Origin of the sequence: Thalassolituus sp. UBA2590 (assembly GCF_002339775.1) — a bacterium.
Taxonomy (GTDB): domain Bacteria; phylum Pseudomonadota; class Gammaproteobacteria; order Pseudomonadales; family Oceanobacteraceae; genus Thalassolituus.
This window is the reverse complement of sequence record NZ_DDKU01000127.1, coordinates 13,254-53,924: the sequence shown is the minus strand read 5'-3', so window position 1 is coordinate 53,924 and position 40,671 is coordinate 13,254. Positions and strand designations below refer to the sequence as shown.

At 51.3% G+C, this 40,671-nt stretch carries 40 protein-coding genes; 12 read left to right on the top strand and 28 right to left on the bottom strand.

Annotation, left to right across the window (positions count from 1 at the left end):
* The coding region (locus tag B2067_RS11330) for a hypothetical protein (protein WP_301388524.1) at nt 1-957 on the top strand (957 nt) is incomplete at its 5' end.
* 32 nt (nt 958-989) lie between these two features.
* On the opposite strand, the gene yacG is transcribed toward B2067_RS11330, so the two are convergent.
* The 8 genes from yacG to B2067_RS11290 form a co-directional block, all read right to left on the bottom strand.
* A complete protein-coding gene (gene yacG / locus B2067_RS11325; protein WP_297531260.1) occupies nt 990-1,217 on the bottom strand; it encodes a DNA gyrase inhibitor YacG in 228 nt (75 codons plus the stop codon).
* 7 nt (nt 1,218-1,224) lie between these two features.
* Entirely contained in the window at nt 1,225-1,815 is a 591-nt protein-coding gene (coaE, locus tag B2067_RS11320) for a dephospho-CoA kinase (RefSeq protein ID WP_297531262.1), read from the bottom strand.
* A 116-nt stretch (nt 1,816-1,931) separates the two neighbouring features.
* Nucleotides 1,932-2,813: a prepilin peptidase gene (locus B2067_RS11315; RefSeq protein WP_301388523.1), complete on the bottom strand. Its 882-nt coding sequence runs from the start codon at nt 2,811-2,813 to the stop codon at nt 1,932-1,934.
* Nucleotides 2,813-4,039 (bottom strand): type II secretion system F family protein, encoded by a 1,227-nt coding sequence (locus B2067_RS11310; protein ID WP_301388522.1) that lies wholly within the window; start codon nt 4,037-4,039, stop codon nt 2,813-2,815. Before B2067_RS11310 ends, B2067_RS11315 begins: the two co-directional genes overlap by 1 nt.
* A 39-nt stretch (nt 4,040-4,078) precedes the next feature.
* Nucleotides 4,079-5,785 (bottom strand): type IV-A pilus assembly ATPase PilB, encoded by a 1,707-nt coding sequence (pilB, locus tag B2067_RS11305; protein ID WP_301388521.1) that lies wholly within the window; start codon nt 5,783-5,785, stop codon nt 4,079-4,081.
* A 137-nt stretch (nt 5,786-5,922) separates the two neighbouring features.
* Complete coding sequence (locus B2067_RS11300) at nt 5,923-6,399, bottom strand: pilin (RefSeq protein ID WP_301388527.1); 477 nt, start codon at nt 6,397-6,399, stop codon at nt 5,923-5,925.
* 299 nt (nt 6,400-6,698) lie between these two features.
* Entirely contained in the window at nt 6,699-7,550 is an 852-nt protein-coding gene (nadC, locus tag B2067_RS11295; RefSeq protein ID WP_301388519.1) for a carboxylating nicotinate-nucleotide diphosphorylase, read from the bottom strand.
* Nucleotides 7,551-7,640: 90 nt separating this feature from the next.
* Entirely contained in the window at nt 7,641-8,993 is a 1,353-nt protein-coding gene (locus B2067_RS11290) for an alanine/glycine:cation symporter family protein (RefSeq protein WP_301388517.1), read from the bottom strand.
* 103 nt (nt 8,994-9,096) lie between these two features.
* On the opposite strand from B2067_RS11290, the gene ampD reads away from it, so the two are divergent.
* The gene (ampD, locus tag B2067_RS11285; RefSeq protein WP_414716538.1) at nt 9,097-9,663 is read left to right on the top strand and encodes a 1,6-anhydro-N-acetylmuramyl-L-alanine amidase AmpD; all 567 of its coding nucleotides are present in this window, start codon (nt 9,097-9,099) and stop codon (nt 9,661-9,663) included.
* Nucleotides 9,664-9,665: 2 nt separating this feature from the next.
* Nucleotides 9,666-10,538 carry a regulatory signaling modulator protein AmpE gene (gene ampE, locus B2067_RS11280; protein WP_301388515.1) on the top strand — a complete coding sequence of 291 codons (873 nt, stop codon included), beginning with the start codon at nt 9,666-9,668 and terminating at the stop codon, nt 10,536-10,538.
* A gap of 150 nt (nt 10,539-10,688) precedes the next feature.
* On the opposite strand, the gene B2067_RS11275 is transcribed toward ampE, so the two are convergent.
* Together B2067_RS11275 and B2067_RS11270 are read right to left on the bottom strand one after the other, a co-directional pair.
* On the bottom strand, nt 10,689-11,606 hold the full coding sequence (locus tag B2067_RS11275) for an ROK family protein (RefSeq protein WP_301388514.1): 918 nt from the start codon (nt 11,604-11,606) through the stop codon (nt 10,689-10,691).
* 45 nt (nt 11,607-11,651) lie between these two features.
* Entirely contained in the window at nt 11,652-11,993 is a 342-nt protein-coding gene (locus B2067_RS11270; protein WP_068434404.1) for a PilZ domain-containing protein, read from the bottom strand.
* Between the two features lie 92 nt (nt 11,994-12,085).
* Between B2067_RS11270 and B2067_RS11265 the strand changes: the two genes are divergently transcribed.
* Nucleotides 12,086-12,703 (top strand): histidine phosphatase family protein, encoded by a 618-nt coding sequence (locus B2067_RS11265; protein WP_273090837.1) that lies wholly within the window; start codon nt 12,086-12,088, stop codon nt 12,701-12,703.
* A gap of 13 nt (nt 12,704-12,716) precedes the next feature.
* Here B2067_RS11265 and B2067_RS11260 read toward each other — a convergent pair whose 3' ends face one another.
* From B2067_RS11260 to B2067_RS11185, 16 genes are all read right to left on the bottom strand, one after another.
* Complete coding sequence (locus B2067_RS11260; protein ID WP_301388511.1) at nt 12,717-13,586, bottom strand: class I SAM-dependent methyltransferase; 870 nt, start codon at nt 13,584-13,586, stop codon at nt 12,717-12,719.
* Between the two features lie 18 nt (nt 13,587-13,604).
* Complete coding sequence (locus tag B2067_RS11255) at nt 13,605-14,546, bottom strand: LysR family transcriptional regulator (protein WP_068434414.1); 942 nt, start codon at nt 14,544-14,546, stop codon at nt 13,605-13,607.
* Nucleotides 14,547-14,652: 106 nt separating this feature from the next.
* Nucleotides 14,653-16,677: a TonB-dependent receptor plug domain-containing protein gene (locus B2067_RS11250; protein ID WP_301388510.1), complete on the bottom strand. Its 2,025-nt coding sequence runs from the start codon at nt 16,675-16,677 to the stop codon at nt 14,653-14,655.
* A gap of 23 nt (nt 16,678-16,700) precedes the next feature.
* Nucleotides 16,701-17,399, bottom strand: a complete 699-nt coding sequence (locus B2067_RS11245) for a hypothetical protein (RefSeq protein ID WP_301388509.1) — start codon at nt 17,397-17,399, stop codon at nt 16,701-16,703.
* Entirely contained in the window at nt 17,392-17,919 is a 528-nt protein-coding gene (locus B2067_RS11240) for a DUF2878 domain-containing protein (RefSeq protein ID WP_301388508.1), read from the bottom strand. Before B2067_RS11240 ends, B2067_RS11245 begins: the two co-directional genes overlap by 8 nt.
* The gene (locus B2067_RS11235) at nt 17,919-19,169 is read right to left on the bottom strand and encodes an SAM-dependent methyltransferase (RefSeq protein WP_068434428.1); all 1,251 of its coding nucleotides are present in this window, start codon (nt 19,167-19,169) and stop codon (nt 17,919-17,921) included. The genes B2067_RS11240 and B2067_RS11235 overlap by 1 nt, the downstream gene beginning before the upstream one ends.
* Complete coding sequence (locus B2067_RS11230) at nt 19,166-20,068, bottom strand: DUF1365 domain-containing protein (RefSeq protein ID WP_297531290.1); 903 nt, start codon at nt 20,066-20,068, stop codon at nt 19,166-19,168. The genes B2067_RS11235 and B2067_RS11230 overlap by 4 nt, the downstream gene beginning before the upstream one ends.
* Nucleotides 20,065-21,327, bottom strand: coding sequence for an NAD(P)/FAD-dependent oxidoreductase (locus B2067_RS11225; protein ID WP_297531292.1), 1,263 nt, complete (start codon nt 21,325-21,327; stop codon nt 20,065-20,067). Before B2067_RS11225 ends, B2067_RS11230 begins: the two co-directional genes overlap by 4 nt.
* Nucleotides 21,324-22,145, bottom strand: a complete 822-nt coding sequence (locus B2067_RS11220) for an SDR family NAD(P)-dependent oxidoreductase (RefSeq protein ID WP_301388507.1) — start codon at nt 22,143-22,145, stop codon at nt 21,324-21,326. The genes B2067_RS11225 and B2067_RS11220 overlap by 4 nt, the downstream gene beginning before the upstream one ends.
* Nucleotides 22,142-22,639, bottom strand: coding sequence for a nuclear transport factor 2 family protein (locus B2067_RS11215; protein WP_301388506.1), 498 nt, complete (start codon nt 22,637-22,639; stop codon nt 22,142-22,144). Before B2067_RS11215 ends, B2067_RS11220 begins: the two co-directional genes overlap by 4 nt.
* Nucleotides 22,605-23,567 carry an acyl-CoA desaturase gene (locus B2067_RS11210; protein ID WP_301388505.1) on the bottom strand — a complete coding sequence of 321 codons (963 nt, stop codon included), beginning with the start codon at nt 23,565-23,567 and terminating at the stop codon, nt 22,605-22,607. The genes B2067_RS11215 and B2067_RS11210 overlap by 35 nt, the downstream gene beginning before the upstream one ends.
* 24 nt (nt 23,568-23,591) lie before the next feature.
* On the bottom strand, nt 23,592-25,013 hold the full coding sequence (gene phrB, locus B2067_RS11205; protein WP_068439238.1) for a deoxyribodipyrimidine photo-lyase: 1,422 nt from the start codon (nt 25,011-25,013) through the stop codon (nt 23,592-23,594).
* Nucleotides 25,010-25,861, bottom strand: a complete 852-nt coding sequence (locus B2067_RS11200) for a MerR family transcriptional regulator (RefSeq protein WP_301388526.1) — start codon at nt 25,859-25,861, stop codon at nt 25,010-25,012. Before B2067_RS11200 ends, phrB begins: the two co-directional genes overlap by 4 nt.
* 2 nt (nt 25,862-25,863) lie before the next feature.
* Entirely contained in the window at nt 25,864-26,835 is a 972-nt protein-coding gene (locus tag B2067_RS11195) for a YbgA family protein (protein ID WP_301388504.1), read from the bottom strand.
* Nucleotides 26,836-27,011: 176 nt separating this feature from the next.
* Nucleotides 27,012-27,422, bottom strand: coding sequence for a sirohydrochlorin chelatase (locus tag B2067_RS11190; RefSeq protein ID WP_301388503.1), 411 nt, complete (start codon nt 27,420-27,422; stop codon nt 27,012-27,014).
* The gene (locus B2067_RS11185) at nt 27,419-28,405 is read right to left on the bottom strand and encodes an NAD(P)/FAD-dependent oxidoreductase (RefSeq protein ID WP_068439230.1); all 987 of its coding nucleotides are present in this window, start codon (nt 28,403-28,405) and stop codon (nt 27,419-27,421) included. The genes B2067_RS11190 and B2067_RS11185 overlap by 4 nt, the downstream gene beginning before the upstream one ends.
* Nucleotides 28,406-28,584: 179 nt before the next feature.
* On the opposite strand from B2067_RS11185, the gene B2067_RS11180 reads away from it, so the two are divergent.
* The 8 genes from B2067_RS11180 (at nt 28,585) to B2067_RS11145 (ending at nt 38,368) form a co-directional block, all read left to right on the top strand.
* A complete protein-coding gene (locus B2067_RS11180) occupies nt 28,585-30,354 on the top strand; it encodes an acyl-CoA dehydrogenase C-terminal domain-containing protein (RefSeq protein ID WP_301388502.1) in 1,770 nt (589 codons plus the stop codon).
* Nucleotides 30,355-30,404: 50 nt separating this feature from the next.
* Complete coding sequence (locus B2067_RS11175) at nt 30,405-31,310, top strand: TIGR01777 family oxidoreductase (protein WP_301388501.1); 906 nt, start codon at nt 30,405-30,407, stop codon at nt 31,308-31,310.
* Nucleotides 31,311-31,537: 227 nt separating this feature from the next.
* Entirely contained in the window at nt 31,538-31,867 is a 330-nt protein-coding gene (locus B2067_RS11170; protein ID WP_068434966.1) for a hypothetical protein, read from the top strand.
* Nucleotides 31,868-32,046: 179 nt separating this feature from the next.
* Nucleotides 32,047-33,576: an FMN-binding glutamate synthase family protein gene (locus tag B2067_RS11165; RefSeq protein WP_301388500.1), complete on the top strand. Its 1,530-nt coding sequence runs from the start codon at nt 32,047-32,049 to the stop codon at nt 33,574-33,576.
* A 254-nt stretch (nt 33,577-33,830) separates the two neighbouring features.
* Nucleotides 33,831-35,381, top strand: a complete 1,551-nt coding sequence (gene mqo / locus B2067_RS11160; RefSeq protein WP_301378008.1) for a malate dehydrogenase (quinone) — start codon at nt 33,831-33,833, stop codon at nt 35,379-35,381.
* Between the two features lie 130 nt (nt 35,382-35,511).
* The gene (locus B2067_RS11155) at nt 35,512-36,648 is read left to right on the top strand and encodes a Re/Si-specific NAD(P)(+) transhydrogenase subunit alpha (protein ID WP_076515268.1); all 1,137 of its coding nucleotides are present in this window, start codon (nt 35,512-35,514) and stop codon (nt 36,646-36,648) included.
* Nucleotides 36,649-36,659: 11 nt separating this feature from the next.
* Entirely contained in the window at nt 36,660-36,944 is a 285-nt protein-coding gene (locus tag B2067_RS11150) for an NAD(P) transhydrogenase subunit alpha (protein ID WP_068438061.1), read from the top strand.
* 14 nt (nt 36,945-36,958) lie between these two features.
* Nucleotides 36,959-38,368: an NAD(P)(+) transhydrogenase (Re/Si-specific) subunit beta gene (locus B2067_RS11145; protein WP_068438810.1), complete on the top strand. Its 1,410-nt coding sequence runs from the start codon at nt 36,959-36,961 to the stop codon at nt 38,366-38,368.
* Nucleotides 38,369-38,378: 10 nt separating this feature from the next.
* On the opposite strand, the gene B2067_RS11140 is transcribed toward B2067_RS11145, so the two are convergent.
* Together B2067_RS11140 and B2067_RS11135 are read right to left on the bottom strand one after the other, a co-directional pair.
* Nucleotides 38,379-39,902 (bottom strand): FAD-binding domain-containing protein, encoded by a 1,524-nt coding sequence (locus B2067_RS11140; protein ID WP_301388499.1) that lies wholly within the window; start codon nt 39,900-39,902, stop codon nt 38,379-38,381.
* The coding region (locus B2067_RS11135; protein WP_301388498.1) for an FAD-binding domain-containing protein at nt 39,899-40,671 on the bottom strand (773 nt) is incomplete at its 5' end. The genes B2067_RS11135 and B2067_RS11140, both read right to left, overlap by 4 nt.

Below are 40,671 nucleotides of genomic sequence, written 5' to 3'. Positions count from 1 at the left end.
CCATTACCCGTGGTTGTACTGGCAACAGAAGAGCGCGATCTGGATTCCCGCCTGGCGTTCTACGATGCCGGTTGTGATGACCATATACAGTTTGGTAACGGCGCAGAGCTGCAGGTTCGCCTGATGAAGGCGATTTTTAACCGCATTGCCAACGAGCAGCTTAAACAGCAACTGGATAAGGCTAATGAGATGGCCTTTATCGCTATGTCGGACACTTCAGACCTTGGAGTAAACATCCAATTTCTTCTGGACATTAATCAGTGTGAGAACCTCGATCAGGCGGGGATGCGACTGTTTCAGGCACTTAAAAGTTACAACATCAGTAGTTCCCTGCAGATTCGCAGTCGTTTCGGTGAAAAGAACATGGAAGCGAATGGGATGGCGAAGGACCTGGAGTCGACCTTACTGCGCGAGTGCAGCGAAATGGGGCGCTATGTCGATTTCGGTAAGCGCTCCATCATGAACTACGGTCGGGTCTCGCTGCTGGTCAGAAACATGCCGGTAGACGACGCGAACAAATACGGTGCGATCAAGGACAATGTCTTTTCACTGCTACAGGGTTTGGATGCCAGAGTCGGCGCTTTGGATAATGTTGAGTCGCTGAAACTCGAAAGTCAGCTTGTAGTTAAGCTGACCTCACGGATGACCAGCATTATGGAAGGCATCGACAAAGGGTATCACGATGTTATGGTTAGCATTGCCGATGCGGTGGAAGACATTGCCGATGGCATTGAGCAGGAAATCCAGTTCCTGGGCATGGACGAGCAACAGGAGCGGGTAATTCAGAAGGTTCTTGAGAAGGGGATCCTCGAGACCAACCGGGTTTTCAACGAGGGCCTGAAGATGGACAAGAGACTGACAGGCTACCTCACCGAAGTCGGCCGGGTATTCGCCTCTGATAAAGTAAAGACCGAGGAATTAATGGCTCTGGTCGAAAAGATACCGGCGAGCGGTTGATCCGCTCGGATCAACCCTTCTTCAATCACCTATCAATGACGTTTAAGGTGGTCACTCAGGGTTTCGTCAGTGACAAACATGTCGTCTGAGATATCACCAGACATAAGCTCATCAGTCATGGGTTTCCCTGGAATCGCGTGTCCCTCGCTTGCCCACTCGCCAAGGTCGATCAGCTTGCAGCGCTCACTGCAAAAAGGGCGGTACTTCTCTTCTGGGGTCCATTGGACCGTTTTTTCGCACGTTGGACACTTAACTTCCACGAACACCTCAGGTTAATTGCAGGTACGACTGATGAAGCGGTTCAAGCTGACTGTACAGGGCTTCAAGATTGCCTGAATTATCCACCGCATCGTCTGCTCTCTGCAACCGCTCTGAGCGAGGTATCTGTGCTGCAATAATACGGCGAATCTGTTCTTCCTCGTTGCCATCACGTGAAGAGGCTCTTTCAACCTGAATCTCTTCTGGAACATCGATCACCAGGGTGCGGGCGACCAGCTCGCTCTGACCGCTCTCAAACAAAAGTGGAGATTCCAGAATGGCGTAGGGGGATGTCGCTGCTTTTAATTGCGCAATAATGCTATCCCGTATTCGCGGGTGGGTCTGGCTCTCCAGCCATTTGCGTTCATCAGGTTCTGCAAAGACTTTTGCACGTAGCCAGGCACGGTTAAGCGTACCATCATCATGAAGGGCTTCAGACCCATATCGCTGTTTGATGGCGAGCAAGGCAGGTTGGCCTGGCTCAACCACTTCACGGGCGACAATATCGGCGTCGACGACGACAATCCCCTGGTTTCTGAAATACGCGCTGGCAGCGCTTTTACCACTGCCTATGCCACCGGTAAGGCCGAGAATAAACATACTGATTGAGAGCCTGCTTCAAACAATACTAAAAAGAAAAGAACGAACAGGCCTGAACCTTCGACCTGTAAAAGCGACTTGCAACGGCACCCCGTAAGAGCTATTCGAAGAGCCGCTTATATGACCGAGAAGTACCACTGCGTGATTTCATTACCCCACATGGCTACGATCCAACCAGCCATAGCGAGATAGGGGCCGAAAGGAATGGGAACCTGACGATCACGTCCAAGTACAATCACTCCTGCGATACCAACGACGGCACCGACAACGCTCGACATAATGATAATGGTGAGTAACGACTGAAAGCCGAACCACGCGCCAAGTGCGGCGAGAAGCTTGAAGTCACCGTAGCCCATACCATCTTTGCCCGTGAGCAATTTGAAGACCCAGAAGAATCCCCAAAGCACGCCATAACCAAGCGCCGCCCCAAGAACAGCCGACTGAAGGTCAGTAAACATACCTTGCGTATTGAGCAGTAAACCGAGCCAGAGCAAGCCTAGCGTTAATGTGTCTGGCAGGATCTTATGATCAATATCGATAACCGACATCGTAATCAGGAGCCAGGTGAACACCAGCATCGCCAGCAGAGCCCAGCCCCATTCAAACTTAAGCAGTAAGAGGCCGCTCATTACTGCCGTAGCGATCTCGACCAACGGGTAACGCAGGCCAATACGAGTGCCACACGACGCGCACTTACCTCGTAGGAAAATCCAGCTGAATACGGGGATATTCATCCACGGCTTAACCGGTGCCGAACAAGAAGGACAGTGGGAGGCTGGGGTAACCAGATTATAACTCTTGCTCAGGTCTTTAATGGCTGGGTGATCAGGGAGTTCTTCCTCCATCCCCTGGCACTCTTCCTTCCAGCCTCTGAACATCATGATTGGCATACGTAGAATGACGACATTCAGGAAACTGCCAATAAGCAGGCTGAGGATAACAATCAACGGGACCAGTACTTCGAAATTCTGTGATAAGTAAGTAGCCAAGTCCGCCATCAGACGACATCACCCATTTGGAAGATCGGTAGATACATTGCCACGATTAAGCCACCGATGACGACACCTAAAAATATCATCATTGCTGGCTCTATCATCGCGGTAAGGCTATCCACTGCGTTGTCGACCTCCTCTTCATAATAATCAGCAGCCTTGCTAAGCATCTCATCAAGCGCTCCTGACTCTTCACCAATACTGGTCATTTGTACAACCATGTTAGGAAATATTTTCGCCGACCGCATTGATAAGTGAATCTGTTGGCCAGAAGCAACGTCTTCTTTTATTTTGTATACAGCATCTCGATAGACAGAATTACCGACAGCGCCTGCGACCGAATCAAGTGCATCGACGAGAGGGACACCTGCTGCGAATGTAGTCGACAATACCCTCGCGAATCGAGCAACTGCGGCTTTAATTATCAGGTTGCCAAAAACGGGGACTCCAAGGAGAGACGCTTGTACGCGATCCTTGAAAGACTTTGACTTCTTATAAGCCTGATAAAAAGCTGTACCAGTAATGACTAGTATTGCAATGAAGTACAGATAGTATTCTTGCGTGATCTCCGAAATATTAACGACAAATTGAGTTGGAGCCGGTAATTCAGCACCAAAATTATTGAACATTTGTTCGAACGAAGGTACTACTTTCACGAGTAGTATAATCGTAACTACAAAAGCGACGAAGAGGGTGATAACTGGATACATCATCGCTTTCTTCATCTTAGCTTTCAGTGCCTCGGACTTCTCTTTGTACAGGGCGACCTTATCAAGCATCGTCTGCAGGGTACCAGCCTGTTCACCTGACTCAATTAAGTTACAGGTCAGGTCGTCGAAATGTTTTGGATGCTGCCGGAGTGCTTCAGCAAAGTCGTTACCAGATGATACTGAGTCTCTTATCTCAGTAATAATGTCTCTCATTGCCCTGTTATCGGCGCTGTCACTGACGATATCAAAAGATTGGACTAGTGGTACGCCGGCCTTGACCATTGTAGCCATCTGTCTGGTAAAAAAAGTTATGTCGCTGGATTTGATCTTCTTAGAGGATTTACCTCCAATACCAAATAAAGGTTCGGTTGCTTTCTTAACTTTTCTGGGCTCAATACCTTGTTTTCGCAGTTGGGCTTTAGCATAGGCAGAGTTGAGCGCGACAATCTCGCCTTTGGTATTCTGCCCACGGCGATTGACGCCTTCCCAGGTAAAAGTGCTTGTTTTTTGTTGTTTTGGCATCGTTATAAACTCTGTTGCACTGACGTTACCGACAGAGGGTTAATCCATGGTGACACGATTGGCTTCTTCGAGGCTTGTTACGCCAGAGGCAACCTTTATAAGTGCCGATTTTCTGAGGCTTGCGAACCCCTCGCCCCGGGCTGCATCTGAAATTTCGATAGAATTTCCTCCCGACATGATAATACGAGAGACTGCGTCTGTAACCTTTACTACCTCATAGATACCGACGCGCCCTTTGTAGCCACCGTTGCAGTGTGCGCAACCGACCGGATGGTAAAACTCGCCTGACTCTATCTGTTCGCTATCGAATCCCGCTTCCGTAAGGGCCTCCTTTGGAATATTCGCAGGTTGCTTACAGTGACTGCAAAGTCGGCGAGCCAGCCGTTGGGCAATAATCAAGGATACCGAGGTGGCAATATTAAAGGCGGGTACTCCCATATTGGCTAGTCGCGTAAGTGTTTCTGCAGCGCTATTCGTATGAAGTGTCGATAAAACTAAGTGACCTGTTTGCGCAGCCTTAATAGCAATCTGGGCGGTTTCAAGATCCCGGATCTCACCGACCATAACAACATCAGGATCCTGACGCAGGAATGAACGGAGAGCTGAGGCGAAATCAAGGCCAACTTTGTTGTTAACGTTGACCTGGTTAATGCCTTCCAGGTTGATCTCTACCGGGTCCTCAGCCGTAGAGATGTTGGTGCCTTCTACATTAAGGATATTCAGGCCAGTGTACAGCGAAACTGTTTTACCAGAGCCCGTTGGCCCAGTTACCAGGATCATTCCCTGCGGGTTTGATAATGCTTCGAGGTAGAGCTGTTTCTGATCTTCTTCGTAGCCGAGGGCATCAATACCGAGTTTAGCTGATGTAGGGTCTAGGATTCGCAAGACAATTTTTTCTCCCCAGAGAGTGGGAAGCGTATTAACACGAAAATCTATAGCTTTGTTTTTGGAGATTTTCATTTTTATACGACCGTCCTGCGGGATTCGCCGTTCAGAAATATCCATTTGTGACATTACTTTCAGGCGGGCTGCAATCTTACCTGCTAAGTTAATCGGTGGTTGGGAAACTTCCTTGAGCACACCATCTGTACGGTAACGTACGCGATACCGCTTTTCATAGGGCTCAAAGTGGACATCGGAAGCTCCGATTCGGATAGCATCCAGGAGTATTTTGTTGACGAACCTTACAATAGGAGCATCATCGCCGGGTGTAACATCCGTTTCCTGTTCTTTCTCACGACTTTCAGGGTCTTCTAGGTCTATATCGTCAAGAGAACCATCCAATTCACCAAATGCATCCTCAAGGCTTGTATCGGAGGAACTCAGCAATCTATCTACGGCGGCAGACAGTTTGTCCTCTTCGACAAGTACTGATTCAACAGTCATGCCGGTATTAAACTTAATTTCGTCAACCGCGCTGATTAACGACGGATCGCTTTGTGCAACGAATAAGCGATTCCCTCGTTTAAAGAGAGGAAGAATCCGGTGCTTTTCTATCAGTCCCAGGTTAACAACGTCACTTGGTGCTAATTCGAAGTCGAAGGTGCTGAGGTCAAGAACTGGTAAGCCAAATTCTTCTGAAGCTACCCAAGAGATATCATGAGCTAAAGACGGATTTTGTTGAACAGCAATGGATACAAAAGAACTCTTCTCGGCCTTAGTGTCCCGCAAGATATTTTCAGCGACGTGGTGATCGATTAATCCCTGCTCCACTAAGCGGCGGGGTAGCCCAGTTAGTGTGGTCATTATGTTTACCTGTTTTATTTTAAAAAAATAGCAAAACTATAGATCTCAGACTATCGCGCGTTCACTCTAGAGAGAAGGAATTCACAGTTCAGAAAACAAAAAAGGCGCCAGAAGGCGCCTTTCGTCAGATGAAGGTATTACGGAGTAACTGGAGCAGTTACACGAGGAAGATTAGGAAGGTACTTCTCTTCAACTGATGATTTAGTGGTATCTACTTCAAAGCGTACCGCGCCAGCTGCATTTACACGTGGCGTGATCACAACTGATTCACCTCGCAAATCTTGCGAAACGTCTGCAGTGTTTAAGAAAGTTGTTGTAATGTCTGTTCCGTCCCACTCAACCGTTTCAATCAAGCCAGTAGTGGTACCTGTACCGTCAGATAAAACCGGTGACATCATGGCATCAAACTGAGCTGTTGTTGGTAGGCCGTTGTTAGAGGCTGCAAACTCTGCAATAGCGTTCTGGAACGGACGTGCCGCAGCCACTACCTCTGCGGTAGATGTAGCACGTTGCGTGTAGGTCTGATACTGAGGAACGGCAACTGACGCCAGAATACCGATGATCGCAACAACGATCATTAATTCAATAAGGGTAAAACCTTGTTGTGCTTTCATGTTTTTCATAGGGCTTCTCCACTCTCTTTCGAGATTTGTTATTGGGTGACTGCTTTCCGGTCCTTTTTTGGGGTGGCCCTTCCGGCGGTCTTACCTGTCATTAATCATGACTGTGGGATGGAGTTTGCCAAGCTTCTCTGAGACCAGCAAGCCCTGTTTTCGGGCTTAAGTCACATTTTTTGGCGTCATAAAAATATCTGCTCGAAAAACGCGCAAAAAGTTGGCAAAGAGTGACAATTATCGTCACTCTGGTGGGCATTTGCGGGAGGTGCGGCGCAAAATGACAGAGGCTTGTTGGCTTAGCCAACCATCCTCATCGACAGGTCAATCGCCTTACAGTCTTTGGTGAGTGCCCCGATCGAAATATAATCTACGCCGGTTTCTGCATACTGGCGCAAAGTGTCTTTAGTGATGCCACCTGAGGCTTCAAGTTTGATATTGCCTGCGCTTTTTTCTCGTGTGAAAGCGACAGCGACTTTCATATCGGCTGGGCTGAAGTTATCCAGCATGATGATGTCGGCACCAGCGTTGATCGCTTCTTCCAGTTGGGCCATGGTTTCTACTTCGACTTCCACGGGTTTACCCGGAGCAATTTCATGCGCCTGACGTACAGCATCTGAAATGCTGCCTGCTGCCATGATGTGGTTTTCTTTGATTAGAAACGCATCATAGAGACCAATGCGGTGATTGAAGCATCCGCCAACGGATACGGCGTATTTCTGTGCGATACGAAGGCCAGGAATGGTTTTTCGGGTGTCCAGTAATTTTACGCCAGTACCTTCGACAAGAGAGGCGTAGTGTTCACACAGTGTTGCCGTACCTGACAGGCTCTGCAGGAAGTTTAATGCGCAGCGTTCTCCACTCAGCAGTGAGCGTGACGAGCCTTTCAGTTCAAACAGTACCTGGTCAGCTTCAACGACGTCTCCGTCTTTGACTTTCCAGTCAACTTCGACCTCGGGGTCGACTTGCCTGAACACTTCAGTCACCCAGGCTTGCCCCGCAATGACCGCATGCTCCCGAGAGATGATACGTGCATGGCTTTTCTGCTCTGCCGGTATTAACTGCGCGGTAATATCACCAGTGCCGATGTCTTCTTCAATGGCGCGGGTAACTGCATTGCGGATGTCTGTCTGATGCTGAGTGAGGTCCATGGCGGGGCTTCGTTCTATGAGTGGGTTCATATCATGAGGGCGCGATTCTACACGAAGTCGCGCCCCAACTGATACAGCCCGTCCGGCTTACTACAGGTCTTTCTGGGAACCTTTTTGTAGATACTCCCGGGTGAGGCCGAACACGACCGGGCTGAGCAGAATCAGTGCGACCAGGTTAGGCAGGGCCATCATGGCGTTCAGAGTATCCGCTATGAGCCAGGCGACATTCAGCTCTTGTGTCGCACCAATGGGGATGGCTGCAACCCAGATAAGCCGGAATACCGGAACGGCTTTGATACCAAATAAGTACTCGGTACAGCGTTCGCCATAAAATGACCATCCGATAATGGTGGTGAAAGCAAACACTGCCAGCCCCAGCGTGACTATATACTGGCCAATCACCGGTAGCCCGGCGTCAAAGGCAGATGCGGTCAGGCTAGCGCCTGAGGCGCCGGTTTGCCAGGCACCGGATGCAACGATCACCAGGCCAGTAATGGTGCATATGATGATAGTATCGATAAAGGTGCCCAGCATCGCGATTGTACCCTGACGAACCGGGCTGTCTGTGGTTGCCGTCGCGTGTGCAATAGGAGCGCTACCCAGGCCCGCTTCGTTCGAGAAGACTCCTCGTGCGACACCGAACCGAATCGCAGCCCAGACGGTTGCGCCTGCGAAGCCCCCAGCGGCCGAAATAGGCGTGAAGGCATGTGTAACGATCAGCTCCAGTGCCGCCGGAATTTCATTGGCATAGATCCCCAGCAGAACGATACCGGCGATCACGTAAGTTATCGCCATAAACGGAACCAGCTTGCCCGCGACGTCTGAAATTCTGCGGATGCCCCCGATAAGAACCAGACCAACCAGAGTAGCAACCACCAGGCCCGTTACCCATTCAGGAATTCCAGTGCCGTCTGGTGAGATATGCGACATGGCGTCGGCCACCGAGTTGGCTTGTACACCGTTACCAATACCGAATCCCGCGAGCATACCGAAGAAAGCAAAGGCGACCGCAAGCCACTTGAATTTAGGGCCAAGGCCGTTGCGGATGTAGTACATAGGACCGCCGACAAAATGCCCTTTTTCATTCTTTTCGCGAAATCGAACGGCCAGTACGGCTTCAGAATATTTCGTAGCCATGCCAACAAGAGCAATGATCCACATCCAGAAAATGGCGCCAGGGCCTCCCATGGCGACAGCCGTTGCAACCCCGGCAATATTACCCGTACCAATTGTTGCCGACAGCGAGGTCATCAGGGCATTAAAGCCGGAGATTTCCCCTTCACCTTGTTTATGTCGGCCATGCCATAGTTCGACGAATCCAGTTTTCAGATATCGGATGGGGTAAGCTTTCAGTCCGATAGTCAAAAACAGCCCTGTTAGAGCAATCAGAGCCAGCATTGGCCAGCCCCAGACAATGCCATTGAGAGTATTCAGAAACTCCATTTTATATTCCTGTCATATTCGCTGGTTCCCGGACTATATCGGCCTGCTGTGTTTATGCCAAACTTGAAGCGCTGAAGAACAACATTGATTGCTTTGGAAAATGATGAAAATAACGAACGGTCGTCTGGATTCTGCCCGATGGATTCCATCCCCGAATTTTGGTCCTCGCCCGGACGACGGAGATATCTCTCTGCTGGTGATTCACAACATCAGTTTGCCACCTGGGCAATTTGGCAGCGGCTGTGTGCAACGCTTTTTCTGCAATCAACTTGATGCGGGGCAACATCCCTATTTTGAGACCATCGCAGACTTGCAGGTGTCCAGTCACCTGTTTATCGAGCGCGACGGTGCGATCACTCAGTTTGTAAGTTTTGATGATCGCGCCTGGCATGCGGGGCAGTCGCAATTTTCTGGCCGCGATAATTGCAACGACTATTCTATAGGAATAGAACTGGAAGGAACCGACACTGCTCCGTACAGCGATGCTCAGTATGAGCAGCTTACGGCGGTGACTGAGTGTCTTAAGCGGCATTACCGCATGATCACGGATGAGCGGATAACCGGGCATGAAGACATTGCCCCTGGCAGGAAGACGGACCCCGGGCCTGCCTTTGACTGGACGCGTTACCGTGCCTCGCTGGTCACGGGTGACGGGTGTCCTGAGGAGTAGAAATGAAGTTTCTCGTTCTGTTTGTCGTCTTATTATGGCAGCAGCGCTTCCCTTTACCGCATCGCAGCACCAGTAGCCGCACCTTCGCCTGGTGGCTGAAGCAGGTAGAAAGGCTGCCACGCTTTATGAACTGGCATCGCCATTTCAGGTACTCGGTTGTTGTGGTTCTACCGGTTGTCACTATTACGGCGGCGATGTTGCTGGCTGATCCCTATGCCTTTGGTCTGCTCAGTGTGTTACTGAAGATTCTTGTCTTGCTATACGTGCTGTCGCATATCAGTATCGGCAAGCACCTCGAAGCCTATCGCAGTGACTTAAAAAAGGGCGATACACAAGGGGCCTATCATTGCGCTGACCAGTACCTTGCAGTGCCGGAAGTACGTGTCAGCGATGACCTGACCACCATGAATCATCAGGTGATACGGGCACTTCTGCACCGTTGGTTTGAGTTCTTTTTCCTGATGGTTTTCTGGTACATGGTTGCGGATATTGCCGGGATTCTGTTGGCGTGGTTTTCTCTCCAATATGCGCGGGCAACGCATTGCGATGCACAGGGCTGGCGTTACCTGCACTGGATTGAGTGGATTCCCGTTCGGCTTCTGGGGTTAACCTATGCGCTTGCCGGAGACTTTCTGCGCGCATTCCCTGTGCTTCATTCTTACCTTTGGGATCGCACGACGCACAGTGCCGATGTTCTCTACCGTGTAGCAAATGAATCTCTGGCCGGGCAGTCAGTTACTATGTCGTGCCCGGTTGATGAGAGCGCTGAAGAGGCCGCTGCCGAACTTGATCGTTGGCAGCGCCTGCATATCCGCTCGTTGTCGGTGTGGATGGTTATTATTGCTACGGCGACTGTGGGTGGCTATCTGCTCTAACAGGCTGCTGAAAAACTATCTACGTTGTCATTGCTTCGTTAAAAACAGGCTCATAATGCTCATTTATGACTTATAAACTCCGCTTTTCGCCTGTTTTTGCCTTGCACTGACTGCCTCGAAAACGTGTTTCAACGGCCTGTTAACAGCCGGTTAGCCTTTGCTTGAGTGTACCGCCTGAGCTCCCAGCCAGGCGGCACCGCGCACTCCGCTGGAGTCGCCATGAACCGATTTTTTCAATGGCGTGACCACCGAATCGGAGAATACCCACTCCTGCCAGAGCTGCGGTACCACGTCGTAAACACTGTTGATGTTCGAGACGCCACCACCAAGCACGATAACGTGAGGGTCCATCAGGTTAATTACGGCGGCGAGTGCTTTCGCGAGTCGTCGGTGATGTCTGAACAACACGCCCTTAGCTTCTTCGTCACCAGCTTCTGCGGCTGCCACCCAGACTTCTGCAGGTTGGTCTTTACCGGTTTCTTCTCTGGCCTGTAAGCGAATTCCGGTGCCCGAGAGGATTGTCTCCTGACAGCCGGATAAACCGCAGTAGCAGTTCAGCACCGCATCTGAATCTTCGCGCCACGGGAGAGGGTTGTGCCCCCATTCTCCAGAAATCGCATTTGGCCCGGATACCAGGCTGCCTCTGACAACCCAGCCTCCGCCGCATCCAGTACCCACAATCACAGCAAATACAGTAGGGAAGCCGGCACCTGCGCCATCGGTAGCTTCCGACAGGGCCAGGCAATCGGCATCGTTGGCGATAACGACAGGCTGCTCAAGGGCGCGTTCTAAATCGCCTTTGAGATCTTTGCCAATCAAGCAGGTGGTATTGGCATTCTTTACCAGTCCAGTCTGATACGAAAGCGCGCCGGGGATACCCAGCCCAAGAGTGTAGGGTTGAGCAAGTTCAGATGCAGCATCATTCACCAGGCTCAGGATGTTGTTAAGGATTGCATCGTAGCAATCGCGGGGGGTAGGTTTACGGCGGCGCAGGAGTTCTTTACCGCTCGGATCTAAAGCGATGATTTCTGTCTTGGTACCACCGAGATCTATGCCAAACTGCAGCATGGCTGTCCTGTCGAGTGAGAATGTCAGGACAGTGTACGACGCTGATCAGTCGTCGCAATAGTCCTGCATCATTGCGTCGAACATTGCCGACCCTTCGATCAGACGGCAACCGCTTCCGTAAAGACTGGGGTTCAGTTCTCTGCTCCAGACGATCTCAATACGGCAGGGCGCGGTACGGCGGTCGTTATCCTGAAGGATGTCGACCAGGTCGACGTCAAGCGTCTCGCCTTCTTTTAACGCCTGGTAGCTGGATATCATTAAGCCACTTTTCGACCAGTTAACCAGTAACCCGAGGCAGTCGCTGCCTCCTTTGCGGAACACGCTGACGGTGCTTTTCAGTTGCCAGCGTGGCTCCATACGCATTTCTGCAAATGATTGCGCGCTCATGTTCATACTCCTGAAGATGATTCGGGTAAATTTGTTACCATGTGTTCATAAGTCTAGACACTGACAGCGTCTTCGCCGGAGCCCGATAAAGAATGAGCAGTATAGTCACGTTCCTTGACGTTATTCGTCACGGTGAGCCCGAGGGTGGCGAGGTATTTCGTGGCCGCACGGATCATCGCCTGACAGATAATGGGCGTCGTCAATTTCAGCAAAGGCTGGACCGTAATCCCGGCAACTGGCAGCGTGTTGTGTCTTCTCCGTTGAGCCGTTGCAGTGAAAGTGCAGAATTGGTGGCCGGGCAATCTGATTTGCCTTTGCATATCGATGAACGCTGGGCCGAGATTGATTACGGTGACTGGGAGAATGTTCCCATCAAAGAAATCATGTCAGCGGAGCAGACCCATGTACGCCAGCTGTGGGAAGACCCAATGAACTTTTGCGCTCCCGGCGGAGAAACGGTAGGGCAGTTGCAATCGCGGGTGTTGGAGGGGTGGACGCATATTCTGGAGCAGCATGCAGGACAACATACCCTGATTGTCACTCACGGCGGCGTAATGAGGGTGCTGGCTCAGCACCTGCTGTCATTGGCGCCTGAGGCTATGAATCGACTGGGTATCCCATACGCTGGCATGTTGCGTTTGCGTGTGGACACCGACCACGAGAACAAGCACTGGGTCACCATGATCGGCATGGACGGCGCCGAGCTTTGAGCCTGCGTTTGGTTCAGGGTTTTCTGAACTTAAGCGTCATGCGATCACTTTCACCGATCGCCATAAAGCCAGCCCGGTTCACATCCCCACCACGCAGAGTCGGTGGCAGTGACCAGACTCCATGAGGGTGGTCTCTGCTGTCTTTCGGGTTAGCGTTAATCTCTGAATGACCGGCGGGAATGAAGCCCGCATTGATTGCCAGCTGTGTTACATAGGATTCAGTCACATAGCCGGTTTCGACCATTTCTTCACGAGAAAATGAGTCAGGAGCACGGTGTTCGACAACGCCTAATATTCCGCCTTGTTTCAGTACCCGGAAGGCCTCATCAAAGACAGCCTGCTCCTGGCGATTACGCATCCAGTTATGAACATTACGGAAAGTCAGCACACGATCTGCTTCTCCGGCTTGTGCAATTTTGAGCTTTTGCGGCGGCGCCAGTTCAGTGACATAAATATTGCCATAAAGCTCAGGTTGCAGCAGGAAGCGCTTATTAAATGCAGCGCGGCTCTTCTGGAAAAAACTGATTTCACTGTCCGCGGGGAAATGTGCAGCGATCAGTTGTCCGTTATTTTTAAGATACGGAGCCAGTATCGCGGTGTACCAACCACCACCCGGCCACAATTCAACAACGGTATGCGAAGGCTCAACCTGAAAAAACATTAAAGTTTCTGCAGGATGCCTGTACTGATCACGAGCCAGTTCTGCGGCAGAGCGTGTCGGTGCGACTTTGGGTTTTGTCGCAGTGGCATCAGGTGTAACTTCCTGTCTAGCCGGCAACTTAGTCTTATCCGCCTCGTCCGTATTGGTGGACTCTGGTGAGCACGCCGCCAGCAGGGCGGCTGTGATGACGGTTGCAGTAGTACTCAGCAGAACAGTTTTCATCCCTGAACCTCGTAATTATTATTCGGAGCGTGCAATGTCGTGTCCGACTTCCCATGGTGGGGTAGGGCGGACGGATTCAATAACGAATTCTACGAAACTGCGCACCTTCGCAGAAAGGTGGCGGTTACTTGGATAGAGTGCATGAATCGGGCTGGCTTCGAAAGGCCATTCAGGCAATACCTGAACGAGCGAACCAGCGCGAATTGCTGGCGCAGCAATTAAAGTCGGTAGTGGAGCAATGCCTGCCCCGGACAGTGCCAGGGTGTAAAGGCTGGCGAAGTCATTCACCTGAATACGGGCATGTACGTTGTGACTGTGCGTCTGGCCAGACGGCCCACAGAGCTGCCAGCTCGGCCATTGTGAAAGCGTCATCAGCTCGTGCTCACCCAGTGTATCCGGGTGTTTAGGTTCGCCGTGCTTCTTCACATAATCACTGCTGACACAAAGAATTGAACGCACATCACCAAGGTGTCTGCCAATCAGCGAAGAGTCTTCGAGGGTACCGACCCGGAAGGCAACATCAATACCGTCCTGAACCAGATCGAGCTTCTGGTCGCTGAGCACCATATCCACAGTCACCTGAGGATGCTGGTCACAGTAATCTGCAATTAGTCCGGAAAGTACAGTTGAGCCGAACAGAACAGGCGCCGTAATACGAAGAGTGCCCGTTGGCGTGCTCTGCATACGTGTGACCGCGATATTGGCTTCTTCAATTTCACCCAGAATGCGTGCGCACTGGTTGTAATAGGCATTACCTGTGTCAGTGAGGCGCAGACTCCGCGTTGTGCGCTGAATCAGGCGTACACCAAGGCGTTCTTCCAGTTGAGTGATCTTGCGGCTGACAGTCGACTTGGGTAAACCCAGGTGGCGCGCAGCGCCAGTAAAACTGCCCGCCTCCACAACATGAACGAAGATAGCCATTTCGTTAAGGTCGAATTCTTCGCGTTTACCTATCTGCATGGGCTGAGTGTTCCTTGAGTTTTAACTTTGGACAGTATGGCCATAAAAACAGCAATTGAAAAGATATATGAGACAATCGACTGCATTTTGTATCCAATTTGCATGCTCAGAAGACCATACGAACACCAAAGGAAGCAATCGGAGGCAGGTCGTTGACCTCCTCACGCTCGCTGTAGTCGGCATTCAGGTAACGGTAGCCTACGACGTTTTCCCGGGCATAAAGGTTAATCACCTCAAAGTAGAGGTCCATACTCCAGCGACTGAACTGGTAGGCACGGTCTGCTCTGAAGTCGAGGCGGTGGTAAGCCGGAAGCCGCTCTGAGAATGGGTCGCCATAAATCGGATTGAACAGGCCGGGGGTGTCATCGTCTTCTTCAACGCCCTCAAGTGGAGTCACGAGTTGTCCGCTCTCGTAGCGCCACTTCAGGCCGAAGGTCCAGCGGTCATTCCAGCGATAATTGCCGACGGCGTTTATTACGATGGGTTTATCGTAGGAGTAGCGGAAGTTCTCATCGGTGATGTCGTTACTCCGCTCAGTGCGTGAGAGAGTGAGAGAGACCCAGCCATACCAGCGGTCGCTGTAGTCCGCGTTGAGGAGGGTTTCCACTCCCCAGGACTGGCCGCTGCCATCATTGGTATAGCGCGGCAGAGCGTTATATTCCTCAGTCGTCAGGCCGGGGTAGTTATTTTGCGGGGCGCGTGACACGACAATGTCTGTAATGTCTTTGTAGTAGAGTTCGGACGTCAGGTTGAGGCCGTCTCTGATCTGATACTCGAGGCCTGTTTCGTAGTGTGTCGAACGGGTTTCGTTGATGTCTGGGTTTCCGAATTCCGGCGTGTACTGCCCGGGGTTGCCCGACAAAGCATGGTACTCGCCAAAGCCAAGCGTCCATGTCAGTGGCAGTGCAACCTGAATGCGGCTTTCCAGTCGCGGCTCTGCGTACGTGTTTTCGGTAAATTCATTATAGGAGGCGAGCACGCCGGGGGTCAGCTGCCACCAGGGAAGAATGTTCCACTGGTCAGCCAGATTGGCGTTGAATTCGCGTATTACAAAATTTCCGGAGCCCGTTAATTCCTCCGTCGCCGTAACAAGACGGCAATCGCTGGAGAACTCATCACAGGGTGGTGCGGAAAAGCGACCTTTGTAGTTGATGTTCTGTTCCGAATATTCAGCACCGAACTGAAGTTCATGAGAAAGGGAAACCGGATAAATAAACTGCGAGCGCAGACCGTAACGATTGCTTTTGGCATCAATAAAATTGCCTTGCCCGATACTGAACTCGAAGCTCTCCTCAAGTTGAGATATACCGGTTTTTATGCTCAGACCCGAAGAAAAAAAGCGCTCGTAAACAACGCCCTGACTATTAAAGTATTGTTCGGCCTCCAGCCCACCGCTAAGTGCGGGGTCCTGCTGAACAAAATCCGAGTCTTCAGGAAAATCGAAACCCGCTTTATCCCGGGCACCAATGGCCTGGAAACGAAGCGCAGACACGGAATCCGGTCGGTATTCCCATGCGCCCTGATAGTCGTAAAATTCAGGCACCGTAGTGAATTCGAAATCCTCGTCATCGACCAGGTTTTCGAGATAGTACTGAAACAGGCTCATGCGAGCGCTCAGAAATGCGGCATTGGATTCATTGACGGGAACATCAAACAGAACCCCAGCGCGTAACAAGCTTAAGTCGACGATGGTCTGCTGGTCGTCAAAATAGGGCGAGCGGGAATCTGCGGTGATCACTGCGCCGGTGGCATTATTAAATTCCGGGCCAAAGGCCGCAGGGTAGAGCTCAAAACCTTCGACCAGAGCGTCATTGACGATGCTTGAGCCGTCGTTATGAAAGAGATAACCGACTGGCAGAAAATCGAGGTAGTAGGCGTTATCGTCGGGCGATGATCCGCGCACGGCGGGTGCGGCTTCGCGTCCATTGCCAAAGACGACACCCGGAAGCGCCTCCAAAGCTCTGAGCGGATCATTACCGGCGCCCGGGATTTTTAATAATTTTTCTGTGGTAGGTCGCGGAGATTCGACTTCCTCTCCGGTGGTGGTCACTTTATCCAGCGTGACCTCTGCGTGAAGCTGTACGGCCTGAGCGCTGATGGCAATGATCAGTGGAACTGCAAACGGACGCATCTTCCTTTCCTTTTAGTCGTCGTTTAATCCGGGTAAGTGTATCGGATTTCAGCTTTGATGCCCTCGCCGTCCTTATCTCTGATATTCGTAAGGCCACGGTAGGTCAGGAGTCGCTGAGTTTTTTCATCATAAGTCAGCTCAACTGGCTCAAGAAGCCAGGACAGGAGCCTGGAGCTCAACCGCATTTCGACTGTGAGCTTTCCCTCTTCACGCTGCAGAGGAATCAGACGGAAATTAACCCACTCCAGCCTTGAAGGTACCGCGAACGAAAACCGGACGGTTTTGTCCTTCAGCAACTTTGGCCACTCCGAGCGTACAAACTCATCGAAGCCTGCATCAATGACCGGAGTGTAATCTGGTGACCCGAGTGTCCCTTTATCTGACTCATCAGGTTCACTGTAACTGACACGCCACTTACCATTGCTGTAGGTTACCTCTTCAGAGTAGTCATAGCGTGTGTCGTTGAGGTTAAAGTTGGGTGTGGCCGGATTTTCACCGTATTGATTCTGTTTTTGTGCGAACTCTTCAGTGTTTGGTGTCTGATAGCGGGTCTCACGGGCAACAGGCCGGCCGTCTTTAGTGGTTAACTCGTGATATTCCGTATAAAGAAGTTCGCCGCCCTCCAGACTGAATGCATCACCTCGGTAAGATAGAACCGATTCTTCCGCGGTCAGCAGGCTGGATAAAGAAACTAATAAGGCCGTCGTAAGATACTTAATCACGGCTTTTCCTCTGAGTCGTGGATGATATTTCTGAAGGAAACTGATGCGAATGTGCAAGTGAGGCAATCAGCATCAGGCTGCCCCAGGACGCTGAAATGACCCAAAGGGCGTTGCTGCCAAGGACGATGGCTCCGAACTCCTGACCTGCGTAGTAGCTGATCGGGGCGGATATCGCAGCCAGAGGCACAATGAGCCAGATTCTGGAGAAGATTACGTATAGCGAATGGAATAGCGTCGAAGCAAAGGCGAGCCATAACAGCGCGAGCCAGGCTGGAATAACCGGCATGGAGTAGTTATCAAAGCTGAAGATCCCGAGTTGATACCAGACTGTGTCCAAAGCAATACCACAGAGACTGAGTATCGAGATGAACAGCCATTCTGCTCTGGTCGCGACCTGTCGGTGCCAGATCATAAATGCCAGTACAGCAGGGAGCGCCCACAGGCTGCCTCCCAGTACACACGCAAACCAGCAAAGCTGGAACGCCACGGCATTAATGATCTTCAGCTGAGACGCAGACATCAGAGGTTACCAAGTACCGGTTCACTGCGATTGAGCGGTTTGGCGAACATCAGGTGAACGTCGCCAATAACCCGCTCAGCGAATCCGCCCTCACAGTAAGCAAAGTAGAAGTCCCAGAGACGAATAAAGTCTTCACCGTACCCCTTCGCCATAATCTCATTCTTATTGGCGAGGAAACGTTTTCGCCATGCATCAAGAGTTCTGGCGTAATGAGGAGTTATATCCTCCATGTGAGCCATTTTCATATCGGTACATTGGGTGAATGAGTTCTGAATAGCGGTCACACAAGGAATAAAACTACCCGGGAATATATAGCGCTTGATAAAATCGACGTCTTTTTTCGCTTGTTCATAACGTTGATCTTCAATCGTAATCGCCTGAATCAGGGCCATGCCTTCAGGCTTCAGTAGTCGGCTTATAGTCGCTGTGTAGGTATCCAGATATTCCCAGCCTACGGCTTCAATCATCTCGATAGAAACAAGCTTGTCATACTCACCTTCGAGTGCACGATAATCTTTTTTGAGCAGAGTAATTTTATCTTCCAGCCCTTCCGCTTTGACCTTCTCTTCGGCCCAGGCGTACTGCTGTTCGGATATGGTCGTTGTGGTTACCTTACAGCCGTAATGTTTAGCCGCGTGAATGGCCATGCTTCCCCAGCCGGTACCAATTTCCACCAAGTGATCTGTTGGCTGCAGGTCGAGCTTTTTGCAGATACGGTCCAGTTTATACACCGAAGCTTCTTCCATGGTGGCATCTGCGCTTGGGAAAATACCGCTGGAATACATCATGGTCGGGTCAAGAAAGAGTTCGAACATATCGTTGCCGAGATCATAGTGTGCAGCGATATTGCGTCGTGAACCTTTCTCAGTATTGCGGTTGAGTGAGTGCAGCCATTTAAGGGCAACCTTACCCAGATTCGCCAGGCCGCTGTCTATCTGGTCAACGACGTCTTTGTTGCGGGACAGAATCCGGATTAGCATAGGTAGGTCAGAACATGTCCAGTCACCAGTCATATAGGATTCACCAGCGCCCACGCTGCCGTTCAGTGCAATGCTGCGGTAGGCCTCACTATCCAGAATCTCGATGCGTGAGTGCATGTCCGACCCGGCTTTACCGAACTGCAATGTGTTATCACCCTCGACAATTTCCAGAGATCCAGTGTGAAGTTTCTGAAGCGTATCGATCAGCCCGTTACGGCAAAACCGATCAATCCAGGGCATATTTTCGGCGGTCACGGTTAGTGTTTTCATAAGTGCTCCTGTCGTGGGGCGATAGATTTTTTGTGGTCCTGCTCAGGATCATTGTCAGGGTGATCGTAGAAAGGGCTTTTCTTAAGCCACAGGCGCAATGCATTACTGTAGATTCCCCACACAACCTTCATCGTCATCAGGGGGTACTGAAGTAAAATTCTGCGCATCGTTTTCGATGTCATGGGCTGTCTGTTCATGTTCATTGTGGCATCGAAGTCGAGTCTGCCCTGATTCATCGTCTGCATATGAATCAGGCAGTCGTCCGTCACCTCCGGCATGCTCCAGATATACGTCATATCCAGCGGGTTGAACGGTGATACATGAAAAACTTTATTGAAACGGTAGCGATGTCGCTGGTGGCCATCCGCATGTTGCAGGGTGTGCTCAGGCTTTATTCCACGGGATTTTTCTGTTGAATCGGCACTCGTGTCGGTTGTATGGCTGGCCGCCTGCTGGCTAAGGAGTGTGTAGTGAAATCGCTCGTCCCATGGAGTATTGGTGATCTCGGAAAGAATACCCAGATGTTTTCCATCAGCAGCGTAGGCGTAATAGAAAGTGACAGGGTTAATCAGATAACCGAAATAGCGCAGATTGGTCATCATACAAATGTGTTCAGGCTTTATACCTGTTTCACGCCGAAAGGCTTCACTGACGTGCAGCTTCAGGTTATCTGCTGTTGATGAATTTGGCAGGTCAGGCAGCGTGAAGTAATCCTCACGACGAAAGCGTGCAAGAGAAAAGCGGGATTGCCCCCAGAGTGCAGAGCGTTGCAGTACATCATCCGCCTCATCCAGATTCAGCCACACCATGAATGCGCTGTAATTCAGAGCGTGTTTAATTGGATGGAAACGTCTGTGACGAACTGTGCCGGTAAATATCGCACTCTGGGTCATGCTCATGGCAGAGGAACTCCCAGTGCTTCAGTCACACGCAGAGCACTTTTTACACCGTCTTCGTGGAAACCGTTAAACCAGTAAGCGCCACAGAAATGCGAGTGGTTTTTGCCGCTGATCTCGCTATGCCTGTGTTGCGCGGCCATACCTTCCAGAGTAAATACCGGATGCGCGTAGCGGAACTGTCGAATGATTTTATCGGGGTCGATCGCTTCTGTTTTATTCAGCGTGACACAAAAATCAACCGGAGCGTCATCGAAGTTCTGCAACCGGTTCATGTAATAGGTCACTGCGACCGAATCCTGGCTCTCTTCTCCAATATGATAATTCCAGGAGGCCCATGCCAATCGACGCTTGGGTAAGATGGTTTCGTCTGTGTGCAGGACGACGTCGTTCATTTTGTAAGGAATAGCACCAAGAATATCTTTCTCATCGCTCGTCGCGTCTTTCAGCATCCCCAGTGCCTGATCACTGTGGCAGGCAAAGATAACTTCATCGAAGTGCTCATGCCCCCTGTGGCTGCTGACTATGACTCCGTCTTTAGAGCGGCTGACGCCGTCAATTGGAGTGTTCAGATGAACCTGATTTTCGGGCAGATCTTCGAGTATGCGTGTCACATAACTGCGCGAGCCGTTCGAAATTACCCGCCACTGCGGGCGTTCATCAACACTCAACATGCCATGGTTATTGAAAAAGCGAAGGAAAAAATAGACCGGGAATTGCATCATCATTTCTTCACTGGCTGACCAGACTGCGGCCCCCATAGGAATGATGTATTTTGTTCTGAAAGCTTCGCCGTAGCCTTTCCGCCGCAGGTAACCGCCGAGCGTTTCAGTCTGGTCGACGCTGTCGTTGGCGAGTTCTTCCCGAGTTTCTTTATTGAATTTCAGGATGTCTCGGATCATGCCCCAGAAAGAGGGCTTCAGGATATTTCTGCGTTGAGCGAACAATGTATTAAGGGTATGGCCATTGTACTCCAGCCCGGACTGCTCGCACTTCACGCTGAAGCTCATGTCCGATTCTTCACTTTTAACACCGAGCAAATCCATAAGGCGGATAAAGTTCGGGTACGTCCAGTCGTTGTACACGATAAACCCGGTATTCACTGGCCAGGTGGTGCCGTTAACTTCAACGTCTGTAGTTTGGGTATGACCACCGGCATAGTCATTTGCTTCATAAAGAGAGACATCGTACTTCTCTCTTAATAACCAGGCGCAGGTTAATCCTGCGATACCTGAACCAATGATTGCGACGCGTTTATTCATGAATCAGATTCCTGTTGTTTCATCTGTCGTTTTTCCTGTTGCTGCAGCATTTCATCAGTACGGGACATCTGAGCTGTGATCCTATGGCGAAGAAAAGCGGGCAATTGTCCGATAAACCAGAGAATACGGGTGAAGCCTTTGGGGAAGTGGATATGCCATTGGCGCTTCTCTACACCTTTCACGATCTCTTCCGCCGCTTGCTCAGCGCTGATACGCATTGGCATAGGAAAGTCGTTTACGTCTGTCAGTGGTGTTTTGACGAAGCCCGGACTGACCAGAGATACATCGATATCCATGGCCTGGAGGTCGGCTTTCATACTTTCCAAAAAATGTGCCACTGCGGCTTTGCTCGCGCCATAAGCTTGTGCGCGTGGCATGGCAAGCATAGAGACACTGCTACCAACGCCGACCAGATAGCCTCGTTGGCTTTTTTGTAGCAAAGGCAGGGCAGCGGCGGTGGTATTCACCAGCCCCATCATGTTGGTTTCAAAAACCCGGCGAAACAGAGCAGTATCAAAATCAGTAACATCGACGTACTCACAGGTCCCTGCATTGGCAATCAGGGTGTCGAGCTTCCCATATTTTTTTTCGATGGCAGAGACCGCTCCCCTGAGACTCTCTTCGTCAGTAATGTCAGCGGTTATGACGGTGACATTGGAGTGTCTGTCAGCCAGTGGCCGCAGTTTGTCTTCCGAGCGTGCACTGATAATAAGTGCCTGGCATCGCGGTGCGAGCTCATCTGCTAACGCTTCTCCGATACCCGAGGATGCGCCTGTCAGCCATATCACCTGTTGACTGAGTGGAGGGGCCTGTGTCATGCCATACGCTCCTTCAATTTGTGAATGAGCCAGCCTATGACTGGCAGGTGTTCGTAGAGGAGACTGCCCGCGTCGAAGATATCCTGATGCTGGACAACAAGGCTGCCCTCCCATCGCAGTATGGTGACGCCATCAACGACGATGTCGTGCTTTCCAGCCTTCAACCGTGGGTGGCGATAGCGCATTGTCCAATGGACAGAGCCTGAGTCAGATTCAACCCAGGCTTTGTGAAACTGAAAATCGATGTACGTGATATTTTCGTACAGGCCTTCAAAATATTTCTCCAGTGCATCAATACCCAATATGCGGTGCATAGGATCACTGAAGACGATATCAGGGTGGTAGACCTCTGCGAGGCAACGCCTTAGCTTCTGGGTCCCAGCCGTTTCTGGGCTTAGTGTGTTATAGAGCTTGTAGAAAGCAGCGAGCCGGGAGTCTGTGGTAAGTGCTTCCGCAGTCTCACTCGTTGTGGCTTGATTGTGCGCGTTGTCCATTACGCCCCTCCTTCAGAACATGTGCGGGTACAGGGTTCAGACTGTGCACTATGCCGACCCAACTCATTGCCTTGAGTATCATGTAGGTGATGTCGATCTCCCACCAGTAGAATCCCTGGCGGGCCGATACAGCCCAGCGGTGGTGGTTGTTATGCCAGCCTTCGCCAAGCGTCAGAAGTGCGAGGACGCCGTTATTGCGGCTGCCGTCTTTGGTTTTAAAGCGACGAGAGCCCCAAATATGGCCCAGTGAGTTAATGGTCACTGTCGAGTGAAAAAGAATGACGGTTGAGATGACAAAACCCCAGACCACCATCTGTGCACCGTTGGTATTCATACCCGGCGTAAAAGCCGCCATTAGTTCCCCAGCGATGTACAGGATCACAATCAGCAGTAGTGGTGCAAAGCTGTCAAAACGGTCCAGAAATTTGAGCTCCGGAAAACGCGCAAAATCTTTTATTCGGTGGAGCTGAGTTTTGAAGCTGGCGTCGCAGGTAAACCAACCCATATGACTCCACCAGAACCCACGTTGAACGGGCGAGTGCAGGTCTTCTTCGGTATCTGAGTGCTGATGGTGCGCACGATGATGTGCTGCCCACCAGAGTGGTCCGCGCTGCGCTGACATATTGCCGAGCAAAGCAAATATAAACTGCCAGAAGCGATTGGTTTTATAGCTGCGATGGGCGAAATAGCGGTGATAAAATGCCGTAATAGCGAACATTCTGAGCCAGAACAGGCCAAGACAGGTCACCAGGGCGACAGTGCTTACGCCAGTCCAGAATGCGGCAAAGCATGCCAGGTGAAGGATCAGAAACGGAATCACCCGAACCCAGTTAAATTGCGTACTGGTCATGGGTGCGTCGTTTCCTGCGTAGGAATCGAACCAGCGGGTGATGTTCAGTAGCCAGGATTTTTTGCGAATGCTCGTCATACCTGTTTTCACCGGGCGTTTGCCTCAGTTCTCCATGCTTTTGAATGTGTCCAGCGCACGTTGCCGCGCCGCTTTATGATCTACGATTGCCTCAGGATAACCGCAGGCTTTTCGGGCCTTGTCATCCGGAAAGTGTCGTGCTTTCGGTGACAGATTGTTCAGCTCTGGCAGGTAGCGGGCAATAAAGTGCCCTTGTTCATCAAACCGTTCAGATTGCGTCACAGGATTAAATATCCGGAAATAGGGAGCACCATCTGCGCCGGTGGAGGCGCTCCACTGCCAGCCGCCATTGTTCGACGCGAGGTCTGCATCGACCAGATGCTGGCTGAAAAACTTCTCGCCCCTATGCCAGTCAATCAGCAGGTGCTTAGTCAGGAACATCGCTGTCACCATACGCAGTCGGTTGTGCATCCAGCCCTGTTCCAGAAGCTGCTTCATCGCTGCATCTACGATAGGGTAGCCCGTCTCACCGTTACACCAGCGCTCGAAATCTCCAGAGCTGTCTCTCCATGGAATATTCTCGTAATCCGGGCGGAAAGCACGGTGCTTACATAGCTCAGGATAGGCCACAATCAGGTGTCGGTAGAATTCACGCCATACGAGTTCATTAATCCAGTTGTCGAGACCAGTCTCTCCACCACTGAGTAAACACCCGTTACGCTGCCAGGCGGTGTAGATACACTGACGTGGCGACAGCACTCCAAGAGCAAGATAGAAAGAGAGGCGACTGGTCGCATCTAATTCCGGAATATCGCGCTGTTCGTGATATTGAAGACCATCTTTATCCAGAAACTCTTTGAGTTGTTCGTGTGCGGCGTCTTCACTTGGGTCCCACAGGGCGTCATTGTTGTAGTCCGGCGTCCAGCTTTTCTCCGCCCAGTGGTCACGTATGTCGTGGCTGATGGTGCGCATGTCCTGTTGTTGCGGAGCCGCAGACGGTGATTCTATGTAGTCTTTCTTCAGGCGCAGCCAGGCTTTGCGGAAAGGCGAATACACACGATATGGGTCATTATTCTGGGTTTTCAGATCACCCGGAGGAACGATGCACTGATCATGGAATTTATTCACCTGCACATCACTCGCTTTGCACCACTGACCCAGCTCTATATCCCGATGGCGCTCATTAACTTCGTATTCGAGGTTGTAGTTCAGCTCTGAGACATCGTAGGTTCTGATAATGTGCTGCAGTGCCTCGCTGGCTTCCGCAAAAGTATCTTTCTCTACAATGAGCAGCGGGATACCCAATTCATCGAGCGATTCCCGGAGGTTACATACTGCCTGTTTCATCAGGTTCGTTCTGCGATCGCCCAGGTCGTGCTGCTGCCATTGCTTTTCTGTCACAAAGTAGATGGCCAGCGTTGCTTCATCGTCGTCGCGGCGGCTGTGCATCAGCGCCGGATTGTCGAGCACACGTAAGTCGGTTCTGAACCACATGAGGCGGGTCATGAGCGGCCTCCGGCGTGTTGGATGAATGTCTGTATCTGCTTACTCATGGGTTGTTGCAGAGCCTGTGCTTCGTCAATGTCGTCGGGGATGGCGCCCGAAAAATAAACTGGAATCCGGCATTTCTCTGAAAGGCTTTGCCATAAAGCCTGTTCGTCATGACCCGTCGGGTGAACATGTGCCCACACCCAGGAGAAATCCAACATGTCTGACACTATACGTACGTCATCCGGATTCAGATTCACTCCAAAGTACTCAAGTCGGAATCCGGCGGCTCCCAGGGCATAAGAGGCTGCAAGAAGATGGAGTTCTGCCTGTTCGTGGTTAGTGCACATAAGCAGCCCTGGGCCTTCCGCATGCTTTTGTTGGAGCTGTATCAGTTGTGCGAGTTTGCGCTGCAGCAGATGGGTATAGGCGTTGAGAATGAGACTGCCGTTGCTGTCTTGTTGAAGTTCAGTAATAACAGGGACAAGACAGCGTTCGTAGTAAACGGCCATCGGATAACATGACAGACCGTTACTCCATTCATCATCCAACGCCCGCGAATTAAGATCACGGGCAGCGGCCAGCTGACGTTTTTTAATATCGTCCCAATCATCAGATGGCGACGATGGATTGGCCGGCGGCTCGTTGAGTAATAGCTTTACCTGACGAATTGGGTAACCCTGATCAAGCCAGTAGAGGATCGACTTCACCTGGGTGACATGATCGTCGGTGTAATAGCGGTGGCCTTTGGCCGTTCGCAAAGGCTGAATGATGCCGTAGCGGCGTTCCCAAGCCCTGAGTGTGACCGGATTGACTCCGGTCAGGCGTGCAAATTCACGTATCGGATAGCCTGCGCACTCTGCCATATTCACAGCGTATTCCTCAGCCCCAATTCATAAGGATGCGGATTCAGATAAACCTGCTGTCGCGCGTAGGCGTTCGCTTCCTGGTGGTGATTAAGGTGATGCTTAAGCAAGGTAAGTGGCACAACCAATGGAATAATTCCGCGACGATATTCCAGAATAATCCTCGCCAGCTCTTCTTTGTCTGCTGCACTGATTAGATTTTTCAGATACCCCTGCAGGTGCATCAGGGTATTGGTGTGAGTTTTACGGCTCGCTGGTTTAGCCAGTGCTGTCATAAGGAGAGTGAAATATTCTTCGGCAATCTGATTAATATCACCCGACAGATCACTCAGAAGGCGCCCTGTCTCCTTATAATGTACAGTACTGTGCGCCATGATCAGGTACTTGTAGCGGGAATGAAAATCGATCAATCGCGCAGGGGTAACCGTCGTTTGAGTAAACAGCTGCCAATCGCGATAGGTGAAGACGCGAACCATAAAGTTCTCACGTAACGCTGCATCGTTTAAGCGCCCAGCTTCCTCGATTGGCAGAAGTGGATTCAAGCGCGCAAACTCGCTGGCAAAAATACCTGACGCTTTACCTTCAGGGTGACCATTTTTCAGGTAGCGCTTTACACCGAATAACCCGCAGCTCGGACTCTTCTGCATAAATATAAAGCCGCAGAGATCTTGATTGAGAGCACTGACCTTCACGGCCTCCGAACGGAGGTCGTCAGTGACATCGATGTCAGGTGAGTCAACGCCCACAGCTCGGACACTCTCGTCTGCAGGCGTGTCACTGACCAGACGAATAGGCTCGCGAGGTGTGCCCATGCCGATCGCCACTTCAGGGCACATCGGGCGGAGGTTGAAATATTCGCTCAGAACGTCGGTGCAGAAGCGTGATCGCTTGTGACTACCATTGAAGCGCACAGCTTGACCAGTGAGGCAGGCACTGATGCCTACGGGGATTTTATCGTCGGATGAATAAACCATGTACAACTCCTGAGAGTTATTTGTATAAGTTCATTCTGCGCTGGGTTTCTTGTACAAGTCAATAAAAATTGTACAAGAAATCTATTTTTTGTATAACTTGAACTGCAGAGAGGTCAGCGGCGTGGTGTATTGCAGCGCTATAGCGCTGCAACATATACGCAATTACAGGTAGAGGATCATTCAGAAGAGGCCGGATCTGAGTTGACCTGCCTTATTACGATATTGCGAAGAGCATCTGTCACTTCTGGCTCCAGACCAACGGGAGGGTGCAGCTCAATGGTGACCTTCAGTCCTTGTTCGGTGAGGGTGGTCTGCAGAGCTTCGATCTGGCCGGGCACGTCCTTTCTAAGGTGGCGTCCGGCAGCGAAAAATAACGGCATGATATCAATGTGGCCGAAGCCTTCTTCAGCAAGCTTGATGATCTGTCCTTCCATGGAAGGTTCTGCGAGCTCCATGTAAGAAAGCTCTACCCGTTCACCTTGCAGGCCTTTGCGTATATTCGCCAGAAGGTCAGAGAAAGGCGCGAGCCAGTTAGCGTCGCTACTGCCATGAGCCAGCAGCAGGGTAGCGGTTTTAGAATCCCTCATGGTTTGTTTCCCGTAATAATGTTCGCGGCGGCACGACCGCTGAGCCAAGCGCCTTCGACAGAAGGTTTGTGACACCAGTCGCCACATAACGTGAGATTATGTCGTTCGTCACGCAGGGCGCCAAGCCCCGGCGCATTGCTGGGTAATGAATATAGCCAGCGATGTAGCCAGATATCAGTCGGAATAGCAGAGCAGCCCGTCGCAATTGCGAAGGCTTCTTCCAGTTCTTTCTGAACTTCCTCGCGCGGGGCATCTTTTTTACGTTCGCTCCACTCGTGATTCGCCTGAATGACCCAGGTCTCGCGAGCGTCACGGCCGGGCTTGCTGTTGTTTCTGGCTATCCATGAAATAGGACCTGACTTCACAAAGGCAGCATCGAAAGCACAATCCAGTGGTTCGTCGAATCCATACAGGAGTGTCCAGCAAGGCAGCATATGAACACTGTCTACCTGCCCAATGAGCGGTGATTCTGCTGGCAGGAGTGGCAGGGCCTGTTGTGGTGGCGTGTTGATAATGAGCTCATCGAACGGTCCAAATTCTGAACCATCTTCAGCGACCAGTGACCAGTTGAGTTGGTCGCTATTAAACCGGGACTCGACAATGCGTGTTTGCGTGATGAAATCATCCGCCGACTCTAGCAGCTTCCGGCTGAGACCCGTCATACGAGGCATGCCGACATAGCGGTCAACATCATCCGGCGAGGCCGTTCTTTGCGTACCGTTGATAGACCAGGGAGTAACATCCCAGTGTGCGATCCAGCCATCGGCTTCCCACGCCTTCAGCTGAGCCTTGAACTCTTGAGTGTGCGCGCGCATGAACTGAGCGCCCATGTCCCAACTGGATGCTCCGGATTTTTTGCTCGAGAGACGGCCGCCTGAACCTCGCGACTTGTCAAAAACAGTCACAGAGCAGTCTTGCTGCTTCAGTGCCTGGAGTGCGGTCAGTCCAGCAACGCCTGCGCCTATGATGGCGATCTTCTTCATAACTCTGATCCTGGGTAGCCCATTTAGTCTGCGATCCAAAGATGTAACCCCGAGACCTCTAGGTTATACAAGACAATCTGGGGTAAGCACTTAGTCATTGTGGCGGTATTTTATCTGTTGTACAAATTTATTCTATTGTGTATAACTACCGTATAACTATTGAATATTGAGGAAATACCATGACTTATCGTGCTCCACTCCGTGAAATGCAGTTTGTACTTTACGAGGTACTGAACGGCGACACTGTCTTGCCAGAACTTCCGGGATGCGAGGATGCAACGCGAGAAATTATGGATGCGATGCTGACTGAGGGTGCCAAGCTGGCAGAGAACGTGTTAGCTCCGCTGAATACGTCTGGTGATCGCGAGGGTTGCCACTACGATACCGAAACCAAAGCGGTCAAAACCCCAGAGGGCTTCCCCGATGCTTATCGCCAGTTCGCTGAAGCTGGTTGGACAGCGCTCGCGGGTCCAGTGGAATACGGCGGTCAGGGGCTACCACACACACTTAACACCTTGGCAGAAGAAATGGTTTGCTCAGCAAACCTGTCTCTTGGCATGTATCCAGGCCTGACGCACGGTGCAGTAAACGCTCTGACCAGCTACGGATCTGACGAGTTGAAAGAGAAGTATCTGCCAAAACTGATCAGCGGTGAGTGGTCGGGCACCATGTGTCTGACTGAGCCACAGTGCGGTACTGACCTCGGTCTGATTCGCACTAAGGCCGACCCTCAGGCGGACGGTTCCTACGCGATCACAGGTAACAAAATCTGGATTACAGGTGGTGAACACGACCTCGTGGACAACATCGTTCACCTGGTGCTGGCCAAGCTGCCTGATGCACCGGGTGGCTCTAAAGGCATTTCTTTGTTCCTGGTGCCTAAATTCCTGGACGACGGCTCACGCAACCCTGCGTTCTGCGGTGGCCTTGAGCATAAGATGGGTATCAAAGCATCCGCGACATGTGTGATGAACTTCGAAGGTGCTAAAGGCTGGCTGATCGGCGAGCCACACAAGGGCTTGCAGGCTATGTTCGTGATGATGAACAGCGCGCGCCTGATGGTGGGTCTCCAGGGGCTGGGCATTGCTGAGGCGGCTTATCAGGTATCACGTGATTTCGCCAAAGAGCGTCTGCAGTCTCGCTCTCTTGCCGGCCCACAAGCACCGGAGAAAGCGGCAGATCCGATTATTGTTCACCCTGATGTGCGTCGTATGTTATTGCGTCAGAAAGCCACCATTGAGGGCGGCCGAGCACTGGCTTACTTCACTTCGATGCAGCTTGATATCGCACACAAAGCGGCTACTGAAGAAGAGCGCCAGCAGGCAGATGATATGGTGCAGCTGCTCACACCTATCGTTAAAGCGTTCCTGACGGATGAAGGTTTCTTCTGCGCAAACGATGGCTTGCAGCTTATGGGGGGCTCTGGTTTCACTCAGGATTGGCCAGTAGAGCAGTTCGTACGTGATTCGCGCATTACCCGTATCTACGAGGGCACCAATGGTATCCAGGCACTCGACCTTGTAGGCCGTAAGCTGGGTCATGCTGGTGGTCGTGCAGTGAAGAGCTTCTTCGCTATGCTGGATAGCTACATTAAGACAGAAGGGGGTGTACCTTTCGGTGAAGAGCTGAAAGCAGCAACGGGTCGCCTGCAGAAAGCAACAATGTGGCTGATGCAGAACGGTATGGGTGACCGCGAGCAGGCAGGCTCTGCTGCAACGCCATACCTGCGCCTGTTTGCACTCACGGCGATTGCTTATTTCTGGAGCCGTATGGTGGCAACCGCAGAGCAGGCACTGGCAGACGGGTCGACCGAGACCGATTTCTATGGCGCTAAGAAAGAGACTGCTGCTTTCTACATGCATAAGCTACTACCGCAGACTTTGTCATTGCTGGCTGAAATCGAAACGGGTAAAGACAGTCTGATGGGCATGACCGCTGATCAATTCTGATTGGCGGAAACGGTAAACCAGGTGGCCACTGCGGCCAGGAGGATACAGCCATGAGCAAACACATCCTGATCACAGGCGGCACCGGGTTTATTGGTTCAAAGCTGGTACCCCACTGGCTATCGTACGGACACAGAATTACCGTTCTGACCCGTAATCCGGCCAGAGGTGCAAGACTGCTCGGCAATGAAGTTAATTTTGTTAAAGACTTCTCTGAGGTGACTGACAAAATCGACTGGGTTGTTAACCTTGCCGGGGAGGGCATTGCCGATAAGCGCTGGAGTGATTCACGCAAAGCTGAGCTGAGGGCCAGCCGTGTGACCTTAACCGAAAGCCTCGTGCGCTGGGCGAAGTCTTCCGGGCAACATTTCGAGTTGGTGTTGTCCGGTTCTGCGGTTGGTTATTACGGCAGCGTTCCGGGCTCCACACCGTCGTTTAACGAGTCATCTGCGCCTGGCACCGGGTTCTCAGCCAATCTCTGCATCGACTGGGAGCAGGCCGTCGATCCTTTGCAGGAAATTGCTGAACGGATCGTTTGGTTACGCACAGGCATCGTGCTCGGTCAGCACGGCGGCATGCTGAAAAGGATGTGGTTGCCCTTCAGTCTGGGGTTGGGCGGTGTTATCGGGTCCGGTGATCAGGTGATCTCCTGGATTCACAGGGATGACTACATCCGTGCACTGGATTTCATCACTAAGCATTCTTTGAGTGGTGCAGTGAATATGACGGCTCCATATCCCGCGACCAATCGCGAATTCACTCGCACGCTCGGCAACGCCTTGCATCGCCCGACGCTATTTCCCATGCCAGCCTTTGCAGCGGGCATGGTGTTCGGTGAAATGTCTGAGTTGTTGTTGCAGGGGCAAAAAGTCTTACCAACGGCACTGTTAACCAGTGGTTTTACCTTTCAGTACCCCAATTTAAGTCAGGCATTAGAGGTCATCGCGGCGGAGTGGTAATCTCAGCCGCGTAACAGGGTGTGAATCAGAACGGATATTTGACACCTGTCATTGGTAGCATTCCTACCTTTACTTTCCCATTTGTTCTCTTCATTCATGTTGAAAACACGGAAAAATGACACCCGGAAGTTTCGTGTAGTTTTCTGTTATCCGCGATGGAAAAGGCGCTCAGCGCCAGCTAAACCTAAGACTGTACACAGACAGAACTGCTACAGGTAATAAGCATCATGAGCATCAGCCGTCAGACACTCGATCAGTACCTTTTTGAATTCGATCAGAGTTATCAGGTGAGTTACGTAAACTTTTCACGTGCATCGGATCTTGCAGATGCTCAGCTGATTCTCACATTAGAACGAGGTTGTGAACGCAAGACGTTTGCATTCTCTCAGCCCCACTTTAACGACGTCGACAAGAACCTCGTCGCGAGCAAGGGGCTGTATATTGCAGCGATTAAAAGCTCACCTCTGGCGCCTAATCGGGTCGAGGTGGGGGATATCGACGGTGGGTTCGCTTACTTCACCGCGAAGAACGTAAAGAATATCACCCCAATGGCATGATGCCGGGGTTAAGTTGGCCATGCCACAGCACCAGAAAGCAGCCCTCCGGCTGCTTTTTTTTATGCCCGCTTTTGCTGTTTTAACCGGGGCAACACTCTGTCTTGCCGATATTATTGATAAAGTGACTTTTACGACTCACTGTACTGTTTTACCCTGTGTAGAGACACAGGAGACTCTGCATGACCGACGATATTTTTTATGCCGCCGCCTGGGGCGTTCTTGCTCTGTTAGCGCTCTTTCTGGGTGGGCTTCTACTCGGTACCCTCTGGTTTCTCTGGGCCTATGTATCGGATCGTCTCCAGACCCAGCATACGGTGCGACGCAACTTTCCGGTCATCGGACGCTTCCGTTACATGTTCGAGCACCTGGGCGAGTTCTTTCGACAGTATTTTTTCGCCATGGACCGCGAAGAAATGCCGTTTAACCGGGCAGATCGTAGCTGGGTGTATCGTGCAGCTAAGAATCTGAGTACGACGGTGGCTTTTGGTTCGACCCGGCGCCTTGATACCGCCGGTACCGTGATGTTCGTCAACAGTCCATTTCCTTCATTAAGCAAAGACCTGAGCGAGTCTCAGGTACTCACCATAGGTAAAAACTGTCGTAACCCATACAGCACCAGCGCGCTGATAAATATCTCTGGTATGAGCTACGGCGCATTGTCTAAACCTGCGGTACAAGCGCTGTCACGGGGCGCGAAGAAAGCGGGCTGCTGGATGAACACCGGTGAGGGTGGCTTATCGCCGTATCACCTCGAAGGCGATTGCGACATCGTATTTCAGATTGGCACCGCGAAGTACGGAGTACGGAAAGAAGATGGCTCGCTGGACGACGAAAAGCTGATAGAAATCGCACATCGTCCTCAGGTGAAAATGTTTGAAATCAAACTGAGCCAGGGGGCCAAGCCCGGAAAAGGCGGTATCCTGCCCGGCGCCAAAGTCGGAGAAGAGATTGCAGCGATCCGACATATCCCGGTAGGGGAAGACTCAATCAGTCCTAATGGCCAGCCGGAAGTCCGCTCAGTCAGTGATCTGCTCGATATGATTAACCATGTGCGCGACATTACGGGTAAGCCTACCGGGTTCAAAGTCGTACTGGGGGGCAATGATTGGATACGGGACTTGTGTCGTGAGATTCATCTGCGCGGCAAAGACAGTGCGCCTGACTTTATTACCTTAGATGGCGCTGAGGGTGGTACCGGCGCGGCACCCCAATCGTTAATCGATTACATGGGTCTTCCGCTGGCTCAGGCGCTCCCTATGCTGGTGGACACCCTCGATGAATTCGAATTACGTCCACGGATAAAAGTTATAGCCTCAGGCAAACTGATCACGCCCGACCGGGTGGCCTGGGCAATCTGTGTCGGTGCAGACTTTGTAACGTCGGCACGTGGCTTTATGTTCGCACTGGGCTGCATTCAGGCTCTGCAGTGCAATAAAAATACCTGTCCGACCGGTATCACAACCCACGACCCCAGGCTGCAGCGTGGTCTGGTTCCGACAGACAAGGCGGAGCGAGTCGCTCACTTTGCCCGTACTCTTGTTAACGAAGTCGGTGTCATCGCACACAGCTGCGGTGTTGAAGACCCACGCCAGTTACAGCGGCATCATGCGCGTATGGTGCAGCCGAATGGCGAAGCAAGGTTGTTATCAGAGTTATACGGGAAGGAAGGCTTCCACCCACCTACCGAAGGCGCTGCCGAGGCCTCCTGAAAGTATCTCCTCTCCGCGGCAGGGTAAGGCTGCCGCTTGTCCACAACCTGACTTTCGTATAACCCGTATGGATACGCAAACATTTATCTATAAGCTCTGACTTATACTTATAATAAAAAACTATACAGATTAGCTGTTCAGCGTTCGTTGTATCATAGGCACATATTAAGACAGTCAGGGCCACAAGCCCGGTAGTCACTGCGCACACCCGCGCTAATCGGACAATATGATCTTCGCCTACTGGAGAAATCAAGATGGCAACGAATAAAGTAGATGCACTGCTCGTGGGCAGTGGCGTAATGAGCACAACACTGGCGACATTACTAAAGAAACTGGATTCTTCGTTGAATATCCTGATGGTAGAGCGCCTGGATCAGGTTGCAGCCGAAAGTACTGACGGCTGGAATAACGCCGGTACAGGTCACGCGGGCTACTGCGAACTCAATTACACACCTCAGGGTGCTGATGGCAATGTAGCTATCGAACGAGCGCTCACTATCAATGCCAATTACGAAATCTCTCAGCAGCTGTGGTCGTCTCTCGTCGAATCTGGCGACTTGCCATCCCCCGATCAATTTATTAATTCAACGCCGCATATCAGCTTTGTCTGGGGCAAAGAGAATGTTGAGTTTCTGCGCAAGCGTTACGAAAAGCTGAAAGACCATCACCTGTTTGCTGACATTGAGTACAGCGAAGATACTCAGACCCTGACCGAGTGGATGCCACTCGTGATGGGTGAGCGCGCTGACGGCGAGCCTGTTGCAGCGACACGCGTTGCTTACGGTGCTGACGTTGATTTCGGTTCTCTTACCCGCAACATGGTCGCCAGCCTGGAAAAGCAAAATGATTTTGACCTGCGTCTTGGCCATGAAGTTACCGCACTGAAAAAGAACGGCGGCAACAACTGGCACGTTACTATCAAAAATCGCAGCACAGGTAAGAAAGAAGCGATCACGGCAGGATTTGTATTCCTGGGTGCTGGTGGTGGTGCGTTACCGCTGCTGCAGAAATCAGATATTCCTGAAAGTAAAGGCTACGGCGGTTTCCCGGTATCAGGGCAGTGGCTGGTATGCCAGAACGAAGATGTAATTAAACAGCATCATGCCAAGGTGTACGGCAAAGCAGCCATTGGAGCACCTCCTATGTCGGTGCCACACCTCGACACACGTATCATTAATGGCAAACCTGCATTGTTGTTCGGGCCATATGCTGGGTTCACAACGCAATTTCTTAAGGCAGGATCACGTCTAGATCTGTTAAAATCCGTCAGCGCTAATAATCTGAAACCCATGATCGACGTAGGCCTGAATAACATGGATCTGACCCGCTATCTGATTAGCGAGGTAATGCAGTCACACAAAGACCGTGTTGCAACACTCCAACAATACCTGCCTTCTGCTAAAGCAGAAGACTGGACGCTGGCACATGCTGGTCAGCGCGTGCAGATTATTAAGAAAGATGAAAAAGGCCGCGGCAAGCTTGAGTTCGGCACCGAACTGGTTGCTGCTGAAGACGGTACTCTGGCTGCGTTACTGGGTGCATCTCCGGGTGCATCCGTGGCTGCCCAGGCTATGATCGAAGTATTAGAGCGCTGTTTCCGTATGCGTATGGACGGTGGTTGGAAATCAAAACTGAAGGCTCTGGTGCCTTCTTACGGTGAATCTTTGGTAGATAACGCACATCTGCTGCAGGATATTCGTCGTCATACTCTGACTACTCTGGGGTTGCAGGCAGTCGCCGGCAAGGAGACCTCAGGCGAAACTCACCACCAGGAACGACAGGAGCAACGCCGTTCCTTTGGCTGACAGACGTTTCATGTAGTTAATTCCATATTTACAAAAAAGCCGCTTATGCAGTCAGTAACCTGACCGCAGGCGGCTCTTGTTTGTTTTAAAAACTTCAGACTTTAAATTTAAATTAACAGGAGTACTAACCATGCTGATTGGTGTACCTAAGGAAATTTATCCTGGGGAAGCCCGGGTTGCCATTATACCTTCGGGTATACAGGCACTACTGGACAAAGGCTTTTCAGTCGTTGTTCAGGAGGGTGCAGGCGATGGCGCACACTTTGGTGACGAAGAATATCGTGCATGCGGTGCAAGCATTGCCCCGTCTGCAGAGTCTCTTTATGAGCAAGCCGATATTATTCTGAAAGTGCGCAACCCTCAGGAAGAAGAGCTGCCTCTGCTGAAAGAAAACAGCACGCTGATCTGCCTGATGGACGCCTGGTTTAATCTGCCAATGGTAGAAAAGCTGGCGGCACAGAAAGTACGCTCTTTCGCTCTGGAATTTATTCCACGTACAACCCGTGCACAGTCTATGGACGTACTCAGCTCGATGGGTGCAATCAGCGGTTACCGTTCTGTACTGACCGGCGCTATGGCTCTGCCTCAGTATTTCCCGATGCTGATGACTGCAGCGGGCACCATCCACCCGGCTAAAGTATTCATCATCGGTGCAGGTGTTGCCGGTCTGATGGCTATTTCTACTGCCCGTCGTCTGGGTGCTGTTGTAGAAGCGTACGATACGCGTGCCGAAGTACGTGAGCAGGTTGAATCTCTGGGCGCTAAATTCGTTGAATTCGACCTTGAAACGGAAGAAGGCAATAGCTCTGGTTACGCTAGCGAGAAATCAGAAGAATTTTATCGTAAGCAGCGTGAGCAGATGACCACCAAGATCTCTCAGGCAGATCTGGTAATTACGACCGCTGCTATTCCAGGTAAGCCATCTCCTCGTCTGATCACCAAAGACATGCTGCACTACATGAAAAAAGGTTCAGTGATTGTCGATCTGGCAGCAGAGCGTGGCGGGAACGTCGAAGGCACTGTGGCGAACGACAAAGTATACCTCGATGGCGTGACGATCATCGGTTATACCGACCACCCGGGTCGTGTTCCTGTGCATGCTTCCCAGCTTCTGACCAAAAACATTTCTACCTTCCTGCTGAACATGGCGGACGAAGGTGAACTGTCTGTAAATATGGAAGACGATATCGTCGCGGCTACCCTGGTAACCGAAGACGGTGAAGTAAAACACGAAGGGCTCAGTGCTCAACTGGCTGGTAACGCGTAAGGAGTAGTCTTATGGAAATGTTTATCCTGAGCCTCACGATTTTTGTGCTGGCTGTATTCGTTGGTGTGGAAGTGATTAACAAAGTACCGCCAACTCTGCACACGCCGCTTATGAGTGGTACTAACGCTATTTCGGGCATTGTTGTTGTGGGTGCCATCATCAGTTCTGGCGGCAGCGAGCACACGACGGTCCTGTCGACGGTTCTGGGTGTTGCAGCGATCGCGCTGGCGACCATCAATATTGTGGCGGGCTTTATGGTTACCGACCGCATGCTCAACATGTTTAAAAAGAAGTAAGGGGCGATTAATTCATGGAAACTGTAATTAACATCGGTTATCTGGTCGCCGCCGTACTCTTTATTCTCGGCATTAAAGGCATGACCAAGCCAAAGACAGCGGTTCGTGGTAACCAGATGTCGGCAACGGGTATGCTGGTGGCGATTATTGCTGCGCTGCTCGACAATAACGTTGTCAGCTACGAATACATCATTATTGGTGTGCTGATCGGCGGTGCAATCGGTGCGTTTATCGCCAAGAAAGTCGCAATGACAGACATGCCTGAACTGGTTGCTGCATTGAACGGTATCGGTGGTGGTGCATCCCTGTTGGTGGCATCGGCTAACTACCTTGAAAGCCAGAAGCTGGCTGAGATGGGTCAGTTTGTTCCTACGTACGATTGGTCTATCGCCGTTATTCTGTCGATTCTGATCGGTGCTGTGACTCTGACCGGTTCTTTTATCGCGGTTGGTAAGCTAAAAGGAAAAATCGGCGACGCTAAGCAGGTCCGCCTGTTCAAGTGGATTGTAAAACTGAGCCTGGCAGCTCTGCTGGCGGGTGCAGCTTACTTTGCTGCGGTTGATCCTGTTAACTCTGATCTGCTGATCGCGGGTCTGATTATTCTGTGTCTGATTCTGGGTATCTGTCTGGTAATGCCAATTGGTGGCGCAGACATGCCGGTAGTGGTTGCACTGCTGAACTCCTACTCAGGTCTGGCGGGTGCGGCTGCGGGTTTCGTGCTGGGCAACAATGGCCTGATCATTACCGGTTCTCTGGTAGGCGCATCCGGTATCATCCTCACCAGCATCATGTGTAAAGCAATGAACCGCTCACTGACGAACGTTCTGTTCGGTGGCTCTATGTCTGAAAGCTCAGGCGTAAGCCGTTCAGAAAACGATGCTTTCTACGAAGGCAAAGTGAAGTTCTCTTCCGCTGACGAACTGGCGATGCTGCTTGATGGCGCTCAGAACGTTGTATTTGTTCCGGGTTACGGTTTGGCGGTTGCACAAGCTCAGCACGCGACACGTGAACTGGCTGGTATGCTGGAGAAGCAGGGTGCGAAAGTTAAATACGCAATTCACCCGGTTGCCGGTCGTATGCCGGGCCACATGAACGTACTGCTGGCGGAAGCGGAAGTACCGTACGATCAGCTGGTAGAAATGGACGCGATCAACCCTGAATTCTCGCAGACTGATGTTGCGATTGTTCTGGGTGCGAACGACGTTGTTAACCCAGCGGCTGCAGAAGATCCGAATTCACCTATCTTCGGTATGCCAATTCTTGATGTACACCATGCTAAGACTGTCGTTGTTGTTAAACGTGGTCTGTCACCTGGCTTTGCAGGTATTCCTAACGAACTCTTCATCCGTGATAACTCACTCATGGTGGCAGGCGATGCTAAGAAGGTTCTGCAGGATACAATTTCGGCGTTGAAGGACCTGTAAAGTTCGCTGTTTAAAACAACGTCATTTGGCCCGCATCGCGGGCCTTTTTTTTGCCTGTCATTCGTCGGCTTGAATTACGCTTTCGCGAGCCATGCTTTTCACCGATTACCTGAGCAGTGGTAAAGAATTCAGAGTCACGAACGGATTTCAGGTCGGTTCTGGCTCGTCGGGTTGCCGCGGCGAAGTCGACCAGAGGAACAGGGTAGTCTTCGCCAATAATACAGTGTGAATTTTCCTGAATTGCTCGTGGCATTAACCAGGGCTCGAAGATCCATTGATCTGAGACATGCTGTAATTCGGGCACCCAACGACGTACAAACAGACCTTTGGCATCCAGTCGTTGCGCCTGAAGGATAGGGTTGTACATGCGCGGAATATTAATCCCGGTAGTCCCTGCCTGCATCTGCACCTGCGGATAGTGAATGCCCGGCTCATAATCGGTAAACAGAGATGCCAGATAGCGCGACACAGGTTGCCAGGGCAGAGCTAGGGGGTAGGATGCGATCGAAATCAGCATGGCACGCATGCGGAAGTTTACCCAGCCGTTGGCAATTAAGTAGCGCATGGAGGCATCGACCATCGGCCAGCCAGTGTTGCCTGTTTTCCAGGCCTCGAATTTTTCCTCATCGAAAGGGCGGTTGAGCTGCTCTGTCAGTGGATGAAGATTCTGAATTTCCATATCCGGCTGATCTTCGAGCTTCTGAATAAAATGGCAGTGCCACCACAGCCGGGATTCAAATGCCGACAGACTCGCCTTCCAACGCCCTTCCGCTGCTCGCCGCCGGTTTCGAACCGCCTGCACAAGCTCGCGCATACCGATGCAACCCACTGCCAGATAAGGGCTTAACCGTGAGCAGCCATTTTCTGCTGTTAATGGAGAGCTGATTGAGCCACGGTAGTATTCGCCGCGTTGGTTCAGAAAGTCCGAGAGTATTTTTACACCTTCTTCACGCCCTCCTTTTTGCGGCTGCTGCACAGAAGGCAGCTGGCAGGAAATACGCTCTGGAAGTTGCTCGGGTTTCAGAAAATTCTCGTTTCGATCAAGGGTCAGGAAATTAATGTGATCGGGTATTGGATATTGCGTCTGCGTCATCCATTGATTCCAGTGGGATGCCCAGTCATCGCGATTACGGTTAGGCCGTCGCACGCCGTTCTGCGGGTATTCTGTCCACGGAATATTGGATTTCTTAAGTAGCTTTTTTAATTTCAGATCACGTGAGAAAGTCCAGAGATTGCCAGTTTCTTCATGGCTGTGAATCCCCTGAATGTTCAGAACTTCTGTCAGCTTATTAAAACGAAGCACCGCATCTCCGCTCATACAGATGAGTTCGCCACCGAGCCTTTTCAGTTGTTGATTCAGATCGATCAGGGCTTCCCGTGTGAATGCCCACTGGCGTTGACTGGTGTCATCCAATTGCCAGTAATCAGGCTCAAAAATATAGAGTGCCAGTACCGTTCCCGATTGCGCAGCGTGCCAGAGTGCAGAGTGATCCTGTAAGCGCAGGTCACGCTTAAACCATACTATTTGCGTCATGATTTAATATCAAAAGCCGGTACGGTAACGACGGGCGGAGGGAAGGACGCGAGAAGTTTTCTTCCTGCCTGATGATCAAGAACGTCCTGCAGACTATTCTCTTCTATTTCCGGGCACCACCGCCTGATATGACTGAGTTCTGGATCATATTGATGAAGCTGTTTGTTCAGGTTGAACTCACGAACGGGTCTTGGGTCGTGACCGACACCTGCAAGGTAGGCCCAATTTCCATAGTTACTGGCAACGTCAAAGTCGCACAGATACATCTCAAACCAGCGGGCACCCAGTCGCCAGTCCAGCTTAAGTTGGTGAATAAAGTAGCTGGCCATATTCTGGCGCAGGCGGTTTGAAACAAAGCCGGTATGTCTTAGCTCGCGCAGTCCTGCATCAATCATAGGGACGCCCGTACTGGCATTACACCAGGCCTGCCAGTGGACACTATTGTCTGAAGCTTCGATTTTCTTTCTCTGGATTCCTGAGCGTGCAAACAATCGGTCGCCATGCACTCGCATTGACCAGTGGAAGTACTCCCGCCAGAGCAGTTCGAATCTGAGCCAGTAGGTATGCTCTGTCTCACCATAGCTGGCTTCAAACTTAAGTATTTCATGCCAGATATAACGCGGCGATAGACAGCCCCAGGCAAGCCACGGACTGAGACGACTACTGAAGTTCTCACCGGTCAGTGCGTTCCTCGTTTCTTTATAATGAGTGATGGCTTTATCGTCCCACACATAACGACTTAGCCACTCTATCCCTGGTCTTTCTCCTC

What these genes read in the sequence shown, in the direction of transcription:
- coaE (WP_297531262.1), bottom strand. Translation starts at nt 1,815, where the DNA reads ATGTTTATTCTCGGCCTTACCGGTGGCATAGGCAGTGGTAAAAGCGCT.
- B2067_RS11315 (WP_301388523.1), bottom strand. Translation starts at nt 2,813, where the DNA reads ATGGCGGACTTGGCTACTTACTTATCACAGAATTTCGAAGTACTGGTC.
- B2067_RS11310 (WP_301388522.1), bottom strand. Translation starts at nt 4,039, where the DNA reads ATGCCAAAACAACAAAAAACAAGCACTTTTACCTGGGAAGGCGTCAAT.
- pilB (WP_301388521.1), bottom strand. Translation starts at nt 5,785, where the DNA reads ATGACCACACTAACTGGGCTACCCCGCCGCTTAGTGGAGCAGGGATTA.
- B2067_RS11300 (WP_301388527.1), bottom strand. Translation starts at nt 6,399, where the DNA reads ATGAAAGCACAACAAGGTTTTACCCTTATTGAATTAATGATCGTTGTT.
- nadC (WP_301388519.1), bottom strand. Translation starts at nt 7,550, where the DNA reads ATGGACCTCACTCAGCATCAGACAGACATCCGCAATGCAGTTACCCGC.
- B2067_RS11290 (WP_301388517.1), bottom strand. Translation starts at nt 8,993, where the DNA reads ATGGAGTTTCTGAATACTCTCAATGGCATTGTCTGGGGCTGGCCAATG.
- ampD (WP_414716538.1), top strand. Translation starts at nt 9,097, where the DNA reads ATGAAAATAACGAACGGTCGTCTGGATTCTGCCCGATGGATTCCATCC.
- ampE (WP_301388515.1), top strand. Translation starts at nt 9,666, where the DNA reads ATGAAGTTTCTCGTTCTGTTTGTCGTCTTATTATGGCAGCAGCGCTTC.
- B2067_RS11275 (WP_301388514.1), bottom strand. Translation starts at nt 11,606, where the DNA reads ATGCTGCAGTTTGGCATAGATCTCGGTGGTACCAAGACAGAAATCATC.
- B2067_RS11270 (WP_068434404.1), bottom strand. Translation starts at nt 11,993, where the DNA reads ATGAGCGCGCAATCATTTGCAGAAATGCGTATGGAGCCACGCTGGCAA.
- B2067_RS11265 (WP_273090837.1), top strand. Translation starts at nt 12,086, where the DNA reads ATGAGCAGTATAGTCACGTTCCTTGACGTTATTCGTCACGGTGAGCCC.
- B2067_RS11260 (WP_301388511.1), bottom strand. Translation starts at nt 13,586, where the DNA reads ATGAAAACTGTTCTGCTGAGTACTACTGCAACCGTCATCACAGCCGCC.
- B2067_RS11255 (WP_068434414.1), bottom strand. Translation starts at nt 14,546, where the DNA reads ATGCAGATAGGTAAACGCGAAGAATTCGACCTTAACGAAATGGCTATC.
- B2067_RS11250 (WP_301388510.1), bottom strand. Translation starts at nt 16,677, where the DNA reads ATGCGTCCGTTTGCAGTTCCACTGATCATTGCCATCAGCGCTCAGGCC.
- B2067_RS11240 (WP_301388508.1), bottom strand. Translation starts at nt 17,919, where the DNA reads ATGTCTGCGTCTCAGCTGAAGATCATTAATGCCGTGGCGTTCCAGCTT.
- B2067_RS11235 (WP_068434428.1), bottom strand. Translation starts at nt 19,169, where the DNA reads ATGAAAACACTAACCGTGACCGCCGAAAATATGCCCTGGATTGATCGG.
- B2067_RS11230 (WP_297531290.1), bottom strand. Translation starts at nt 20,068, where the DNA reads ATGAGCATGACCCAGAGTGCGATATTTACCGGCACAGTTCGTCACAGA.
- B2067_RS11225 (WP_297531292.1), bottom strand. Translation starts at nt 21,327, where the DNA reads ATGAATAAACGCGTCGCAATCATTGGTTCAGGTATCGCAGGATTAACC.
- B2067_RS11220 (WP_301388507.1), bottom strand. Translation starts at nt 22,145, where the DNA reads ATGACACAGGCCCCTCCACTCAGTCAACAGGTGATATGGCTGACAGGC.
- B2067_RS11215 (WP_301388506.1), bottom strand. Translation starts at nt 22,639, where the DNA reads ATGGACAACGCGCACAATCAAGCCACAACGAGTGAGACTGCGGAAGCA.
- B2067_RS11210 (WP_301388505.1), bottom strand. Translation starts at nt 23,567, where the DNA reads ATGACGAGCATTCGCAAAAAATCCTGGCTACTGAACATCACCCGCTGG.
- phrB (WP_068439238.1), bottom strand. Translation starts at nt 25,013, where the DNA reads ATGACCCGCCTCATGTGGTTCAGAACCGACTTACGTGTGCTCGACAAT.
- B2067_RS11200 (WP_301388526.1), bottom strand. Translation starts at nt 25,861, where the DNA reads ATGGCAGAGTGCGCAGGCTATCCGATACGTGAATTTGCACGCCTGACC.
- B2067_RS11195 (WP_301388504.1), bottom strand. Translation starts at nt 26,835, where the DNA reads ATGGTTTATTCATCCGACGATAAAATCCCCGTAGGCATCAGTGCCTGC.
- B2067_RS11190 (WP_301388503.1), bottom strand. Translation starts at nt 27,422, where the DNA reads ATGAGGGATTCTAAAACCGCTACCCTGCTGCTGGCTCATGGCAGTAGC.
- B2067_RS11185 (WP_068439230.1), bottom strand. Translation starts at nt 28,405, where the DNA reads ATGAAGAAGATCGCCATCATAGGCGCAGGCGTTGCTGGACTGACCGCA.
- B2067_RS11180 (WP_301388502.1), top strand. Translation starts at nt 28,585, where the DNA reads ATGACTTATCGTGCTCCACTCCGTGAAATGCAGTTTGTACTTTACGAG.
- B2067_RS11175 (WP_301388501.1), top strand. Translation starts at nt 30,405, where the DNA reads ATGAGCAAACACATCCTGATCACAGGCGGCACCGGGTTTATTGGTTCA.
- B2067_RS11170 (WP_068434966.1), top strand. Translation starts at nt 31,538, where the DNA reads ATGAGCATCAGCCGTCAGACACTCGATCAGTACCTTTTTGAATTCGAT.
- B2067_RS11165 (WP_301388500.1), top strand. Translation starts at nt 32,047, where the DNA reads ATGACCGACGATATTTTTTATGCCGCCGCCTGGGGCGTTCTTGCTCTG.
- mqo (WP_301378008.1), top strand. Translation starts at nt 33,831, where the DNA reads ATGGCAACGAATAAAGTAGATGCACTGCTCGTGGGCAGTGGCGTAATG.
- B2067_RS11155 (WP_076515268.1), top strand. Translation starts at nt 35,512, where the DNA reads ATGCTGATTGGTGTACCTAAGGAAATTTATCCTGGGGAAGCCCGGGTT.
- B2067_RS11150 (WP_068438061.1), top strand. Translation starts at nt 36,660, where the DNA reads ATGGAAATGTTTATCCTGAGCCTCACGATTTTTGTGCTGGCTGTATTC.
- B2067_RS11145 (WP_068438810.1), top strand. Translation starts at nt 36,959, where the DNA reads ATGGAAACTGTAATTAACATCGGTTATCTGGTCGCCGCCGTACTCTTT.
- B2067_RS11140 (WP_301388499.1), bottom strand. Translation starts at nt 39,902, where the DNA reads ATGACGCAAATAGTATGGTTTAAGCGTGACCTGCGCTTACAGGATCAC.